50 protein-coding genes (2 of these 50 running past the window's edge) are annotated in these 57,671 nt (G+C 59.1%); 22 read left to right on the top strand and 28 right to left on the bottom strand.

Annotation, left to right across the window (positions count from 1 at the left end):
- Together VO84_RS18370 and VO84_RS18365 are read right to left on the bottom strand one after the other, a co-directional pair.
- Positions 1–131: the start of a DUF2165 family protein gene (locus tag VO84_RS18370; RefSeq protein WP_058189178.1), read on the bottom strand. 358 nt of this gene lie to the left of the window's left edge; only the first 131 of its 489 coding nucleotides appear in the window; it begins with the start codon at positions 129–131; its stop codon lies off the left edge, out of view.
- Positions 132–247: 116 nt separating this feature from the next.
- Positions 248–1,126, bottom strand: a complete 879-nt coding sequence (locus tag VO84_RS18365) for a c-type cytochrome (protein ID WP_157439991.1) — start codon at positions 1,124–1,126, stop codon at positions 248–250.
- A gap of 39 nt (positions 1,127–1,165) precedes the next feature.
- Here VO84_RS18365 and VO84_RS18360 point away from each other — a divergent pair, with 39 nt between their 5' ends.
- The 4 genes from VO84_RS18360 (at position 1,166) to VO84_RS18345 (ending at position 7,385) form a co-directional block, all read left to right on the top strand.
- Positions 1,166–1,639: a RidA family protein gene (locus tag VO84_RS18360; protein ID WP_058189176.1), complete on the top strand. Its 474-nt coding sequence runs from the start codon at positions 1,166–1,168 to the stop codon at positions 1,637–1,639.
- A gap of 18 nt (positions 1,640–1,657) precedes the next feature.
- Positions 1,658–2,605 carry an acetamidase/formamidase family protein gene (locus VO84_RS18355; RefSeq protein ID WP_058189175.1) on the top strand — a complete coding sequence of 316 codons (948 nt, stop codon included), beginning with the start codon at positions 1,658–1,660 and terminating at the stop codon, positions 2,603–2,605.
- An 8-nt stretch (positions 2,606–2,613) separates the two neighbouring features.
- Entirely contained in the window at positions 2,614–3,009 is a 396-nt protein-coding gene (gene hpxZ, locus VO84_RS18350) for an oxalurate catabolism protein HpxZ (protein WP_058189174.1), read from the top strand.
- Between the two features lie 260 nt (positions 3,010–3,269).
- Positions 3,270–7,385, top strand: coding sequence for a carboxypeptidase-like regulatory domain-containing protein (locus VO84_RS18345; RefSeq protein ID WP_231738065.1), 4,116 nt, complete (start codon positions 3,270–3,272; stop codon positions 7,383–7,385).
- 772 nt (positions 7,386–8,157) lie between these two features.
- On the opposite strand, the gene VO84_RS18340 is transcribed toward VO84_RS18345, so the two are convergent.
- From VO84_RS18340 to VO84_RS18310, 7 genes are read right to left on the bottom strand one after another with little or no spacing between them, the layout of a single operon-like run.
- Entirely contained in the window at positions 8,158–8,976 is an 819-nt protein-coding gene (locus tag VO84_RS18340) for a DUF3891 family protein (protein WP_197414101.1), read from the bottom strand.
- 12 nt (positions 8,977–8,988) lie between these two features.
- Positions 8,989–9,780 carry an ABC transporter permease gene (locus VO84_RS18335; protein ID WP_058189171.1) on the bottom strand — a complete coding sequence of 264 codons (792 nt, stop codon included), beginning with the start codon at positions 9,778–9,780 and terminating at the stop codon, positions 8,989–8,991.
- Entirely contained in the window at positions 9,777–10,553 is a 777-nt protein-coding gene (locus VO84_RS18330) for an ABC transporter ATP-binding protein (protein WP_157439990.1), read from the bottom strand. Before VO84_RS18330 ends, VO84_RS18335 begins: the two co-directional genes overlap by 4 nt.
- The gene (locus VO84_RS18325; protein WP_058189170.1) at positions 10,547–12,256 is read right to left on the bottom strand and encodes a CocE/NonD family hydrolase; all 1,710 of its coding nucleotides are present in this window, start codon (positions 12,254–12,256) and stop codon (positions 10,547–10,549) included. Before VO84_RS18325 ends, VO84_RS18330 begins: the two co-directional genes overlap by 7 nt.
- Before the next feature lie 3 nt (positions 12,257–12,259).
- Complete coding sequence (locus tag VO84_RS18320) at positions 12,260–13,054, bottom strand: creatininase family protein (protein ID WP_058189169.1); 795 nt, start codon at positions 13,052–13,054, stop codon at positions 12,260–12,262.
- On the bottom strand, positions 13,051–14,424 hold the full coding sequence (locus tag VO84_RS18315; RefSeq protein WP_058189168.1) for an FAD-binding oxidoreductase: 1,374 nt from the start codon (positions 14,422–14,424) through the stop codon (positions 13,051–13,053). Before VO84_RS18315 ends, VO84_RS18320 begins: the two co-directional genes overlap by 4 nt.
- Positions 14,421–14,966, bottom strand: a complete 546-nt coding sequence (locus VO84_RS18310; protein ID WP_058189167.1) for a nucleoside deaminase — start codon at positions 14,964–14,966, stop codon at positions 14,421–14,423. Before VO84_RS18310 ends, VO84_RS18315 begins: the two co-directional genes overlap by 4 nt.
- A gap of 104 nt (positions 14,967–15,070) precedes the next feature.
- Between VO84_RS18310 and VO84_RS18305 the strand changes: the two genes are divergently transcribed.
- Positions 15,071–16,063, top strand: coding sequence for an ABC transporter substrate-binding protein (locus tag VO84_RS18305; RefSeq protein ID WP_082662143.1), 993 nt, complete (start codon positions 15,071–15,073; stop codon positions 16,061–16,063).
- 1 nt (position 16,064) lies between these two features.
- Here VO84_RS18305 and VO84_RS18300 read toward each other — a convergent pair whose 3' ends face one another.
- Both VO84_RS18300 and VO84_RS18295 read right to left on the bottom strand, forming a co-directional pair.
- Positions 16,065–16,865, bottom strand: coding sequence for an NIPSNAP family protein (locus VO84_RS18300; protein ID WP_058189165.1), 801 nt, complete (start codon positions 16,863–16,865; stop codon positions 16,065–16,067).
- A 2-nt stretch (positions 16,866–16,867) separates the two neighbouring features.
- Complete coding sequence (locus VO84_RS18295) at positions 16,868–17,320, bottom strand: nucleoside deaminase (RefSeq protein ID WP_058189164.1); 453 nt, start codon at positions 17,318–17,320, stop codon at positions 16,868–16,870.
- A gap of 610 nt (positions 17,321–17,930) precedes the next feature.
- Between VO84_RS18295 and VO84_RS18290 the strand changes: the two genes are divergently transcribed.
- The 6 genes from VO84_RS18290 to VO84_RS18265 all read left to right on the top strand — a co-directional run bounded on the left by VO84_RS18290 (position 17,931) and on the right by VO84_RS18265 (position 25,220).
- Positions 17,931–18,371, top strand: a complete 441-nt coding sequence (locus VO84_RS18290) for a MerR family transcriptional regulator (RefSeq protein WP_058189163.1) — start codon at positions 17,931–17,933, stop codon at positions 18,369–18,371.
- 218 nt (positions 18,372–18,589) lie between these two features.
- Positions 18,590–19,579: an aldo/keto reductase gene (locus VO84_RS18285; protein ID WP_058189388.1), complete on the top strand. Its 990-nt coding sequence runs from the start codon at positions 18,590–18,592 to the stop codon at positions 19,577–19,579.
- Between the two features lie 242 nt (positions 19,580–19,821).
- A complete protein-coding gene (locus VO84_RS18280; protein ID WP_408033316.1) occupies positions 19,822–20,529 on the top strand; it encodes a (2Fe-2S)-binding protein in 708 nt (235 codons plus the stop codon).
- Positions 20,530–20,644: 115 nt separating this feature from the next.
- Entirely contained in the window at positions 20,645–21,640 is a 996-nt protein-coding gene (locus VO84_RS18275) for an FAD binding domain-containing protein (RefSeq protein WP_058189162.1), read from the top strand.
- A 127-nt stretch (positions 21,641–21,767) separates the two neighbouring features.
- Positions 21,768–24,020 (top strand): xanthine dehydrogenase family protein molybdopterin-binding subunit, encoded by a 2,253-nt coding sequence (locus VO84_RS18270; RefSeq protein ID WP_231738063.1) that lies wholly within the window; start codon positions 21,768–21,770, stop codon positions 24,018–24,020.
- Positions 24,021–24,176: 156 nt separating this feature from the next.
- Positions 24,177–25,220: an XdhC family protein gene (locus tag VO84_RS18265; RefSeq protein WP_058189161.1), complete on the top strand. Its 1,044-nt coding sequence runs from the start codon at positions 24,177–24,179 to the stop codon at positions 25,218–25,220.
- 225 nt (positions 25,221–25,445) lie between these two features.
- Here VO84_RS18265 and VO84_RS18260 read toward each other — a convergent pair whose 3' ends face one another.
- Positions 25,446–26,033 (bottom strand): DJ-1/PfpI family protein, encoded by a 588-nt coding sequence (locus VO84_RS18260; protein WP_058189160.1) that lies wholly within the window; start codon positions 26,031–26,033, stop codon positions 25,446–25,448.
- 344 nt (positions 26,034–26,377) lie between these two features.
- Between VO84_RS18260 and VO84_RS18255 the strand changes: the two genes are divergently transcribed.
- The 7 genes from VO84_RS18255 to glmM all read left to right on the top strand — a co-directional run bounded on the left by VO84_RS18255 (position 26,378) and on the right by glmM (position 34,048).
- A complete protein-coding gene (locus VO84_RS18255; RefSeq protein WP_058189159.1) occupies positions 26,378–27,082 on the top strand; it encodes a uracil-DNA glycosylase in 705 nt (234 codons plus the stop codon).
- Positions 27,083–27,293: 211 nt separating this feature from the next.
- Positions 27,294–28,004, top strand: a complete 711-nt coding sequence (locus VO84_RS18250; protein WP_058189158.1) for a tropomyosin — start codon at positions 27,294–27,296, stop codon at positions 28,002–28,004.
- Between the two features lie 12 nt (positions 28,005–28,016).
- A complete protein-coding gene (locus VO84_RS18245) occupies positions 28,017–30,488 on the top strand; it encodes a PAS domain S-box protein (RefSeq protein ID WP_058189157.1) in 2,472 nt (823 codons plus the stop codon).
- A gap of 4 nt (positions 30,489–30,492) precedes the next feature.
- Positions 30,493–30,870 (top strand): response regulator, encoded by a 378-nt coding sequence (locus VO84_RS18240; RefSeq protein WP_058189156.1) that lies wholly within the window; start codon positions 30,493–30,495, stop codon positions 30,868–30,870.
- 37 nt (positions 30,871–30,907) lie between these two features.
- Positions 30,908–31,246, top strand: a complete 339-nt coding sequence (locus VO84_RS18235) for an Hpt domain-containing protein (RefSeq protein ID WP_082662142.1) — start codon at positions 30,908–30,910, stop codon at positions 31,244–31,246.
- Positions 31,247–31,274: 28 nt separating this feature from the next.
- On the top strand, positions 31,275–32,690 hold the full coding sequence (gene xseA / locus VO84_RS18230; protein ID WP_082662141.1) for an exodeoxyribonuclease VII large subunit: 1,416 nt from the start codon (positions 31,275–31,277) through the stop codon (positions 32,688–32,690).
- Positions 32,687–34,048, top strand: a complete 1,362-nt coding sequence (gene glmM / locus VO84_RS18225; protein WP_058189154.1) for a phosphoglucosamine mutase — start codon at positions 32,687–32,689, stop codon at positions 34,046–34,048. Before xseA ends, glmM begins: the two co-directional genes overlap by 4 nt.
- A gap of 56 nt (positions 34,049–34,104) precedes the next feature.
- Here the strand turns inward: glmM and VO84_RS18220 are convergent, their stop codons facing one another.
- The 7 genes from VO84_RS18220 to VO84_RS18190 all read right to left on the bottom strand — a co-directional run bounded on the left by VO84_RS18220 (position 34,105) and on the right by VO84_RS18190 (position 43,513).
- On the bottom strand, positions 34,105–34,992 hold the full coding sequence (locus VO84_RS18220; RefSeq protein WP_058189153.1) for an aldo/keto reductase: 888 nt from the start codon (positions 34,990–34,992) through the stop codon (positions 34,105–34,107).
- A 118-nt stretch (positions 34,993–35,110) separates the two neighbouring features.
- Complete coding sequence (polA, locus tag VO84_RS18215; protein ID WP_269431431.1) at positions 35,111–37,828, bottom strand: DNA polymerase I; 2,718 nt, start codon at positions 37,826–37,828, stop codon at positions 35,111–35,113.
- Positions 37,829–37,854: 26 nt separating this feature from the next.
- Positions 37,855–38,931 (bottom strand): tRNA preQ1(34) S-adenosylmethionine ribosyltransferase-isomerase QueA, encoded by a 1,077-nt coding sequence (queA, locus tag VO84_RS18210; protein WP_058189152.1) that lies wholly within the window; start codon positions 38,929–38,931, stop codon positions 37,855–37,857.
- 55 nt (positions 38,932–38,986) lie between these two features.
- Positions 38,987–39,676, bottom strand: a complete 690-nt coding sequence (locus VO84_RS18205; protein WP_058189151.1) for a lysophospholipid acyltransferase family protein — start codon at positions 39,674–39,676, stop codon at positions 38,987–38,989.
- 123 nt (positions 39,677–39,799) lie between these two features.
- Positions 39,800–41,047, bottom strand: coding sequence for an ABC transporter permease (locus VO84_RS18200; RefSeq protein WP_058189150.1), 1,248 nt, complete (start codon positions 41,045–41,047; stop codon positions 39,800–39,802).
- Complete coding sequence (locus VO84_RS18195) at positions 41,040–41,942, bottom strand: ABC transporter ATP-binding protein (RefSeq protein WP_058189149.1); 903 nt, start codon at positions 41,940–41,942, stop codon at positions 41,040–41,042. The genes VO84_RS18200 and VO84_RS18195 overlap by 8 nt, the downstream gene beginning before the upstream one ends.
- 212 nt (positions 41,943–42,154) lie before the next feature.
- Positions 42,155–43,513 (bottom strand): Gfo/Idh/MocA family protein, encoded by a 1,359-nt coding sequence (locus VO84_RS18190; RefSeq protein ID WP_058189148.1) that lies wholly within the window; start codon positions 43,511–43,513, stop codon positions 42,155–42,157.
- Positions 43,514–43,614: 101 nt separating this feature from the next.
- Between VO84_RS18190 and recG the strand changes: the two genes are divergently transcribed.
- Positions 43,615–45,912 carry an ATP-dependent DNA helicase RecG gene (gene recG, locus VO84_RS18185; protein ID WP_269431430.1) on the top strand — a complete coding sequence of 766 codons (2,298 nt, stop codon included), beginning with the start codon at positions 43,615–43,617 and terminating at the stop codon, positions 45,910–45,912.
- An 8-nt stretch (positions 45,913–45,920) separates the two neighbouring features.
- Here recG and VO84_RS18180 read toward each other — a convergent pair whose 3' ends face one another.
- The gene (locus VO84_RS18180; protein WP_058189147.1) at positions 45,921–46,373 is read right to left on the bottom strand and encodes a hypothetical protein; all 453 of its coding nucleotides are present in this window, start codon (positions 46,371–46,373) and stop codon (positions 45,921–45,923) included.
- Positions 46,374–46,569: 196 nt separating this feature from the next.
- Here VO84_RS18180 and acpS point away from each other — a divergent pair, with 196 nt between their 5' ends.
- The 3 genes from acpS (at position 46,570) to VO84_RS18165 (ending at position 48,851) form a co-directional block, all read left to right on the top strand.
- Positions 46,570–46,953 (top strand): holo-ACP synthase, encoded by a 384-nt coding sequence (gene acpS, locus VO84_RS18175; RefSeq protein WP_058189146.1) that lies wholly within the window; start codon positions 46,570–46,572, stop codon positions 46,951–46,953.
- Positions 46,954–47,028: 75 nt separating this feature from the next.
- Entirely contained in the window at positions 47,029–48,105 is a 1,077-nt protein-coding gene (locus tag VO84_RS18170; protein WP_231738061.1) for an MlaD family protein, read from the top strand.
- 116 nt (positions 48,106–48,221) lie between these two features.
- A complete protein-coding gene (locus VO84_RS18165; RefSeq protein ID WP_058189381.1) occupies positions 48,222–48,851 on the top strand; it encodes a cytochrome P460 family protein in 630 nt (209 codons plus the stop codon).
- Between the two features lie 5 nt (positions 48,852–48,856).
- On the opposite strand, the gene VO84_RS18160 is transcribed toward VO84_RS18165, so the two are convergent.
- The 8 genes from VO84_RS18160 to VO84_RS18125 form a co-directional block, all read right to left on the bottom strand.
- Positions 48,857–49,762, bottom strand: coding sequence for a hypothetical protein (locus VO84_RS18160; protein WP_058189145.1), 906 nt, complete (start codon positions 49,760–49,762; stop codon positions 48,857–48,859).
- A gap of 1 nt (position 49,763) precedes the next feature.
- Entirely contained in the window at positions 49,764–52,280 is a 2,517-nt protein-coding gene (gene leuS / locus VO84_RS18155; RefSeq protein ID WP_058189144.1) for a leucine--tRNA ligase, read from the bottom strand.
- 178 nt (positions 52,281–52,458) lie between these two features.
- Positions 52,459–53,079, bottom strand: a complete 621-nt coding sequence (locus VO84_RS18150) for a hypothetical protein (RefSeq protein WP_157439988.1) — start codon at positions 53,077–53,079, stop codon at positions 52,459–52,461.
- A gap of 26 nt (positions 53,080–53,105) precedes the next feature.
- Positions 53,106–53,666, bottom strand: coding sequence for a DinB family protein (locus tag VO84_RS18145; protein ID WP_058189142.1), 561 nt, complete (start codon positions 53,664–53,666; stop codon positions 53,106–53,108).
- 61 nt (positions 53,667–53,727) lie between these two features.
- Positions 53,728–54,036, bottom strand: coding sequence for a HigA family addiction module antitoxin (locus VO84_RS18140; protein WP_058189141.1), 309 nt, complete (start codon positions 54,034–54,036; stop codon positions 53,728–53,730).
- 9 nt (positions 54,037–54,045) lie between these two features.
- On the bottom strand, positions 54,046–54,342 hold the full coding sequence (locus VO84_RS18135; protein WP_058189140.1) for a type II toxin-antitoxin system RelE/ParE family toxin: 297 nt from the start codon (positions 54,340–54,342) through the stop codon (positions 54,046–54,048).
- 55 nt (positions 54,343–54,397) lie between these two features.
- Complete coding sequence (locus VO84_RS18130) at positions 54,398–55,252, bottom strand: deoxyribonuclease IV (protein WP_058189139.1); 855 nt, start codon at positions 55,250–55,252, stop codon at positions 54,398–54,400.
- A 46-nt stretch (positions 55,253–55,298) separates the two neighbouring features.
- Positions 55,299–57,671: the 3' portion of a bifunctional YncE family protein/alkaline phosphatase family protein gene (locus VO84_RS18125; protein ID WP_058189138.1), read on the bottom strand. 540 nt of this gene lie beyond the right edge of the window; 2,373 of the gene's 2,913 nt are visible here — the last part of the coding sequence; its start codon lies off the right edge, out of view — the gene reads right to left on this strand; it ends in the stop codon at positions 55,299–55,301.

Here is a 57,671-nt window from a genome sequence, read left to right as displayed (position 1 = left end):
GTGTCCATCGCCAACACATGGTGCACAAACTGGTAGTTCGAATCGAAATCGGTGAGATTGTTAAACACCACCAGCGTATAAAACAGCGCGATACCGCACAGCAGCAGCAGCTTCGCAATACGAGTCATCATCAATCGATATTCCTCTCATGTGCGCAGGTAGGCCGGGGATTTATCCCCGGCAATCAAACCCACAAAAAACCTTTGGGCCTTTAGGCCCTGAGGGATGCTCTTTCGACAATCGAGTACTAATGCTTCTCCGATGCAAACGTACGAAAGTATGCCACAAGCGCATCCAGCGTAGCTCTGTCATAGTTGGGCGCAGCTGGCATACGCGCTCCGGGCACCACCTTCTCAGGATCGTGAATGACCCTGCGAAAGCGCTCCGGATCTTTTACCGCATCCTCGCCAAGCTGCGGCCACGCTCTCTTGCCCATCGTGCCGCCTTCAGCGCCGGAGTTATGACACCGGAAGCAATCCTCACGCGCAATCCTGTACCCGTCCATCACCTGATGGTTCTCGCGCCACGCTGCGCCTGGCAGAATCGACGCATAGATATGCGCCCCATTACGAAACTCCAGCCGCGTCACGCCGTAGGGAACCTGTTCCTCATCATCATGCGCCAGCACCTTGTATCTCGGCTTGAATGCCGGATTCGCAATCGTATATGGCACCAGCGCATCGCCGTTCGGAGCCTTCGGCCAACTATCGCGCAGCTTCCCATTCACGCGTAGCACAAGCAATGGATCGTGAGCCGCAAGATACTCAGGCGAGTAATCGCTCCGGTAGCTGTCGTAACAAATCGCCACAATCATGTCTGCGTGCTCGCCCAGCAGCTTCGCCAGGTCAGACAGCGTAACTCCGCCGATCTCCGCAGTCGTATGAAAATTGTCGTCGGTAACTTGGAACGTCTTCTGCGGCAGCTTCAGCAGTTCGTCGTAGCGCAAATAGCGCGTCGCTCCCTTCGGAACTCCCGCAAGTTCGCCACCGATCTCAAGGTCACCTGGCGAAGAGCGTTCCGAGTGAAGCTCAATAGGGGAAGGTACTGATGGTATCGCTGCTGCCATGAAGAGCGCCGGCAGCAGTGCCAGAAACAAGCGCATGGCCCATCGTACTCTGAGCGGCATGAAAATTTCAAAAGGAGTCGTGCTATCGTCGAAGACACCATGGCAGCCACATCGCACGCAGAAGAAAAGTTGAACGAATTAAATCTCGCCCTTCCAGCACCGCCAGCGCCCGGCGGCAACTACGTCTCCTTCAAGCGCGTCGGTCCCATCGCCTACCTCTCCGGCGTCATCTCCACCGGCCCTGAAGGCGCCATCACCGGCCAGGCCGGCACCGATCGCAGCATTGAAGATGGCTACGCCGCCGCCCGCGCCTGTGCTCTCACACAACTCGCCGTCCTCAAGCGTGAACTCGGCACCCTCGACGCCATCGCCGAAATTCTCTCCGTCAACGGCTACGTCAACGCCGCATCCGGCTTCCCCGATTCCCCCGCTATCATCAACGGCGCATCCGATCTCTTCATCGCTCTCTTCGGCGAATCCGGCCGCCACGTCCGCGCCGCTGTCGGCGTCAGCGCTCTCCCGCGCCACGCTCTCGTCGAACTGCAAATGACCGTCCGCATCCAGGAAAAATAATCAGGACGAATAGCCGCCATGCCTCAACACACTCTCATCGCTCAACCAACACACTCCATCTGGGACAACTCCCTCCCTCCGCGCCTTCGCATCACCTCCGGCGATGAAGTCTCCATCCAATGCGTCGACGCCAGCGGCTCGCAAGTCCATCCCGGCATGACCGTCGAGCAATATCTCTCCATCGACCGCACGCGCATCCACGCCCTCACCGGCCCCATCTGGATCGAAGACGCCGCACCCGGCGACGTCCTCCAAGTCGACATCCTCTCCACGCAGCATCATGGCTGGGGCTGGTCCAGCATCGTTGAAGGCCTCGGCTTCCTCAAAGACCGCTTCCGCACTCCATATCTCTTCCACTGGCAGCTCGACGCCGACCACACCACCTCGCTCTTCCCCGCCACCATCCCGCTCCGCCCCTTCCTCGGAGTCATGGGCGTAGCCCGCACCGATACCGGCAGCTTCCGCACGCGTCCACCCGGCCCCTTCGGTGGCAATCTCGACGTCCGCGAGCTCTCCGCCGGCGCCACGCTTTATCTACCCGTCTTCGTTCCCGGCGCGCTCTTCAGCTGCGGCGACGGCCACGCCGCACAAGGCGACGGCGAAGTCTGCATCAACGGCATCGAGTGCCCGCTCGACGTCAACCTCCGCTTCCGCCTCCACAAGAATCAGCCGCTCTCATCCCCCATCGTCGAAGCCGCGCCCGACACCACCCCCGCCTCACCCTCCGGCGAATGGCTCATCGTCGAAACCAGCTCCAGCCTCGAAGACGCCGCCCGCGCCGCCGCCTCCCGCATGATCGATCTATTAGTCTCCCGTTGGAGCCTGGATCCCATCCACGCCTACATCCTCTGCTCCGTCGCCATGAAGCTCCGTCTTTCGCAAGTCGTCAACGAACCCATCCACACCGTCAGCGCTTCCATCTCCAAACACATCCTCCCCGACCGCCAACTCTTCCCCACCACATAATCAAAAACATGACCATCAACGACCCCGCAATCAACAATCCGGAAGTCATCGCCGAGCTGGAAACCCTCTACCCCCAATACGAGCGCGCCCTAGTCACCAATGACGTAGAAACCCTCATCGCCCTCTTCTGGCACTCGCCCCAAGTCTCCCGCTTCGGCGTAACAGAAAACCTCCACGGCATCGCCGAAATCGAATCCTTCCGCAAATCCCGTCCCGCCACCAACCTCGCCCGCACCATCACGCGCCAGGACATCGTCTCCTTCGGCCGCGACTTCGCCAGCATTACCCTCGAGTTCGAGCGCACCACCCCAAACGGCCCCATCCGCGGCCGCCAATCCCAAACCTGGGTCCGCTTTCCGGAAGGCTGGCGCATCGTCGCCGCCCACGTTTCCTTATTGCCATAAAGAACCGCGTAAGGAATCCATGTAGAACCACGCCGCGACTCATTTCAAGGTGAATTTCTCATTGAAATTTCCGCCTTTGCCGGTATCCTGTCTACATACCCGTGGTCAAGCCGATCGAGACAAAACACAAGCGATTCAATCGCGGCAGTTCGGCTTTTCTCCAACATTCTTGAGCAACTCAACAACTTAGGAACCACGATCCCTCACAGTTCCGGTGCATGCGCCAGGGCTTGAGGCAATTTCTCTTCCGAGGCCGTCACTTGAGATATTCCATCCGCTCTGTTGCTTCCCTGCTTCCCAGGCTGCTTGTACTCATCGTAGCCATCGCGTTGTCCACCACGCTCACTCTCGCGCAGCAGACGCTCGGCGGCATCACCGGATCGGTATCGGACGCCTCGGGCGGTGTCATTCCTAACGCCACCGTCACCGTCGTCAGCGAGCAGACCTCCCTCACGCGCACGGTCAAGACAAACGCTGAAGGCGAGTACAACTTCGTCAACCTCCCCATCGGCACATACACGCTCACCTTCACCGCAGACGGCTTTGACATTCAGAAATCCGCCCACATCAATGTCCAGGCGGACCGCACCATCTCGCTCAATGCTCAGCTCAAAGTCGCAGCAGCCAAAGGCGAAACCATCGAGGTCGATGCCACTCCGCTCATGAACGCCGTCGATACAACCGTCGGCTACGTCCTCGATAACACGCAGCTCAACGCCATCCCGCTGCCCACCGGCAGCTTCACCGGCGCAGCCATTCTCACGCCCGGCGTAAATGCCGAGCTCTCCGGTGGAACCGGCGCAAACAGCGGCCTCGGCAACCAGCCCATCTGGGCCAACGGTCAGCGCGACAGCTCCAACAGCTTCTCGCTCAACGGCGTTGACTCCACCAACCTCTTCAACGGCAAGAGCACCAGCCAGGTTGGCTCCGCCCGCGTCATTAACAGCACCGGCTCCTCGGGCGGCGGCGGCGGCGGCGTCATCCAGTCTGTCGCCTCGGTCTATCTCTCCATCGGCAACGCCATCCCCACGCCCGCCCCTGAGTCCCTGCAGGAAGTCAAAGTCAACGCCTCCATGTATGACGCCACGCAGGGCTCAACTTCCGGCGCGCACATCGATCTCAACACCGCCTCAGGCACCAACAAGTATCACGGCGGCGTCTACTATACCCGCGGCACGAACTGGATCAACGCCGCGCCCTTCTTCTTCAAGCAGGATGCCGACGTTCCCGCCGCCTATAAGAATCCCGACCTGCACCGCAATCTCATCGGCGGCACCTTCGGCGGACCCATCATCAAAGACAAGCTCTTCGGCTTCCTCTCCTATCAGCACCTGTCTGTAGCGGACCAGGAGATCGGCGATGGCTTCCTCGACGTCCCCGTCGGCCTCAGTCAATGCACCACGCGTGACGCCTCCTGCCTCACAGGCATCCTCAACAATCAGTACTCCGGCGAAAATTGGGTGGGCTCTCCCTACGACGGCACGGCGCCTTTCACCACACCGCAGATCAATCCCATGGCCTTGCAGCTCTTCAATCTGCCCTCCGTTCCCGGGGAGCCCGGCAAGTACCTCATCCCCGACGACCAGTCGTCCTCCACCCTCGGCCCCAACCAGCAATACAACTCCTTCCTGCCCGGCACCGGCCGCTTCAAGGCGGATCTCGCCGTGGCCGGCGTAGACTGGAATGCCAGCTCCAAGGACACTCTCGCGCTCAAGTACTTCTATCAGCACGATCCCACGCTCGCTCCCTACTCTTATTCCAGCGTCCCCGGCTTCACTGAGCATCTCGACTCCGGCGCGCAGGTCTTCTCCATCATCAACAGCTACATCATCAAGTCCAACCTCTCCACCACCCAGACCCTGGGTTTCATTCGCGAGAAGATCTACGCCACCAATGAGCAGCCCTGGGGCCCGAACAACATGCCCTCCACGCCCTTCGGTACGCCCAACATCAATATGTTCGGCTCCACTTACTTCCCCGGCGTCTCCATCGTGAACGTGCTCGGCGCCACCGGTTACGCTCAGGGAACGCCCAGCACCGGCATCCTCAACATCGGCCCCAATGCGGAAGGCCAGGCGCCCAACACCGGCATGTTCCAAAACCGCATTGCCCCCTCCGGCAATGCCATCTGGATGCTCGGCAAGCACACCTTGAGCTTCGGTGCCGGCTACACCTACACACAGCTCAACACCATCGACAAGCGCACCAACGCCGGCACCATCGCATCGGACGACTTCAGCGCATTCGCGCAGGGCTTCGTCTCCCCAGGCAGCGGCGCCACCGGCTTTTACGTCACCTCCTTCCTCCAGGGCAACGCCAACCGTTACTACCGCGCCAACCAGCTCGGCATGTACGTGCAGGACAAGTATCAGATCACGCCCACGCTCTCCCTTACCGCGGGCCTGCGTTATGACTGGGACGGTGGATTCACTGAGAAATATGGCCGTATCTTCAACTTCGACCCTGGGACAAGTCCCGATAACTGCACGCAGAGCACCAGCGATCCTAACGCCTACTCTTACTGCACCTCTTCGGACACCATTCTCAACCCCGGCCTCATCATCGCCGGCAATAATGCCAACGGCACGCACGGAATCAGCAACACCACCCTCACCGGACGCCAGTGGGGCATGGCGCCTCGCGTCGGTGCGGCCTGGCAGCCAGGCCTCTTCCACAACAAGCTTGTCGTTCGCGCCGGCGGCGGCTTCTACTATGACCGCGGTGAGCTCTTCAGCTACTTTTCGCCCGGTTACGCCCTCGGCACTGTCACAGGCGGTCCCTTCGGCGTAAACCAGCAGCTTCCCTTCGTCAACGTCTCCCAGTGCCCCGCCGGAACCCAGTCGCTCTACAACTACTACATTCCCACCTGCGGCGGAGAAAACACCTTCGGCCCGCCCCTCGCTGCGCCCACAGATGAAACCGGCGACCTCGCCAATCCTTACGGCACCTCAAAACAGTTCGCTGCGCCCAATAATCCCAAGGCAACCGATCTCTCCGCTCACCTTCCCAATGCCTGCTCGATTGCCAACACCGGTCTCTCCGGCATTCCCGGCATTTGCCCCAACACTCCTAACCAGGGCGAGATCGTCAACAACGGCGTGCCCATCTCCCTCGGCGTCTACGACCGCGCCAACAAGCTGCCGTACACCGTCAACTACACCCTCGATCTGCAATGGCAGCCGCGAAACGACCTCGCCATTGAGCTCGGTTACATCGGCAACCTCAGCCGCCACCAGGTCATTCCGGTGCCCATGAACCAGGCCAACATCGCCTCGCCCACAAGCCCCTTCCTCGGCGGCGGCACGTGGCAGCAGAACTATAGCTATGGCTATACCGTCGGCTCGCCCGCCACGCTTCCGGACGGCACCGGCTACATGGCGAACGCTGAAGGTGGAAACGTCGACCTGCGCGTTCCCTACATCGGTTATGCCGCTGAATCCATCAAGTACGTCGCCGCCGGCATCGGCGCTTACAACGCCCTCCAGGCCCATATTGAAAAGCGCATGAGCAAGAGCTTTCAGATCGGCGCATCCTACACTTACTCGCACGCAACCGATGAACAGAGCGGCCTCGGCCTCTTCTACAACGGCAACAACGCCCTTGATCTCCGCTCCGGATACGGCCTTGCCGACTTCGACCGCACCCATGTCCTCAACTTCAACTACATCTTCCAGGTTCCCAACATGGCCCCGAAGAACTCGCTCCTCGGTAAGTTCGTTGACGACTGGTCCCTGACCGGAATCACCGTTCTTCAGAGCGGCCAGCCCTACAGCATCATCGACTTCTCAGGCGCAATCGGCAGCATCTATTACTCCACCTTCGACGGCATCACCAACCCCATCGTGCCACTTGCTAAGGGATGTTCCGCCAAGTCCGCAAAAACCGGCCACTCCGGCGCCTTCTATCCCATCAATGGCTACACAGCCCTCAATCCCTCCTGCTTCACGCTTCCGCTGCTCGCTCCCGGATCCCTGGGCAGCGCAATTCCCACTTCTGACCCCTACGAAACAGGCTTCACCTCTGGCCAGCGCAATATCTTCCGCCAGTCCTTCCAGAAACGCGCGGACGCCTCGCTCGGTAAGTCCGTTAACTTCAAGGACAAGGTCGACCTCAAGTTCACTCTTGACGTCTTCAACCTCTCCAACACGCCGAGCTTCGACATCCCCGGCAATGAGGTCGCGCAGAACCTTAACTACAACAACTTCCCGAGCTACCTTCCGCCGGGACAAAGCCCACTGCCCACTGGCTGCAGTACCTCGACCCCAGCCTCTCCTGGCCCTGGTGGTCTCTACTACTGCCCTCAGGGCCTCGGAATCGTCCAGCACACCATCGGCAGTGGACGCCAGGTTCAGATGTCCCTCAACCTGAAGTTTTAAAATCAATCTCCCTCCCCACACAAAAAGGGCGGCTCCCACTGGAGCCGCCCTTTCATTTCCCCAAAGCCCATTCCCTACCCAAACCGAGTATCATCCTGGCCGCAGCGTCCCGCCTGCCAACACCGTGTCATCCTGAGCGAACGCCCAAAGTTATGTCATCCTGAGCGAAGTTTGGCGCATACGCGCCAAACGAGTCGAAGGACCTGCGGTTACTTTTGTTCTTGCTTTTCGTTCCTTCAGCCACAATGATGGGTGCCCCAGGTCTCGATTTTGAGACCTGGGATAGCACTCCCTTCAACCCACCACCAAATGCCGTCATCCTGACCTTAGCGGACCAGGTTCCCTACAAATAAGTCTTCGTTCGTGGGGTTAGAGAGGGAAGGCCCCGCTTTGCTTTTCCTCTGTTCCTGGTCCCTTTTTCGCCGTCTTCCCCATTACCAAAGTCCACTGTCCTTTCGTAACGTCTCACCTCTTCAGATAGTTTGCGTAGAATTAGCCTCGTTTGTGCTTTACTCATAATCAGCAGAGAAAGTGACGGCCCGAATCCACATGGATTCGGGCCGTCGTCATTCAGGGAAGAAGGCCCCCCTCCCCCTGGTTTTTGAAGAGCGGGTAACCACTTCCGTTAGTAATTGGTAAACAGTAGCGCGAGGCCTGAGGAAGCTGCACAGTCTTAGAATGAAGATCGCATAAAGATTTCAATAAGGAGTGTAAAATCTCCTCCAAATCTAGCAAAATAAATAGCTTACAAATCAGCCTTGCACAGGATAACTCACGCCATCGTCCGCAAACGAACACTCATTTCTTCCACCGGAGCAGTCCGAAACGCCGCAGTCAGCTCCTCGGAAGACGAGAACAATTTCCCTTCAACCCGCCGCGCCGGAAACTGAAACACCAACTCCGCTTCAGCAAACGGCCACGGCGTCAACCGAAACTCCCGCACCCCCAACGCCTCAACCCGAACCTCCGCCGTCCCGCCATCACTCAGAGGCAACGGATGCAAGAGATGCGCTGGCCTGTCATACGCCACGCAAGCCAACAACGAAAGATTGTCACAAGCCTGCAGCAGCCGGAAATGCTCCACAATCCTCTGCTCTGATTTCTCTTCAGTACTCAACCCCGCATCCGCCGCAATCGCCTCGCATAGCACACCTTGGTACACCCTCTGCGCAGCGAGAAACTTATCCAGCAGCACCAGCCCCTCAGGAGCAATCGTCGAGCGGTCCGCATGTTCCGTCAACAGATTGTAAGTATGCATCGCCACTAGCAACCCCGCATAAGGATCACGCTCCGCAATGATCCTCACAGCTCTATCGCGCACAGCAAGGTAGTCCGCAATGTCGATCTCTTCAAACGCCGAGTACTTTCCAACAAGCTCCGTCGAAAACGCCGATGGTCTTCCCAGCCGCGTAATCGAAGGCGCCGCATCCCTCGCCGCCCAGCCGTCATCATGCGAAGCAATCCCATGCAACACACGCTCCCGCGGCTCCGGCCTGCGAAAGCGTTCATTGCCCCAAGCTGCGGCAAACGCACCCGCCAGCCGCGCATGGTTAGGATGCGTAATCAGTTGCCAGCCTGTCTCTGTTTCCATCCGCAGCATCGTCTATTCCCCTGCCGCTTCGCGCGTGGATTCATGCCAGTGATGCAGCGCCAGCCACTCGAAGAACATCACCAGAAAGAAAAAACCAAACCCCAGCAGTGTCGCCGCCGCCACCAATGCAAACATGTAGCCTGTTTCCATCTGATTATTCGCATAAATAATGGAATAACCTAGCCCGCCCTCACCCACGCGAGTGGATCCGGCAAAGAGCTCTCCGGTAATGCCACCAATCACCGCAATGCCTGCCGAAATCCGGATTCCGGTAAACAGAGTCGGCAGCGCATGAGGCAGCTTCAGCTTCAGCAGTATCTGCGCCGGTGTCGCCTTATGCATCAGGAAAAGATCGACCAGGTTACGATCCACACTGACAAGCCCCTGCGTCGTATTCGCAATAATCGGCGCAAGACAAATGATGAAAGTCACTAGCATCACCGCCTGGATTCCTGGCCCAACCCAGTTAATAATCAGCGGCGCAATCGCAACAATCGGCACCGTCTGCAACAGAATCGTGTACGGATACACAAGCTGCCGCATCCAGCGCCATTGGGCGAAAAGTAACGCAGCGGCAACTCCAACAACGATGCTGGCAGCAAGTCCGCCCACTGCCTCCATTGTCGTAATCCAGAGCGAGTTGATCAGCGAAGGATAGCGCTCCCACGCAGCAGCGAGAACTGCACCCGGACTTGGCAACATGTAGACAGGAATGTGCGCCACCGCCACCGCGCCTGCCCACAGCCCGATCAGGCACGCAAGAACGATAGCGCTGTTTGTGACAAGCCACGCCCGCTTCTTCATGCGTTGAGCGCTCCTCTCAGCAGGCGCGATACACGCGTAACTTCTGCCTCAAACGCATCCGATTCGCGCGTCTCCGCAGTGCGCGGCCACGGCAGGTCTACTGCAACATCATGCGCCACTCGCCCCGGATGCGGCGCGAGAACAATGATTCGGGAAGAAAGAAAAACCGCCTCTGCCACCGAATGCGTCACAAACAGAACAGTCCATTTTTGTTCGCTATAGAGTCGAAGAAGCTCCTCATTCATACGATCACGCGTCATCTCGTCCAACGCCGCAAAAGGTTCGTCCATCAGCAGAATGCGCGGCCGGCTGACAAGCGCGCGCGCAATCGAGACACGCATCTTCATCCCGCCCGAAAGCTGTCGCGGATAGCTTTGCGCAACATTGTCCAGCCTCACAAGCTCCAGCATCTGCTCCACACGTTCTTCGCGAAGAGTACGTGCAGCGCGTTCCAGTTCCAGGCCAAGGCCTACATTCTGCTCGACCGTACGCCAGGGAAGCAGCGTCGCATCTTGAAAGATAAAGCTCATCATCTGACGCGCATTTTCCGTAGTCATGCCATTCACACTGATTGACCCTGCGGTCAAAGGACTCAGGCCAGAAACAATCCGCAGGAGCGTCGATTTGCCACAACCGGACGGTCCAAGAATGCTTACAAACTCGCCTCGCTCAATATTGAGCGAGATGTCCTGCAGCACAGGCTTACCACCGCGAAATCGCTTCTCCACTCCGTGGAGCACAATCTCCGGAATCGTACCTATCTCGGTCACCATCCCGGTTCTCCCCTCATTGGAAGATAGAGGGCCGAAGGATATGCGACAGCATGGAGGACCTGCTGTGTGGACCGCACCCAGTTCCAGTTATCAGCCAGTTGCGGCGGAATGTCGTTGGAAGAATTGCGATCATAAAGCGGAAATGCCGAACTGGCGATCTCGAGCCGAAGCCGCTCGCCTGGCGCGAGCACAAAAGCGATTGGTTCCAGAGTGAACTCCCACAGCTGGATCGTGTCCGCTGCATAAGCGACATCCCTGAAGAGCCAGGAACTCCTGGCAACGCCGATGCACAAAAACTCTGCTCGTCCACTCGAAATCACGCGCACCAGCTTGGCAGTAAAATCTGCATTCGGCGCGGATGTTTCGGCATAGAGCTTGATGCGCGGCCGACCAAAGATCTCCGTCGTCTGTGCTACCGGATCTGAAGTATAGACGAGCAGATTATTGCCCATTTCAAGAACGGACTGATCGAATGGACCGCTCATCGCTTGCGGTCCGCCGGGAGCTATAACGGGAACCTCCGGATCGTAGACAAAAACATCGCGAGACTCATCACCGTCAGGTGCGTGAGCTGTCAAGATTCCATCGCCTTTGCGGGAGTTGGCGTTACCACTGCTATGCAGATAGAGTGGATAGTCTGCTTCCGCGGGCCACTCCTCCGCCGTGCACCAATCATTCGATCCGAGAGAAAAATAGCGGATGCGTGGCTCTTCATTCCATGTCTCAGCGTCCTTGAGCCAATGATCAAACCATCGCAGAAGAATTTCGTCCGTATTGAGATTGGCAGCGTCGCCCAGATTCGCTTCGCCTGCGCGGTCGCCCCAGGGAATATGAATCCACGGACCGGCAAGCAGGTATTGGTTCTTCCTGGCGAACTCTGTGCCTGAATGATCGCGCAATGCAACGTAGCCGGCTATGGAGCCTTCAAGATATGTGTCGAACCAACCAGAGATATGCAACGCCGGTACGCAAACTCGATTAAGCCTCGCGCTGATGTCCTGTTCCGTCCAGTAATTCCCCGGCTCGCGGTGCGTCATCCAATCCCGGAGATAGCTCGGAAGCGCTGGATCTGTAAGTGCCGGATGTGAAACATAGGGTGCAAAAGCAGACTGAGAGCGAATGCTGGCCCACGCGGCTTCGAGTTTGTTACTTGCCTCGCGCAGACCCTTGAGGCGGGCGTCCTCACGCAGCATCTGGATGCCCCAGCCAAGTGTGGAAGACAAGCGCAATGCACCGTGATGATAAAACCAGCCATGATAGAGATCGACGGCAGCCATGTGTGGCGCTATGCAGAGAAGTCCCTCAGGCTGCTCCGCAGCAGCAAGCAGTTGCGTGGCTCCCTGATAGGAGAATCCATACATCCCGATGCGGCCATTGCAGGCTGAATGCGTCCGTAGCCATGCAATGGATTCTGCACCATCGCGACCTTCGTTGCGGAACGGATAAAATTCGCCGCTTGAGCCGCCTCTGCCCCGCACATCCTGAATTGCAACGTGATAACCATGGCGAGCAAACCAGACTGGGTGCGCGTAGACAACTGTCGAAGCAATGTCGCGCCCGTATGGCTGGCGCATGAAGAGCGTAGGCCACGGGCCTTGACCTTCTGGATAGTAATGATCGGAAACGAGAATCGCGCTATCGCTTAGACGACATTCGGCTCCTCGTTCCAGCCGCACTCCATTGCCGCAATCTACAAGCGCCATGGGTCAGGCTCCATGCTTAGGAACGAAGTTGTACATGGCGACAAGAATTTCAGCAAGTCGCGCTGCGGCCTCGGTTGCCCAGCGGGCGCCATTCTCCGCAGTAGCTGCTGTTGGATCACCAAGGACACCGCTCGGCGCTATATCCCGGGTGAGCCACGCAAAGTTGGCGGCAGAGCCTTCAGGCTTGAGCAGCTCGGGCTGATCGATTCTGGCAATGTAATTCGAAGTGTACTCAGAAGTGTGAACCAACTCGGGCGTTGCATGTAGAAGATAGGCGGTTTCGATTTCGCCTGCATGGAAGCCGTATGTGCGCTCCTGTGGACTGACACCTTCGAATGTCACGCCGGGCGAGCCGAAGAGCGAAAAGGTTCGCAAGCCGAACTCCGCACGAAGATCACGCGCCAGCACATCCACGAGCGAGGCGTTGCCACCGTGCGTGTTGTAGAGGACCAGTTTCTTGAAGCCGCCGCCGGCTATGCTCGCGCCGAGATCGCGCACGATAGAGAGAAATGTCGAGGCAGAGACCGACAGCGTGCCCGGAAAGCCCAGATGCTCATTGCTCTTGCCATAGCAAATGGGCGGCAAAGCATAGATGGGCAGATCGGCAGGAACGAGCTCAAGCGCGTTGCCGAGAAGCAGATTATTGATCAGCGTGTCCGTCGCAAGCGGGAGATGGTGGCCGTGCTGCTCAATTGCAGCGGTGGGCAAAACCAGCAACGTGGTTTCACGCGGAAGAGCATCCACCTGCTTCCATGTGAGATATGCGAAGTTGCGCGCATCTGGGATCCAGGTCTTCATTTCGCAGTTTCCACTTCCAAGCTCTCTTTGTGAAAGCTGATCATTTTGCCGGGATTAAGCAGGCCGCGTGGATCATATTTCTGCTTGGCTCGTAGTTGTATGTTATCGGGACGAAAACGACCGCCATCTTCCAGATAGTTTACGTGCGGATTAGCTACAAACACTCCTATTGCGCGGCAATAGTCAATCATTTCCTGCAAGCGCTCGGGTGTGGTGAAGCGAACGACGGGAATTGCGCCGGGAATGACAACTCCTTCGCCATTCTTCATGAACTCGATGTGGAAGAGAAACTCTTCGCCGAAGCGCTCGCGAAGCTTGTGGAACTGCTCGCGGCAGCCCGTCGGCGAAAAGCCGCATTGGAGATAGGTCCACGCAGGATCAGCCTTCATTGCCCAGAGCGTAGTGTGGTTCCATGTGTAATCGCTCAGCAGCGGCTGTGTGCGCGGGCCATCATACGGCCCGGTAAATGTCACCTCGCCTCCTGCGGATTGAGCAGCGCCGTGTAGCAGGGTGAGCTGGTCCGTGGCAATCATCAGCAGAACGAGAGCCTTCCCCTGGCGGACAACCTGCTTGACCGGCGTAAAGAAGGATGGAATGGGCCACTCAAAGACAGTCACGAGGCGTTTGGTCCATTCGGCACCGCCAGCGATGGACTCCGCAAAGTCGAAGGCCCTGTCATAGTCATCGAATGCAATCGTAACCTGTGTCCACGCGACGGCTGGCGTAAGGGCGAACCAGATGCGGGTGAGGATACCGTTGGTTCCCCAGGCATGGAGAATCTCGTGCACGGTTGCGCCTTCATGCAGGACAACGCGCGGTTCGTCTTCCATCGTGACGACTTCGAAGGCGCGCACCGTATCGAAATCGCGTAGACCGCCGTGTGCCACCGAACCGATGCCTCCGGAGCCGCCGCCGAGGAAGCCGCCTATAGAGGCTTTCACGAGCGTTGAAGGATACATCCGCAGCTCCCAGCCGCGTGCGCGTGCCTCAGTTTCCAACGCGCCGAGACGCAGGCCGGGCTGGCAGACGGCAACACCATCCTCCGTGATGGATTCAAGCTTGTCCATCAGAGAGAGATCGAGAATGATTCCGCCGTGGAGTGGGACGCACTGGCCATAGTTGCCGGTGCCTGCGCCGCGCGTGGTGACGGAAATCTCATGCTGGCCGGCGAAACGGAGAATTGCGAGAACCTCTTCTACGCTGACTGGTTGGACTGCAATATCGCCCTGCTTGTCTGCGAGCTGCGGACGCAGGATGGGTGAGTACCAGTAAAAATCGTGCGAGAGGCGGTCAAGGACCGCCGGCGCAGTAATCACGCGCGCAGGATCGGCAACAAGTTGACGGAGATCTGAGGCGAGCTGTTCGCTCATGAGGGCCTCTTCTTGCGGGACCGCCTGAATTTGCCCCATTCCCGGAAGGCGCGGAGCATGTTGGGGTGCGTGAAGAGAGCGTAACACTCGTCGCGCAAGACAGGGCCGTCGACAACGCAGTTCATGTCGCTGCGCTTGGCGACTTCCGTGGCCGGTATGTGAATCTGCAGAACGTGGCGTTTGGCGTCCTCGATGGTGGCACCGTAGACGACCCTATCCAGCTCCGACCAGAGGGCGCAGCTCATGCACATGGGGCATGGCTCGCAGGTGGTGTACAGCGTATAACCGGCGAGCGAAAGCGTCTTGAGACGGCGCGTGGCCAAGCGAATGGCGCGGACCTCTGCGTGAAGAGAGGGATCTAACTGGCGGTGTGCGTCGTTCAATGCGCGGAGAAGTAACTTGCCGGTGCGGGTGTGAACGATGGCTGCGCCAAAGGGACGTGGTGTGGGCGTTTCCAGTGACCGGGCCGTGAAGGCAACCAGCGAGGCCATGCGCTCATTGTCGAGCGCGAGTTGCTGGCTGCTGCCGGAAGTGAATGCCATATAAGAACTTTGCACTGTTGGTGCATGAGAAAGCAATGAAGAAGCATTGGACGAACGCATGATAGCTTTCAATCACGGAGTAGCTCTCTTTTAAGGACCGGGTGATGCGATCAGGAATGCGTGTGCGTGTGTGGACGACTCTTTGTGCGGTTCTGCTGACCGCTGGTGTCGTTGTTCCGGGTTCGGGCTGCCGCGGCGGTGCGACTACTACAGCGAATGGGCTGACGCCGGTTCGGTTGCAACTGGATTGGTATCCCCAGCCGGAGCATGGCGGATTTTTTGAAGCGCAACTGAACGGCTATTACAAGGCCGAGGGCCTGGAAGTGACGCTTGTGCCGCTGCCGCAGTACGGCAGCAGTGGACAACTGGTAATGAATGGCAAGGCGGAGTTCGGGCTGGGAACGAGCGATCAGGTTCTGGAGTGGAACTCGAACGGTCTGCCACTCCGGGCCGTGGCGGCGACGATGCAACATGATGCACAGGCGATCATGGTCCATAAGGATTCGCCGATTCATGATTTCAAAGATCTCGAAGGTCATACCATTGCGGCACAGACCGGTGCGACTTGGCTCAAGTATGTAACGGCACGGTATGGCCTCAAGAATGTGAAGCAGATTTCCTCAACGCGTTCGGTGGCGAACTTTCTGGCCGATCCGAATTACGTGCAGCAGATATTTATTACGAGCGAGCCGTTTTTCGTGAAGCAGGCTGGGGCTGAGGCGCGAACGATTCTCATCAGCAGTTCGGGGTATGATCCCTACCGCGTGCAGTTCACGACGCGGGAGTATGCGGAGCAGCATGCTGACGTGGTGCAGAAGTTTGTGAGGGCCACGATTCGCGGCTGGCAGGATTACCTCAAAGATCCCAGTCAGGTGAACAAGTACCTGCTGACACTGAATCCGGCATTGAACCCGGCGCAGGAGGCTTATACGGCGCAGGCGCTTCGCGACGGCGGATTTATTGGCGATGATGCGCAGGTTGGCCAGATGACAGCGGCGCGCTGGCAGGCCAGTTACGACCAGCTAAAGGCGCTGGGGATTCTGCGGAATGCCTTCGATCCGGCGCAGGCTTACTCGCTGAAGTTTGCCGGGCAATGATTCAGATTTGTGACGCTGACAACGGACTGAGGTAGAGATTGGTGATGTTGCTGACGATGGCCTCGTAGGCGAAGCGCGGGTCGGCGGAAAGTTTCTTCCAGTTGGGGTCGTTGCGAAAGGTGTTCCACTGAGCGTCGAGTTGGGCTATGTCGTCGAAGGCCAGCATGTAGGTAAGGCTGGGCATGCGCGGACCGATGAGCGTATCGCCGAAGAAGACAGGGCGGAAGCCGGCGGCTTTGAAGATGTCGAATTCGCCGGAATGGAACATGCGGACCTTGACTTCATGGGCGTGGAAGCTGGGGCTCTCGTAGGTGCGGAGCTGGAAGATGCGCTTTGCGCCTTTGACGGATGGGGTGAGGCGCGGCCAGCCTTCGAAGGAGACGAGGAGAGTGGATTCGGCGCGGAGGAAAGCGGGAGCCGTGGCGGGAGCGGACCAGAATGGCTCGGCGGCTTTGACGAATTCCGGGTCGGTGATGAGTTCCTGGTCGAGCATGGCGGGGAACCCGGGAGTGTGGGCCAGAGTCAGCACATAGAACGCAGGCGTTTCGGGGCCAACGTCCAGGCGGAAGGCTCCGACGGGTCCGCTGTTGCGGCGCGAGAACGCGGGGATCAGCGCTTCCGAAATGAATTTCTCAGTCAGGGCGGTTTGGGGGCCGGATTGAAGTGTGTAACGGCGGAGCAGGTAGAACTCACGCGGGCGGATGATGTGCTGCTGGGCATCCTGGGCCTGAGTCGATTGCATGGGGGCAATTGTAGCGGCGGAGGCGGCTAGTGAGGCTGAGAGAAATTTGCGGCGGTCCATGGTTAATCCTCTCCGATGTCTTCGTTCCAGATTTCGGGTTTGGCGGCGATGAAGCGGTGCATTAGGTTGTAGCACTCGGCGTTGTCGAGGTCGATGACATGGACGCCGTTCTCGCGGAGCCAGTCGAGGCCGCCGGAGAAGGTGCGGCTTTCGCCGACGATCAGGGTGCCGATGCGGAACTGGCGGATGAGGCCGGAGCAGTACCAGCACGGTGCGAGCGTGGTGACCATGATCTTGTCGCGGTACCCGCGCTGGCGGCCAGCGGCGCGGAAGGCGTCGGTTTCGCCGTGGATGCTGGGGTCGTTTTGCTGGACGCGGCGGTTGCGGCCGCGGCCGAGGAGTTCTCCTTGAGCAGTGAAGAGAGCCGCGCCGACAGGGACGCCGCCTTCGGAAAAGCCTAGCCGGGCTTCTTCAAGCGCCACTTGAAGCATGGTGTTGTAATCTGCTTGATTCATTTGAGCTTTCGATCCGTGTGGATGATGATACTGCTTCCGATTGAGGACTGTTCGATTGCGGACAACTACGTGAGTTATCCTGTGCAACCCTCCGTCCGAAGCAGTTTGTATTTATGAGGTTACGGAGAGTTCCACACTTCCTACTAGAATCTTTATGCGATCTTCATTCTAAGACTGTGCAGTTTCCCAGGCCTCGCGCTACTGTTTACCAATTATTAACGGAAGTGGTTACCCGCTCTTCAAAAACCAGGGGGAGGGGGGCCTTCTTCCCTGAAAAATGACGGCCCGAATCCGTGTGGATTCGGGCCGTCATTTTTCTCTGCTGATTATGAGTAAAGCACAAATGGGGTTAATTGCATGCAAACTTTCTGGAGCGAGAATACGGTACGAAAGAGCATTGGACTTTAGTAATGTGCCGGTAAGAGCGTGAGGCTTTGCTGGGGATGGCGGCCTGGACGGGAACCTTAAGAAATGTAAAGCGAATGAAGCATAACTTGCGATTTATGCCACTAAGCAATTGATAATAATGATTTTTGATTACGGCGAAGCCTGTTTCCGCGAGGCGTTGAAGAATTGACTTTGAGCGCGCTTCAAGGAGTACGTTGATGGTATGCGGAACGCTGGATATACCATTCGCACGATGGCGGAGCGCTGCGGTATGACGACGCACACTCTACGTTACTACGAACGAGTTGGACTGATTCAGCCCGTGGGGCGGGCTCGGAACGGGCACCGGCGCTACTCGGAGACCGATGCGGTGTGGCTGAATTTTCTGCACTGTATGCGGGATACGAATATCCCTATCCGAGAGCTGCAGCGGTACGCGGCGCTGCGGGAGCAGGGCGAGGTGACTTCGCTGGAACGGCGGAAGATCCTGGAGGACCACCAGTCGGTGGTTGCGACGCAGATTGAGGCGCTTGAAAAAGCGCATGCAATTCTGACACACAAGATTGAGAACTACAGGAAGATTGAAGAGAAGCTAGGGCTGCGCGGCTCTTCAGAAGCGGTAGAGACTGAGCGGGAAGAGCAGCCCGTAATGGTGATGGCGTAGAGAGGCTTTTAGCTTCTAGCTTGGCGGTGGGATAGCTGGCGGAAGTGCTGTCCCAGGTCTGAAAATCCAGACCTGGGGCACCCGGCGTCATGGGTAGAATCCGCATCCTAAAAGCAGGTCCTTCCCTCCGCCTGAAAAACGGCTACGGTCAGGATGACGGCCCTTTAGGAGAGCGCACCACTACGTTCGCGCTGACATGCTTTTGCGAGGATTATGCAATGAAGAGACGGCGGTTGGGGTTGAATGGGCCTGAGGTTTCAGCTATTGGGCTGGGCTGCATGGGCATGAGCGAGTTCTACGGGGCTGGCGATGAGCAGGAGTCGGTTGCCACGATTCATCGGGCGCTGGAGCTGGGCATCGATTTTCTGGACACCTCCGATGTGTATGGGCCGTACACCAACGAGGAGTTGGTGGGGCGAGCGATCAAGGACAGGCGCGAGAAGGTCTTTCTGGCGACGAAGTTCGGGATTGTGCGCGATCCGGCGGACCCTAAGAAGCGGGGCGTGGATGGAAGCCCGGCGTATGTGCGGAAGAGTGCCGAGGCGAGCCTGAAGCGGTTGCAGGTGGAGACGATTGATCTCTACTACCAGCACAGGGTTGACCCGAAGACTCCGATTGAGGAGACGGTGGGTGAGATGGCGCGGCTGGTGGAAGAGGGCAAGGTGCGGTACCTGGGCCTGAGTGAAGCTGGGCCAGCGACGTTGGAGCGGGCCTGCAAAGTTCACCAGATTACGGCGCTGCAGACGGAGTATTCGCTGTGGTCGAGGGAGCCGGAAGATGGTTTGCTGGCGCTCTGCGAAAAGCTGGGCACGGGGTTTGTGGCATATAGCCCGCTGGGACGGGGATTTTTGACGGGCGCGTTCAAGAGCCCGGATGATTTTGAGCCGGATGACTTCCGACGGAATTCGCCGCGATTCCAGGGCGAGAATTTCCAGAAGAATTTGGCGCTGGTGGAGAAGGTGAAGGAGTATGCCGCTGGGGTGGGGCTGACTTCAAGCCAGTTGGCGCTGGCATGGGTTCTGGCCGAAAGCGAGAACATTGTGCCTATTCCGGGGACGAAGCGCAGGAAGTACCTGGAGGAGAATGCGGCGGCTGTGGATGCTGTTGTTCCTGCAGAGCTGGTGGAGAAGCTGAGTGCGGAGTTTCCGCTGAACTCCGTGGCAGGCGAACGGTATGCGCCGACGATGATGGGGTTGTTGAACAGATAGAGATCAGAGATCAGTTCTCCCACCCTAGCCGCAAAATCAACACCGCGGCGAGGGTGGGGCACCCAGTCGCGTTGTTGGCGCGATTTAAGCAATAGACAGAGCAGAAAACTGTATAGCAAATAAATTAGGATGATGGGCACGGCGGCGTAGACGCCAGTATTGGAAGCTATTTCTGGATGTTGTTCGCGGGTTCCCTTCCGATGGGAGCCTTTTCGTATTTCTCTCTATCAAGGAGGCCCACTGTGGCCGATTTTCCTGGGACTCGTTTCAAGCATCTGGGGCCGCGTAATGTTCCTGCTCCGCCAACGACGGATGCGGAGCGGCAAAGCATTGATCTGGAACCGTTGACTTCGGAACCCGGTAACGGAGGGTTCTCGCGGCGGTTGTTTCTCTCCGGGCTGGGTGCGGCGGGTGTGCTGAGTGCGGCTCCGCTGGCGAAGGCTGTGCCGGTGACGGAGCCTGAGGCGGCGGCTCCGGCTGAAGCCGAACATGTGGCCGATGTGACGCTGCGGGTGAATGGCAAGGAGTACCGCTTGCAGGGATTGGACACGCGGGCGACGCTGCTGGATACCCTGCGAGAGCGGATTCACTTGACGGGGACGAAGAAGGGTTGCGATCACGGACAATGCGGCGCGTGCACGGTGCATGTGAATGGGCGGCGGGTGAATAGCTGCCTCTCATTTGCGGTGATGCATGAGGGCGACGAGGTTACGACGATTGAGGGGCTGGGATCGCCGGAGAATCTTCATGCGATGCAGGCGGCATTTGTGGAGCATGACGGATACCAGTGCGGGTACTGCACGAGCGGGCAGATTATGAGTGCTGTGGCGTTGCTGAAGGAGCCGATTGGGCCATTAGACGAAGACATTCGACATGCGATGGCGGGGAATATCTGCCGGTGCGGGGCTTACGGGAATATTGTTGCGGCGGTGAGGCAGGTTCGCACCTGACGGCGCGAACCGAGAGATCAGGGGTCAGAGATCAGAGATCAGTTATCCCAGGTCTCAAAATCGAGACCTGGGGCACCCGGCTCAGGATGGCACGGTTTTTTGCTGGAGGACGGAGATGCAGAGTTTTGGGTATGTGAAGGCGACGGGGACGGATAAGGCGCTGGCTGGCTTTGCGGTGAATGCAAGGTTTATTGCCGGTGGGACTACGCTGGTGGACCTGATGAAACTGGGGGTTGAGAAGCCTTCCGGTCTTGTGGATATCAACCTGTTGCCGCTGGACAAGATTGAACCGACTGCCAGCGGTGGGTTGATGATTGGCGCGCTGGTGAGAAACAGCGACCTGGCGTGGAATTCGACGGTGAAGGAGCGCTATGCGGTGCTGAGCCAGGCGCTTTTGTCGGGGGCTTCACCGCAGTTGCGGAATATGGCTACGACTGGTGGGAATTTGTTGCAGCGGGTGCGGTGTGCGTATTTTCGCGAGCCGAGTGCGGGCCAGCCGGGAGGATATGGATGCAACAAGCGCGTGCCGGGGACGGGATGCGCGGCGATGGATGGGTTCCATCGGGTACATGCGGTGCTGGGAACGAGCGAGCACTGCATTGCGACGCACCCGAGCGATATGTGCGTGGCGATGGCGGCTCTGGAGGCGGTGGTGCATGTGGAGGGGCCGAACGGCAAGCGGACGATTGCGTTTGCGGATTTCCATAAACTGCCTGCGGATACACCGCAGATTGAGAATGCGCTTGCAGCCGGTGAGTTGGTGACGTATGTGGAGCTGCCGAAGCCGGTGGAGGGTGCGAAGAGCGCATACCTGAAGCTGCGGGATCGCGCGAGCTATGAGTTTGCGCTGGCGAGTGCGGCTGTGGTGGCTCGCGTAGAGGGTGGACGCGTGAGGTATGTGCGCGTGGCGTTGGGTGGAGTGGGGACTAAGCCCTGGCGTTCGCATGAAGCTGAGGCGGCGCTGATGGGGAAGGAAGCTACTGAGGCGAATTTTCGGGCGGCGGCTGAGGCTGCGCTGAGGCATGCGAAGGTGCGGCGGGATAATGCGTTCAAGGTGGAGTTGGCGAAGAGATGCGTGGTTAGGACGCTGAAGCTTGCAACTACTGCGTAGCAGTTGCAAGCCCAGGGACAAAGGACAAGAACCGATTCACGCGAGTTTGCCTCGTGGTATCCCAGATCTCAAAATCGAAACCTGGGGCACCCAGCGCAGTGCGAGAACGAAGGTAAGGACGGACAGCATGGATATGACAGTGGCACCGGATTTGGGGATTGGGAGTTCGATTGTTGGGAAGGCTACGTCGCGGATTGATGGGCCGATGAAGACTACGGGCGCGGCGGAGTATGCGGCGGATTTTCATTTTCCGGGGATGGTTCATGCAGTTCCGGTGACGGCGACGATTGCGAGTGGGCGAATCGTGAAGCTGGATTCGTCTGTTGCTGAAAAGATGCCGGGGGTGTTGCTGGTGCTGGATCACGGGAACGTGGGGAAGCTGTATAGGACGGTTCCCGGCGACCAGAATGCGACGAACAGCGAGGTGAGGGCGCCGCTGGAGGACGAGATTGTTCGGCACTGGGGCCAGTATGTGGCAGTGGTGGTGGCGAATACGTTGGAGCAGGCTACGGAGGCGGCTGCAGCGGTGAAGGTGGAGTATGAGGCGCTACCGGCGAATGTAAAGGCTAGCCTGGCGGATTATGACGGGAAGCGAAAGTCGGTATCGAAGCGCGGAGATCCGGATAAGGCGTTTGAGGCGGCTCCGGTGAAGGTGGACCAGACTTACATTACGCCGGTGGAAACTCATAGTCCGATTGAGTTGCATGCGAGCGTGGTGGTGTGGGATGGGGACCGCGTGACGATGTTTGAGACTTCGCAGGGCGTGGTGAATCATCGCGTGGTGATGGCCCAGGTGCTGGGTTTGCCTGTCGAGAATGTGCGCGTGGTGACGCGGTTTCTGGGGTCGGGATTTGGCGGGAAGCTGTTTCCGTGGCCTCATGCGGCGCTGGCGGCTGTAGCGGCGAAGAAGCTGGACAAGCCGGTGAAACTTAGCGTGGACCGGCGGATGATGTTTGCGAGCGTGGGATACAGGCCGCGAACGGAGCAGCGCGTGAAGCTGGGTGCTACGAAGGATGGGAAGCTGCTGGCGGTGCGGCATGACTACCTGAACAATACTTCGATTCTGGATGATTATGACGAAGGGTGTGGAGAGGCGACGCCGTATCTCTACAGCGTGGCTAACCTGGAAGTGACGAGCGGGCTGGTGAAACGCAATATGGGCGCGCCGATGTATATGCGCGGGCCGGGCGCGGTTCCGGGGCTGTATGCGACGGAAGCGGCGATGAATGAGCTTGCCGGTGAGCTGGGGATGGATCCGGTGAAGCTGCGGTTTCTGAACGATACGGACAAGGATGAGAGTGCGGGTGGGATTCCGTTTTCTTCACGGCATTATCGCGAGTGCCTGGAGACGGGCGCGCAGAAGTTTGGATGGGAGAGGCGGACGCCGGGGATTGGGTCGATGAGGCGGGATGGAAAGATTCTGGGCTGGGGGATGGCGGGCGCGAGCTGGGTGGCGCTGCGGCTGCCTTGCACGGCGGCGGTGGAGTTTTGCGATACGGGGCGCGTGTGCGTGCGGTGCGCTACGCAGGATATTGGGACGGGGACGTATACGGTGTTTGCGCAGGTGGCGCATGAGAAGACGGGCGTGCCGCTGGATCGGATCGACGTATTTCTGGGGGATAGTTCCCTGCCGGATGGGCCGACTTCGGGTGGATCGATGGTGACGGGCTCTGTGCTGAATGCGATTGCGCGGGGTGCGGAGAATGCCATTAAGAAGCTGCAGGAGCTGGCGGCGGAGACGGAGGGAACTCCGCTGAATGGCGCGAAGGTGGAGACGATTGCGTTTACGAATGGGCGGCTGCATGCGAAGGATGGGGCGGCGGGGAGCGGGACTTCGTTTTCTGATTTGTTGAAGGCGGCGAAGCTGGCGCGGATCAGCGCGGAGGGTAAGACGCTGGCGACCTGGGAGGATCCGAAGTCGAAGGGATTCTCGCTGCACTCGTATGGCGCGCAGTTTGTGGAGGTGGAGTGGGAGCCGGAGATTGCGCGGCTGCGGGTGAGCCGTGTGGTGAGCGTGATTGACGGCGGGAGGATTATCAACCCTAAGGCCGCGACGAACCAGATTGCCGGCGCGGTGGTGATGGGCGTGGGCATGGGGTTGATGGAAGAGACGATTTACGACGAGCGGACGGGGCAGCCGATTAACGGCAGCATGGCGGATTACCTGATGGCGACGTGCGCGGATGCGCCGGAGATCGATGTGACGTTTTTGAATTATCCGGACCCGGTGATGGGTGAGTACGGGGCGCGCGGGGTGGGTGAGATTGGGCTGGCGGGGATTGCGTCAGCGATTACTGCGGCGGTGCATCATGCGACGGGGGTAAGGGTGAGAGAGTTGCCGGTGAGGATTGAGGATTTGCTGGAATCGAAGGTGGTTTGAATTTAGGGACGAAAGAACAAAAGCAGGTCCTTCGACTCACCACCCCCGAGCTGAAAAACGCTCGGGGCCCCTTTCGCTCAGGATGACACCTCGTTGTCTTTCCACTATTGAAATGTTCTTTCCGACTTGAAATGTTCTTTGCATAGTTGAGATGAGATGACGGATTTGGAACAGATATTGCCACTGTGGAGGGAGCTGGAGGCTTCCGGGGCGGAGTATGTGCTGGCGACTGTGGTGAAAGTAGAAGGGTCGAGCTACAGGAAGCCGGGGGCGCGGATGCTGCTGGCTGCTGATGGGCGGCGTGCGGGGACTGTCAGCGGCGGCTGCCTTGAGGCTGCGGTGGCGAAGAAGGCCTGGTGGCTGACGGAGAGCGGGCCGGTGGTGAAGGATTATTCGACGCTGGAGGATGATGGCGAGTTTCCGTATGGTTCGGGCTGCGGCGGGGTGGTTTGGATTTTGCTGGAGCGACGCGGGAGTGCGGATGAGGTACTAAAGGCTCTGGAGCAGGCGTGGAATGCACGCGTGCCGTTGGCGATTGCTACGGTGCTAGAGGGCGAACGGATTGGGCAGCGGGCGTTTGCTAGGGCTGCCGGAGATTTGGAGCTGACGACGCTGGAGAAGTTTCATGCCGATCTGCCGGTGTGGATCGAGGAACATGCGGCACGGCTTGGGTTGTGGGTCTTTGGTGCGGGAGATGATGCAAAGCCGCTGGTGAAGATGGCGCGGATGTTGGGGTGGTATGTGGCCATTGCGGATGGAAGGTCGCATCTGGCGACTGCCGGGCGGTTTGTTGAGGCGGATGCGGTGAGTGTGCTGACTGCGGATGAGCTTCCCCCATTCGATGTGCGGACGGGCGATGCGGCGGTGGTGATGACGCATAGTTTCGAGCAGGATGTGCTGATATTGGCCGGGCTAATGAGCCGTGCAGCGTGGCCTGCGTATATTGGCGTGCTGGGACCGCAGCGACGGACGCAAGAACTGCTGGGGAATGTGGCGCGGAAGCTGGATTTGGCGCCGAGTGAGAAGTTGTTTAGAGGCTGGCTAGCCGATCTTCATGCGCCGACAGGATTGGATCTGGGCGCGGAAACGCCTGCTGCGATTGCGCTGTCGATTATGGCGGAGATTCAGAAGACGCTGATGGGTGGGACTGCGCTGCCTTTGAGGCAGGTGCGTGGGATGAGGGCCGCGGTGAGAGGGTGATTCTTGCTTTCCCACCCGTGGCGCGATAAAACTGCACCACGAATGGGGCACCCGTTGTGGTTGGTGTGTCCGCAAATGCAAAAAACAAAAGCAGGTCCTTCGACTCACCACCCCCAGACTGAAGAAAAGGTCTGGGGCCCCGTTCGCTCAGGATGACACCGCGTCGTTGAGTAAAGCAGCGAGCGGCTTCGCGAAGGATGACATCACTTTGGGGTGCCGTTCAGGCTACTTAGTATCGGCCAAGTGTGCTTCGAGGACTCCAAGGAATTTTGCGAGCCATGCGGGGTGCGCGGTCCAAGCGGGGCCTGTGACGAGGTTGCCGTCGACAACGGCATCGGAGAAATCTAACTTGACGAAGGTTCCTCCGGCTAGCTCGACCTCGGGTGCGCAGGCTGGGTAGGCGTTGAGCTTGCGGCCTTTCAGGATGCCAGCGGCGGCGAGAAGCTGCGGGCCATGGCAGAGAGCGGCGATGGGCTTTCCGGCTCGGTCGAAGTGGCGGACGATGTCGAGAACTTTCTCATTGAGGCGGAGGTATTCGGGAGCGCGGCCGCCGGGAACGATGAGGCCGAGGTAGGCGGCGGGGTCGATCTCGTCGAATGTGGCGTTGAGGGTGAAGTTGTGGCCGCGTTTTTCGGAATAGGTCTGGTCGCCTTCGAAGTCGTGGATGGCGGTGCGGACCTGGTCGCCGGCCTTTTTGCCGGGGCAGACGGCGTGGACGGTGTGGCCTACCATTTGCAACGCCTGGAAGGGCACCATGATTTCGTAGTCTTCAACGAAGTCGCCGGCGAGGAGGAGGAGTTTTGCAAATTTCATGGAGTGTTTCTCCGTGGATGAAGGGACGAAGACATTTTCTCGCGGTGGGTGAAGACGCACAAGAGTACGTCACTCTGTGTTTGAGTTGTTGGTCATATGAATGGATTGCGGAGGCTTTTGTGGTATCCCAGGTCTCAAAATGCTGGACCTGGGCATCCAATTTCCTTGCTGAACGAGCGAAAAACAAAAACAAAAGCAACCGCAGGTCCTTCGACTCGTTTGGCGCGCATGCGCCAAACTTCGCTCAGGATGACACGCACTGGTGGGTGAACGAAAGGCGACGCTATGGATGACAGTCGATCGTGAAAGTACGAAGGATGCTTACGCCAGCCTAGAATTGAGGTATGGGTTCGATTACTTCCCTGCCTTCGCTTGCGGTGCTGAATGAACAGATTGTTGCTTGCAATCGTTGCGTGCGGCTGCGGGAGTATTGCCTGGATGTGGCGGCGACGAAGCGTCGGGCGTATATGGACTGGGAGTATTGGGGTAAGCCGGTGCCGGGGTTTGGCGATGCGCGGGCGCGGGTGCTGGCGCTGGGGCTTGCGCCGGGAGCGCATGGGTCCAATCGCACGGGAAGGCCGTTCACGGGAGACGGGTCAGGGAATTTTCTTTATCCGGTGCTGTATGAGGCGGGGTTTGCTTCGCAGCCGGAGGCGGTGAGCCGCGAGGATGGAATGAAGCTGACGGATCTGTGGATCAGTTCAGTGGGGCGGTGCGCGCCGCCGGGCAACAAGCCGACTCCGGAGGAGCTGAGGAACTGCCAGCCGTGGCTGGATGAGGAGATGCGGCTGCTGAAGCGGCTACGGGTGGTGGTTTGCCTGGGCAAGATTGCCTTTGACGGGCTGCTGGGCTGGGCGCATCGGACGGGCATTGTGGGCTCGCGTAGTGGATATGTTTTTGGGCATGGAGCGGAGATGACGCTGCCGAATGGGCTGCATGTGCTTGCGAGCTACCATCCTTCGCTGCAGAATACGAATACGGGAAAGCTGACACGGGTGATGTTTCTGAAGGTCTTTGAGCGGGCAAAGGAGTTTGCTGAGCGCGCCTGAATTGCCCCGGAGCAGCGTCCTGCTGATGAAAGCATTCCTTCAAGGGCTATAGTCCACCGTTTTTCCGCCATTTTCGGCACGACTAAAATCGTGTCCTGTTACTAGGCAATTCCAGTTGAGGCACTACCGAATCCGCCGGGAGGATGCGTCGCATGTCGTATGCCGGTATAGTGGATGGAAACGGACGCATTGCACGCGAAGAGGCCAGCGTATGAGCAGGAGCCGCACCGGACATTTCATCAAAACGAACACGACTCTGAACGGAGACCCGATGCGCGAGATGGGCGGGGAGCTGAGCAGCGTGGATGCGATGGGGCAGGAGCTTGACGGGCGTGAGCAGGCTACCAGAGACGTGGCTGGAGCGCCGGTGGGCCGAAGCCTGAGTGGGGCTCCGCTGCCGGGCGCGACGGGCGGCAAGGGCAACGGTCTGGGCCGCGCGGTAGGGCTGGGACGGCCTCTAGGAGCCGCGGATGAGACGGAGCAGGCAGATCATCCGTCGGGCGGGCATAAGGCGCTGTCTTTGCTGAGACAGGCGCTGCCGGTGGTGAAGAATCTGCTGCCGTTGCTCGAAGGAAATCTGCTGGCGGCAGTGAGCAACCTGCTGACGACGCGTCCGCAGGGCCCGGCGAAGGTGGACCTGACGCCGATTGAAAACCAGCTGACGGAGATGCAGCTGCTGCAACACGACGTGCGCAGCAAGGTGGCGGAACACCACATGACGCTGAAGCGTGTGGAAGATCAGCTGGAGATGGTGAAAGAAGCGACGGACCGCAACACGATGGAGCAGCAGGAGCTGATGGAAGACCTTCGTGCGATGGGCAGCAAGGTGAACCTGTTTGCAGCGATGCTGATTGGGCTGCTGGTTCTTTCCGTGCTTCTGAATTTCCTCTTATTCATGCACATCAAGCAAGTACTTCCTTAGGCTCGGGCGGCAATGGCGTTCTGGAAAAAAGAGGAAAGAACGTCTCGCAAGAGCGTGGAGCCTGAGTTCCGCGAGATTGTCGATTCTGCCGGATCTATGATACTTGTGATCGGCACGGATGGAACGGTTCTGCACGTGAATCCTGCGGCAGAGCGGCTGCTGGGCTATTACGCATCCGAGCTGGTGGGACAACAAACAGTCGAGATACTTGCGCCCGGAGAAGGACGACGCGTTGCGGCAGAGTTGCTGCGACTGCGCGGCAGCTCGATTGACCCGAATGCCGGACCCCGAGAACGGCGGACGGCGGTGGTGGGTACGATCGGCGAGGTTGCGCCCAGCCTGGTTCCAACGATTGAGACCCGCTGCCGGCGCAAAGATGGCTCGACATTTCCGGTGATGGTACAGGTTTCAGCACTGCGTGACGCGGAGGGGACGATGCGTGGCCTGGTGATGGTGGGACTCGACCAATCGGCAACTCTGGAGCAGCAGCAGGCGACGCGGGAGTCGCAGGAACGCTATCGCGACCTGTTTGAAAACTCAAGCGAGATGATTGCTACGCTGAGCCCTGGAGGGCAGTTTCTGTATGCGAATCCGGCGTGGAAGCGGAGCTTTGGCAGGGATGCGGAGGAGCTGATGGCGGACAGCTTCTTTGCGGATGTCTTCCATGAGGAATGCAGAGCGTATGTGAAGGAGCTGTTTCGCGAAGCGCTTGACGGACATGCGTCGGACCGGATGCTGGTGCGGAATCCGACCAAGGATGGGCGGATGCTGGAGCTGGAGCTGAGCCTGAGCCGGCGACAGAAGGCGGGAAATCCGCTGGCGGTGCGCTGCCTGTTGCGCGATGTGACCCAGCAGAAAAACCGCGAGCACCGGCTGGCGCTGCAGCTGGCCGTGAGCCAGATCATGGCGGAGAATGCTGGACTGGCTACCGCGGCGGAGCGCGTGCTGGAGGTGCTGTGCGTAACGCAGGAGTGGGATCTAGGCGTGCTGTGGGAGGTCGATGCGGCATGGGACCGGCTGGTGTTCTCGACAGCATGGGGAGCGCCGGAGTTAGCTGCGGAGAGCATGATTCGACAGAGCGTGGGCCTGCAGACGGTGGCGACCAGCGAGCTTGCCGGTAAGGCGCTGGCCAAGGGCCGCACGGTGTGGATTCGCGACCTGACGGAAGCAGCGGCAGATCCTCGTGTTGCTGCTGCGATTCGGCATGGAATGGCGTCGGGATGGGCGATTCCGGTGCGCGTGGGCAACAGCGTGCTGGCTGTTCTGGAGTTTTATTGCCGGCGGCAGCTGCGTGAGGATGAAGAGGCTCTGGCTTCAGCGGAGGCCGTGGCGGCGTCGCTGGGCCAGATGCTGGCGCGCAAGCGCGAACAGGGGCGCGCGGACGACCTGACGCAGCAGCAGGAGGTACTGCTGAATGCGGTGGCGGACGGAATCTGCGGGCTGGACCGAGGCGGGCGCGTGACCTTTGCGAATCCTGCCGCGGCTCGGCTTCTGGGCGCGTCTGCGAGCAGCATTACGGGGAAAGCGATTCATGAGCTGCTGCACCCGGCGGGACGATGCGGGGCGGAGTGCCCGCTGCGCGAAATTACGGCGGGAACGGCGCCGCATGCGGGCGAAACGACGATGGCGCGTTCAGACGGCAAGGAGTTTCCGGGCGAGTACGGCTTTACGCCGATCTTTGAACGTGGGCAGTTTTCGGGATCGGTGCTGAGCTTTCGCGACATCAGCCAGCGGTATGCGCTGGATCGCATGAAGGACGAGTTTCTGGCCACGGCGGGACATGAGCTGAGGACGCCGCTGACTTCGATTCGCGGAGCGCTGGGCCTGCTTTCCTCGGGCATGCTGGGCGAGATCAATGAAAAGGGAAACAACCTGCTGCGCATTGCGCTGAACAACTCTGAACGAGTGATACGGCTGATTAACGACATGCTGGACCTGGAGAAGATTCAGCACAGCAGCGATGCGATAGAACACATGCCTGTGCAACTGGCGGATGTGGTGCAGGTGGCGATTGAGGGAGTGCAGCCGGTTGCGGACGCCGCGGGAATACAGCTGATTCACGACATGGTGCAGGCAGAGATTTTCGGCGATGCGGACCGGCTGACGCAGGTGCTGACGAACCTGCTTGCAAACGCGATCAAGTTTTCACCGGAGAAGTCGTCGGTTTCCGTGATGATGCGGGTGGAAAACGCGGGGGTAACGATCTCCGTGATTGATGAGGGACGGGGAGTTCCACAGGCGATGCTGGAGACGATCTTTGATCGCTTCCGTCAGGTGGATGCATCGGATTCGCGGCAGAAGGGCGGCACGGGACTGGGACTGGCGATTTGCCGGACGATTGTGGCGCAGCATGGCGGACGCATCTGGGCGGAACGCAACCCAATGCGGGGCACGACGTTTCGGTTTTTTCTGCCGTGGCGGCGCGTTGAAAGAAAAATGGAACCGGAAGCTGTTGCCGCAATCGAAAAGATAGAAGAGAATTAAGCAGATGCCCCACAACATACTGATCATCGACGACGAGGACGATATCCGCGCCGTAGCGGCGCTGAGCCTCGAGACAGTTGCGGGCTGGGAAGTGGCGACAGCCAACTCAGGAGCGCAAGGCGTGGAGCGGGCGGAAAGCCTGCAGCCAGAGGCGATTCTGCTGGATGTGATGATGCCGGGGATGGATGGGCGCGCGACTTTTGCTGCACTGCAGCAGAATCCGCGAACGGCTGCGATTCCCGTGGTGTTGCTGACGGCAAAGTCGCAGAGCAGCGAACGCGAGCAGCTGGCGGCACTGGGAGTGGCGGGTGTGCTGACGAAACCGTTTGATCCGCTTACGCTGCCGGGGGCGATTGCGGCGGTGCTGGGTTGGGATACTTAAGCTCAAGGGCTTATTCTCGGGCTGGAGTTGAGTACCGATGAGTTCAGGAAGAGTGGAACAGCCCGGAATGACCGAAGCGCTGGACCGGCTGTGGAAGCAGTATCTGCCCACGATGGAAGAACGCGTGGCGATTCTGCAGAAGGCGGCGCGGAGCCTGGCTGTGCGGGAGCTTTCTGACAATGAGCGAGCAGAGGCGAATAGCGCCGCGCATAAACTGGCCGGCGTGCTGGGAACATTCGGGCTAACCAAAGGCACTGTGCTGGCGCGCGAGGCGGAGATTCTCTACTCCGGCGATAACGGCACAGATCCTGAGAACGCGGAACAGCTTGTGAAGATTGCGGAACAACTGCGGGCGATGATCACGGGACGAAAATAAAGACGCGCCAACAATTACACTCGAAAACATGACGCTGCGCGAGCCAGAGGCCGGACAGCTTGCCCTGATCTTTGAAGATGCGGGAGCGGGGCGGCGTATCTGGCCGGTGCGCGAGCTGGTGGGACGGGCGCGCGAGCTGGTAGAGCGCGAGTTTGCCGATGTGTGGGTGGAGGGCGAGATTTCAAACCTTCGGCCCGCGGCTTCAGGACATCTTTACTTCACGCTGAAGGATGCGGAGGCGCAGCTGCCGGTGGTGATGTTCCGGCGGCAGGCGACGTTGATGCGCTTTCGCGCTGAGGATGGACTACACGTGCTGGCGCGGGGACGCGTGAGCATCTACGACCAGCGCGGGCAGATGCAGCTTGTGGCGGAGATGATGGAGCCGGTTGGCGCGGGCTCGCTGCAGGTGGCATTTGAGCAGCTGAAGGAAAAGCTGAAAAAAGAGGGGCTGTTTGACGTGGGGCGTAAGCGGCCTCTGCCGGCCTTTCCGCGCGCGGCGGGGATTGTGACTTCGCCGACGGGTGCGGTGATCCGCGACATTCTCAATATTGTGGGGCGGCGGCATAGCGGGCTGAATATTCTGCTATATCCGGTGACGGTGCAGGGCGAGAGTGCGCCGGAAGAGATTGAAGCTGCGATCGCGTATCTGAATGATTCCAGCTTGGTGGATGTGATTGTGATGGCGCGCGGCGGAGGGTCGCTGGAGGACATGGCGGCTTTTAACAGCGAACGCGTTGCGCGGGCGATTGCCGGCTCGCGCGTGCCTGTGGTTTCCGCAGTGGGGCATGAGACGGATTTTACGATTGCGGATTTTGTGGCAGACCTGCGCGCGCCTACGCCTTCTGCGGCGGCAGAGCTGATTACAGAAGCGCAGCACAAAGTGGGCGAGCATGTAGAGCGACTGGAGAGGCGGCTCGAACGCGGCGTGCAGTTTCAACTCATGCAGGCACGGCAGCGCATGGCGTATGTGAGCGTAAGCGGAACTGAGACTCGCATGGCGATGCTGCTGCACAGGCTGGAGCAGCGGTTGGATGATGCGACAGAGCGCATGGACGAAACTGTGAATGCGCAGATGCGTGAGCGGGCGCAGCTTGTGGTTGCGTTGAGAGCTGCAGTTTTGAGGCATGACCCGCGGCAGAAGATCGCGCTGGCGCGGCATAACTTTGCCGTGGGGCAGGCCAGGCTCGAACGAATGCTGGAGCGAACAATTGATGCGAGACGAGGGCGGCTGGATGGATTGGCCGCACGCCTGCGATCGCTTTCTCCTCTGGCTGTGCTGGAACGCGGCTACGCGCTGGTAACGGATGCTGAGGGCAAGCTGATTCGATCCGCAGTGCAGGTGAAGACGGGCGAGATGATGAAGACGCGGCTGGGCGATGGACAGTTTACGAGTCGCGTAGAAGACGTAACGCAAGCACCACAGAAATCGAGACGGAGAAGATGAGCACAAGCGGACGGAAGTTATTTGGGACAGATGGGATTCGCGCAGTGGCGGGCGAGACACCGCTGGATCCGGGAACGATTTATGCAACGGGGCTTGCGCTGGGACACTCGATGAGTGCGAAGAAGGATCGGCCACGGGTAATCCTTGGGCGCGATACGCGCGAATCTGGCCCGTGGATTGCGGCAACGATTGCAGCGGGGCTGAGCGAGGCAGGCGCGGAGGTGGAAAGCGCAGGAACTGTGCCTACGCCTGCGGTGGCGTTTCTTACGCGCAAGCATGGATTCGATGCGGGCGTGGTAATTTCCGCTTCGCACAATCCATGGCGCGATAACGGCATCAAGCTTTTTGGCAGCGATGGATTCAAGCTGCCGGATGCTGTGGAGCTGCAGATTGAAAAGGAGATTTTTGAGCGTGTAGGCACCGTGGCTGTGCCGGATCACGCTACGCTGCAGCCGGTGAAAGGCAACTCCGCATACAAGCTGGACTACATTGACTTTCTTCTGAAGGCAGTGCTGTACCTGAAGCTGGACGGGATGAAGATTGTGGCGGATTGCGCGAATGGAGCTGCGGCCGCGATTGCGCCGAGTCTGTTTCGTCCGCTGGGCGGCGAGGTGACGCTTCTGAACATTTCGCCGGATGGGCGGAACATCAACGATGGCTGCGGCGCGATGCATCCTGAGTGGGTGGCGAAGCAGGTGAAGGAGCGCGGCGCAGATTTAGGCCTGACCTTTGATGGCGATGCGGACCGCTGCATGCTTGCGGATTCGCAGGGCAAAGTGATCAATGGCGATGCGATTCTGCTGATTGCCGCCCGCGATATGAAGGAGCGCGGGCTGCTTACGGATGACGTGGTGGTGGCGACGACGATGTCGAACATGGGGCTGGAGGCGGCGCTGAAGCGGTCAGGGATCACGATGCTGCGCGCGCCGGTGGGCGACCGCTATGTGCTAGAGATGATGCAGAAGGAAAACGCTGCGCTGGGCGGCGAGCAATCGGGGCATGTACTGTTTCCGCACCTTGCAACGACAGGTGATGGGCTGCTGACGGCGCTGGTGGCACTGGACTTGATTGTGCGTAGCGGCAAGAACATTGATGAGCTGACTGCAGACCTGAAGGTGTATCCGCAGGTGATTGTGAATGTAAGGGTGCGTGAGAAGAAACCGCTGGAATCTATTCCTTCTATTGCAGAGAAGATTCGTGCGGCAGAAGAAGAGCTGCGCGATACGGGGCGCGTGGTGATTCGTTACTCCGGCACGGAACCACTGGCGCGTGTGATGATCGAGGCCGAGAGTGAAGAGGCGATGCGGCGCAATGCGGATGCGATTGCGGATGCGATACGGGCGGAGCTGGGAGCATAGCTGCTCCCATCCTTGCGACGGAAACAAGTCGCAAGGATGGGACACGATGAAGGGATTTATCCGCGCAGGCTGACGGGCGTATGGCTTACTGCGGAGAGTTCGTCGTAAGAGTTCTGCGGTAGCTCTAGCGCGGCTGCGGCGATGTTTTGCTCAACGTGCGAGACAGAGGACGTGCCTGGAATGGGCAGGATCACTTTGGATCTCTTGAGCAACCATGCCAGCGCAACCTGAAGCGGCGTGGCATTCAGCTCCTTCGCGACTTTCTCGATGGCTTCGTGGGCCTTTTTCGCCTGGCCCAGCGGAGCCCATGGCAGGAACGCGATGTTGTGCTGCTCACAGTAGTCCACGATGAAGTCGGATTCGCGATCGGCAAAACTATAGCGATTTTGCACGGAGACAATGGGAACGATCTTCTGTGCGCGTTCGATGTGTTCGCGAGTGACATTCGACAAGCCGATGTGACGGATCTTGCCCTGCTCGCGCAGTTTGGCGAGGGCTTCGACGGAGGCTTCAAACGCGACGGCGTTGTCTGGAGCGTGAAGCTGATGAAGATCGATGCGATCGAGACGAAGGCGCTTGAGACTGCCTTCAAGAGCATCCGTCAGATGCTTCGGGCTGGCATTGTGCGTCCACTGACCGGGGCCGGGGCGCTCCCAACCACCCTTGGTGGCAATGACGAGATTTTCGGGATATGGATGTAGCGCTTCGGCGATCAGCTCTTCTGACGTTCCGGGGCCATACGAGTCGGCAGTATCGATGAGGTTCACGCCGAGTTCGACGGCGCGGCGCAGTGTGGCCAGGGCGGCAGCTTTATCTTCCGGTGGACCCCATACGCCTTTGCCGGTAATGCGCATGGCGCCGAAGCCGATGCGATTGACGGTGAGGTCTGCGCCAATTACGAACGTGCCGGCAGCGGATGCAGGAGTGGATTGTATTGAGCTCATGAGGTTGCTCCATTCACGAAGATTGTCGCGGCGGATTGTCCGCGCATGTTTGACATTTGCTTGGATGGCAACGTCGGCGCATGGGATTCATCGCGTGAATCCATGAGTTGAATCGCGGTTAAAGATCGCGCCAGTTGGGGCCGAAGCCGAGATCGGCGACGATGGGAACGCTGAGCTGGACAACGCCTTCCATCTCCGCGCGGACGAGTGCGGCGATTTCTTCGCGTTCGTCGGCGGGAACCTCAAAGATAAGCTCGTCGTGAACTTGCAGGACCATGCGGGTTTTGAGCTTGCGGTCGGTGAGCTTGCGGTCGAGTGAGATCATGGCGAGCTTGATGAGATCAGCGGCTGTGCCCTGGAGCGGCGTGTTGATGGCTGTGCGCTCGGCGAAGCCACGCTGGTTGGGATTGCGGCTTTCGATATCGGGGATGGGGCGCATGCGGCCAAACATGGTGCGAACGCTACCTGTGCGGCGCGTTTCGGCGAGCGTCTTGTCGATGAATTCCCGCACACCTTGATAGCGGGCGAAGTAGCGATCGATGTATGCCCTGGCTTCAGCCTGCGGGATGCCGAGCTGCGTGGCAAGACCGAAGGGTGAGATGCCGTAGACGATGCCGAAGTTGACGGCCTTGGCGCGATTGCGCGTTATCTTGTCCATCTGGTCAGCGGGTACGCCGAAGACTTCGCTGGCAGTGAGGGTATGAATATCTTCGTCGTTCTGATAGGCGCGTGTGAGGAGCGGGTCGCCGCTGAAATGTGCGAGGAGGCGGAGTTCGATCTGCGAGTAATCGGCGGAGAGCAGTTCTGTGCCAGGCGCGGAGATGAAGGCGGCGCGAATTTCGCGACCGAGCTCAGTTTTGATGGGAATGTTTTGAAGATTTGGATTGATGGATGAGAGGCGGCCGGTGGCGACGGCTGCGGACTGGAACGTTGTGTGCACGCGTGAGTCGGCATCTGCTAGTAGTGGCAGCGCATCGACGTAGACGGACTTCAACTTCGAGAGATGACGAAATTCGAGGACAAGGCGCGGAAGTTCGTGCTCTTCTGCAAGCTGCTCAAGCACGTTTTGCGCGGTGGAGATGGATTTGCCTTTGCCGCGTGCTGCGGGTGCGGGCAGAGCGAGATCGGTGAAGAGCACTACGCCGAGCTGCTTAGGCGAGTTAATGTTGAAGGTTTTGCCGGCGAGCTCGAAGATGCGTGAGCTGACGCGCTGCATTTCAGATGCGAAGCGTGTGGACAGCCCATTGAGAGCGGCTTTGTCGATGCGAATTCCTGCCTGCTCTACGCGATAGAGGACGGGTGCTAGAGGAAGGTCGATTTCGGTGTAGACGCGGGCGAGTTCAAGCTCGTCGACGTAGGCGCGGAGTGCGGGGACGAGGGCGTTGATGGCGGCGGCGGCGGCTGGTAGGGAGTTTGGCGCGGGCTGGTTGCTGCGCGCGGCAACGTCGGCCAGAGTTTGCGTGGCGTGCGTCGGGTTGAGCGCGTAAGAGAGCAGCATGGTGTCTTCCGCGGGGCCACGAAGCGTGACACCGAGGCCATGCAAAACGTGAAGAGCTAGCTTGAGGTCGTGGGTACGCTTGGGAACGGCGGGGTCCTCAAGCAGCGCATGCAGCTCAGGCGTGAGCGGAAGACAGAGAGCAATTCCCTGCTCCGATTCCGAATTTGCGCAGACGCCGATGCTGAAGCGAGTCTTCTCCTCAGCCTCTTCCACGATATCGAGCAACGAAGGCGCGGGCGGAATGGAAGTATCATCGTCGGATTCCACGGAGGTGGGTTCGGCGGCATCAAGCGCGAGGGCAAAGCCGTGCTGGCGCGCTGCGGCGTAGAAGGCCGCCGCCTGTTCGTCTGTGGGTGAATCGAGCAGCTCGGTCTGAGTCTGCTGTGGCGCGGGAGCTAGTTCGCGAAGCATGGAGGTGAATTCCAGCTCGGTGAAAAGCTCACGGCAGGCTTCGAGGTCAAGGTCCTGCGTTTCCATGGCGAGCAGGTCGAGTGGAAGCGGCACATTGCAGTGGATGGTGACGAGTTCTTTTGAGAGCAGGACGGCTTCGCGGTTCTGCTCGAGCGATTCGCGGTAGCTCTTGCGCTTTACTTCAGAGGCGCGATCGAGGACGGCTTCGACTGTGCCGAATTCCTTGATGAGATCGACGCTGCCTTTGTCGCCGATGCCGGGCGCGCCGGGGATATTGTCAATGGCGTCGCCGCGCAGGGCCATCACGTCGATGACTTTGTCGGGAGGTACGCCGAGGACTTCGGTGACTTTTTCCGCATCGAGGATGAGATTGTCTTTCTGCGGGTTGAGGATCTTTACTCGCTCATTGACGAGCTGCATCATGTCCTTGTCGCCGGAGACGATGAAGACGTCGTGGCCCTGTTCGGAGGCGCGGCAGGAGAGTGTGCCGATGACGTCGTCAGCTTCGAAACCTTCGGCTTCAAGGATGGGAATGCGGAAGGCTTCGAGAGAACGGCGGATGTAAGGGATCTGGCGGCGGAGGTCTTCCGGCATGGCTTCGCGCTTGGCCTTATAGCCGTCGTAGCTGACTTCTTCAAAGCTCTGCGATTTGGCGCTCCACTTGCGCAGGGTACCGATGGCGAGGGCGCGCTCATCGCGGAAGACTTTGCCGCTGACATCGAAGACTGCTGCGAAGTAATGCGGCGAGAAGTCCTGGCGCAGCTTCTTGATCATGTTGACGAAGACGAACGTGGCCGCTGTGGGCAGGCCGGAACGCGTGGACATGGGGCGCGAGCGCTGCATGGCATGGTAGGCGCGGAAGATGAACGCCATGGTATCGAGGAGGAATACGGGTTCTTTTACCTGGTCTGGCACGCTGTTTGGCACGCTACCGAGTTTATCAGCGGGGAGTGTCAGTGCAGGAACATGCAGTCGCCGTAGCTGAAGAAGCGGTATTGGGATGCGACGGCGTGATTGTAGGCGGCAAGGACGTGTTCCCTGCCTGCAAAGGCGCTGACGAGCATGAGTAGGCTTGATTGTGGGAGGTGGAAGTTGGTGAGAAGCGCGCCTACGAGGCGGAATTCGAAGCCGGGCGAGATGAAGATTTCTGTGCTGCCGGAATGAGATTGGAGTGGGGCTCCGTTGGCGGTGAGGGCGCAGTGCTCCAGCGTGCGGACGGTGGTGGTGCCGACGGCTACGATGCGGCGAGACTCAGTGTGGGCCTTATTGATGGCTGAGGCTGTTTCTGCGCTGAGGGTGTATCGCTCGCGGTGGAGATGGACTTCGTCGACGCGCTCGACGCGCAGCGGGGCGAAGGTGCCTAGGCCTACGTGGAGGGTGATGCGGGCGATTTCGACGCCGCGGGATTGGATGGCTTCAAGGATCTGCGGGGTGAAGTGCAGGCCTGCGGTGGGAGCGGCTACGGAGCCGCGTTCGTGCGAGAAGACAGTCTGATAGCGCTCGCGATCGGTGTCGGCGTCGTCACGGTGAATGTAGGGCGGCAGGGGCATGTGGCCTATGCGGTCTAGTGCGGCGAAGAAGTCGGTGGTTGGTGCGAACTGCAGAAGGCGATCGCCGAATTCGCCGCGTTCTAGGACTTCGGCTTCCAGGGCGACGCTGCCGTCGGAGGCGGGAAAGGCGAGGATTTCGCCGACGGCTACTTTGCGGCCGGGCTTTACGAGTGCGCGCCAGCGGTTTTCGCCTTGCGGCTCGGTGAGCATGACTTCGATGCGGCCTGTGGGCGCTTCGCGATCACGGATCGTTGTGCGACGGGCGTAGAGACGCGCGGGGATGACGCGGCTGTCGTTGAGGATGAGCAGGTCGCCGGGCTGTAAAAGTGAGGGGGAATTTGCGAAAAGCTGGTCAGAGAGTGTGCCGGTTTGGCGATCCATGACTAACATGCGGCTGGCGCCGCGCGTCTCTGGCGGCTGCTGCGCGATAAGCTCCGTCGGCAGATGAAAGTCGAAGTCGGAGATGCGGAGGCTGCTCATTTTTGTCTGTCAATTTAACAGGTTAGCCGCGCTGCGCGCGGTGGCAAGTTAGCGGTTACGTCTTTCCGAGATGCCTTAGTGCGTTGAGGCGGGCGGTTTCGATGGCTGTGTTGAGCTCTTCGCGCTTTGGCTCGAATTGGTCGGGGGCCAGATCGGCGGGGACGTGCGTCCATGGACCCCAACTTACGACGATGCGTGTGAAGGGCATGGGGATGAGGAAGTGGTCCCATGAGTTCAATTTCCAGGCGCGCTGCGGCTCAAGATGAAAGGCTCCGATGGGTGCGCCGCTCATTTGTGCGAGCTTGATGGGGCCCATTTTGGTTTGATAGATGGGGCCGCGGGGACCGTCCGCGGTGAAGATGGCGGGCTTGTCGTTTTCTAAAACTTGATTGAGGCCGAGAAGGCTTTCGCCGCCGCCGCGGGAGCTGGAGCCGCGCACGGCATCGAAGCCGAAGAGGCGAAGGATGCGAGTGATGAGTTCTCCATCGAAGCTGCGGCTGATGAGAATGACGGCGCCGGTGCGGCGGAAGTAGTGCGCGCAGGGCAGAACACACTGGTGCCAGAAGCAGAAGATCTGGGAGCTTGCGCCGCGGCCTTTGATGAGTGGTGTGACGCCGGAAGGTGCTATGACTTCATAACGCCAGGTGAGTCCTGCGAGCCAGAGCAGCGCTTGGACGATGCGCGGCACGATGGCTAGAAGGATGCGCTGGGTGAAGGTGAATGATTTTTCCGCGCCTTGGCTCACCTGGTTGATTGTAATTGGCTGGAAAAATGGCCTAGGGGTTAAAGGCCCGTTTACGGGAGTGCTATCCCAGGTCCCAACTTCAGGGACCTGGGGCACCCATCATTTGTGCGAGAACTGAAACTACTAGCTGTAGCGGAGCCAGCGGAGCAGTTCGGGGAGTGTGGCGCGTTTGCCGTACATGAGGATGCCGACGCGGTAGAGGCGCGCGGAGACCCACAGGACGGCCCAGACGCTGACAACCATGATGGCAAGAGAAGCTGCGAACTGCCACGCGGGCGGAGTTTGTGCGCCCATGCGGAGCATCATGACGATGGGCGCAGTGGCTGGGAACAACGACGCGGCGATGGACCAGAAGGAGCTGGGATTGTTGATGATGAGCCAGATAAGCGAGAAGCTGAGCCAGATGGGCACGGCAGCGAGCGGCGTGTACATCTGCAGCTCCTGCTCGGTTTCACAGCTTGCGGCGAGGCCCGCAAAAAGCGAGGCATAGAGCAGGTAGCCGAGGATGAAATATGCGCCGAAGAGAAGGCCTTCCGTGATGGACAAATGAATGGAAAGCTGGCCATTGAGTACGGGAGCGGCGAAGGCAGAGCCTGCGAGAAGGGCTGCGGCGACACCCCAGATAGCGAGCTGCGTGAGGCCGACGGCACCGATGCCAAGGAGTTTTCCGGCGAGCAGGTCGCCGGCTTTGACAGAGGCGAGCATGACCTCAAAGATGCGTGAGGTTTTCTCCTGAATGATGGAGCGGGCGACGTTCATGCCGTAGATCATGGTAGTCATTGCAAGCATGATGCCCATGATGTAGCCCTTGAGATACGCGCCGATGCCGCTGCTCTTGACTTCCTTTCCGCCCTTGTCCACCTGCATGGTGTCTACGGAGACGGTCTTCATGACGAGTTCGACTTCTGCCTTGCTCATGCCGCGGGCGCTGAGGCGCTCGGCTGCGAGAGCGTGGTTGAGCGCAGATTCGAGGCGACTGCCGATGACGATGTCACCGGAGGATGTGGAGATGTAGGTGGCGGTGATTTTGCTAGGTACGGCGGTGTCGATCCAGAGAAGGCCATCTATTTCTTTTTCACGCACCTTGCTGACAAGGCTGTCGCGCTCTGATGGCGAAGAGGGTACGATCACATCGACGGTGGTCTTGGAATCTTTGTCGTCTGTCAGTTGTGACTGGATGTCGGCGGCAAGATTGCTGTCTGTTGTGGCGATCAACACATGCTTGCCAACGCCGGAGTTCTTGCCGGCAAAGACGGCAACAGCAATGATGACGGCGAAGACGACGGGGACGAGGATGGTGGACATGCGAAAGGCGCGTCCGCGGACTCCCTCAAGATATTCGCGCTTTGCGACGAGCAGAATATTACGCATCGGCTTTGCCTCCCACGGTCTGGATGAAGATCTCTTCTAGCGATGGCTCGACCAGCTCAAAGCGATATATGGTGGCTTTGGCAGCGGCTTCATGCAGGAGCTTTTGCGCGTCTCCGCTGGGCTTGAGCTGGATCTCGGCGTGGCCGGAGAAGTTGTTGGCCTCGGCGATTTCTGGGCTCTGCAGGAAAGAGGCATCGCCTTCAAACTCCATGATGACGCGGTCGCGCGAGTAACGGGATTTGATCTCGCGGACGCGTCCGGCGAGCACGGCCTGACCCTTATTGATAAGGCAGATGGAGTCACAGAGCTTCTCCACCTGATCCATGCGGTGCGTGGAGAAGATAATGGCTTTGCCCTGATCCTTCAGTTCGAGGAGCGTGCGTTCGAGCAGGGTGGCGTTGACCGGATCGAGGCCGGAGAATGGCTCGTCCATGACGATGAGGCCGGGATCGTGGAGCAGCGCGGAGATGAACTGAATCTTCTGCTGCATGCCCTTGGAGAGCTCTTCGGTCTTCTTGGTCAATGAGTCGGCAATTTCAAGGCGTTTGGCCCAGGAGACAGCGCGTGTCTGCGCGTCGGCGGCGCTGACACCGTGGAGTTCGCCGAAGAAGATGAGTTGATCTATCACCTTCATCTTTTTGTAAAGGCCGCGCTCTTCCGGCAGGTAGCCGACGCGCTCAAGGCTTTTGCGCTCGAAGGGCTTGCCGAAGAGATTCACCTGGCCGGAATCCGGCATGGTGATGCCCATCATCATGCGGATGGAGCTGGTTTTTCCTGCGCCGTTGGGTCCGAGCAGGCCGAACATCTGGCCGGCTTCAATGGAGAGGCTCAAGTTATTGACGGCGACCTTGCTCTCATAGGCTTTGGTCACGCTTGCGAGTTCGACAACTGGCATGCATTCTCCCGAAGGGTGTCTTCGCGTATCTTCGCGCGATCTTTGCGCGATCCATGGGGGCGAACAAACTGCCAGCAGTGTAGCAAAGGCTCCCGCAGGCGCAGAGTTCCCCCTTTGTGTGATACGCACAGGGCAATGGGGGAAGTTCCCTCCCACCCTAGGCGCAAAAACAAGAGCGCGCCGAGGGCGGGGCACCCGGTTGATTGCGAGATTTACGAGAGTAGCTTCATGGCGTCAGGGTCCCAGTGGACGATCTGGCCGCGATCGATGCTGAGGTTGGAAAGCAAGGCCGCGCCCGCTGCGCGGTAGCCGAATGTGGCATCTTCCACCACGGGCTGGCGTGAGCGGACGGAAGCGAAGAAGTTTTTGAAGTGGTCGTAGCTATCGCTATAGCCTTTGGGCGGGGTGTACTTCTCTGCTGCCGCGAGAGATTGCTTAGCCACGCCGGGAGGATATTTTTCGTCATACGCGGCGATGATCTCCTTCTGCATGGCTTCAGGGAAGGTTCCGACCATGTAACCGGGCGCGGTTTGGCGCGGCACGTGGTTGATTGTGAGACCGTCCGAACCGATGGTCATGGTGCCTTCCGAACCGGCAAAGGTGAAGCCTTCACCTTCTTCGCCGCCATCGACAAAATTGACATGGAGGCTGACGTTGAAGCCTTCGCGGTAGTCGAAGAGACCGAGCACCACATCGTTGGCGTCACGACCATCTTTCCAGTAACGAATGGCGCCGGTTGCCATGGCACGGGTGGGGCCGTTGGAGCCGGTGATGAAGTGGATGCCGCTGAAGAGATGCACGAAGAGATCGCCGGCGACGCCGGAGCCGTATGCCTTCCATTTGCGCCACTGGAAGAAGTGTTCGGAGTTGAAGGGGATTTTAGGCGCGGTACCCAGCCAGCGCGGCCAGTCGCAGGTTGTCGTGCTGGCGTCGGGCGGAACGGTGTAGTTCCATGCGCCGAGGGAAGAATTGCGATCCCAGTAAGCGGTGACCATGTTGAGCTTACCGATGGCACCGGAAGCGAGGATCTCTTTTGCCTTGGCGTAAACGATGTTGCTGACGCGCTGGCTGCCTACCTGCAGAATTCGGTTGGTTTGGCGTGAGGCTTCAATCATTGCCGGGCCGTCATCGTAGAGATGGATCATGGGCTTTTCGCAATAGACGTCTTTGCCGGCCTTCATGGCGTCTATGGAGGCTTGCTTGTGCCAGTGGTCAGGCGTGCCTATGATCACGGCGTCGATGTCTTTGCGGGCAAGGATTTCGTTGTAGTCGCGCGTGGTGAAGATGTCGCTGCCCCAGACTTCCTTGGCGTGTGCGAGGCGGCCGTCGTAGCAGTCGGCGGCGGCGACGAGTTTAACGCCGGGAACGCGGATGGCCACGCTTGTGTCGCCGGAGCCCTGCCAGCCTGCGCCGATAAGCGCGATCTGGACGTGGTCGTTGGCGGCGATGTTTTTCGCTTCGGGCTCTTCGGCGGAGAGCAAGGGTATTCCGGGCAATGCGGAGGCGGCGGATACGGAGCCAGCGACGGCGCCGGCGGCGCGGAGAAAGTTACGGCGGTTCCAGATGACCATCAAGGGTGCTCCGGGGATGATTTTCTTGCCGTAGACAACGATAAAGCATGGGGGCTGCAGATGGCCGCGGGCGTGCGGCTCAATGTTTTAGCATCCTGTTTGTGAACAAACTTGAAGACAAGGTGATGTATGCGCGCGGCGTGGGGCCGAAGCTGGCAGAAGTGATTGCCGCCAAGGGCATTGTCACCATGGAAGACCTGCTCTACCACCTTCCCTTTCGATATGAGGACCGGCAGAATCCGCGCAGCCTGGATGAGCTGAAGCCGGGTGAGATGGCGAGTGTAATTGCGGAGGTGCGCGGGTCGGCGCTGCTAAGGACGAAGCGCGCGCCGATCTTTGAGATCACCATTGGCCAGGGACAGCTGGCGATGAAGTGTATGTGGTTCAACGGAACCTATTTGCAGGGCAAGTTTCAGGCTGGGCAGACGGTGGCGGTGTTTGGCAAAGTGGAGCCTTCACGATCCACGTCGAATATGAAGATGATTAATCCGCAGTGGGAGCTGCTGCCGGATGCGAGCGACGATGCCGAGACGCGCCTGCTGGAGGTGGGCCGCATTACGCCAGTGTATGAGTCGCTGGGATCGCGGCTGGCTTCGCGGTGGCAACGGAAGGTTATCTTTCATCTGCTGGAGTCGATGCACGGAGCGATGCCGGAGTGTTTGCCTGCGGCGATGATTGAGCGGATGGGGCTGCCGGATCGCGAGATGGCGCTGCGAGAGGTACATTTTCCGCCGGAAGGCACAGCGATGATGGAGCTGCAGGCTGCGGTTACGCCGGCGTATCGGCGGCTCATCTTTGAAGAGCTGTTTTTTCTAGAGCTGGGGCTGGAGCTGAAGCGGCGGAGAATGCGCGAGCGCGCCGGTGTTGCGTTTAAGACCAACGACAAGGTGCGCGAGGCGATTCGCGAGGTGCTGCCGTTTCATCCTACGGCGGCGCAGAAAAAAGCCCTGGGCGAGATTGTGAGCGATATGAAGCAGCCGAGCCCAATGCGCAGGCTGCTGCAGGGGGACGTGGGGTCGGGCAAGACGATTGTGGCACTGCAGGCGATGCTGGTGGCGATGGAAAACGGCTATCAGGCTGCGCTCATGGCTCCGACGGAGATTCTGGCGACGCAGCATTATCTGGCGGCGAGGAAGCTGCTGGAGCGGTCGTCGCGCAAATACCGGATTGTGCTGCTGACAGGGTCGCTCGATGAGGATCGCAAGCGCTATAACCGAGGGCTGATTCATCGCGGTGAGGCCCACCTGGTGATTGGGACGCATGCACTGATCGAAGAAAAGGTGGAATTCGACCGGCTGGGATTGATTGTGGTGGATGAGCAGCATCGGTTTGGCGTGATGCAGCGGTTCAAGCTGATGAAGAAGCCAAGGCCAGATGGGACAGAATGGGCGGAACCGGATGTGCTGGTGATGACGGCTACGCCGATTCCGCGGACGCTGGCGCTCTCGCTTTATGGGGACCTGGATTTGAGCGTGCTGGATGAGCTGCCGCCGGGGCGAACGCCGATTGTTACGCGGCGCGTGGCGGATGAGCGCGCGGATGAGGTGTGGGAGTTTGTTCGGAAGCAGGTGAAGCTGGGCAGGCAGGCGTACATCGTCTATCCGGTGATTGAGGGGGCCAAGGACGACCAGCCGGAGTTGGATTTCAGTGCGGATGCTGATGTGAAAGAGGCTACGGAGAAGGCGGCTCAGCCTGTGGCGCGGAAAACGACTCGGAAAGGTAAGACGGCGGAGTTGTTTCCCAAAGCTGCGAAGGAGGCGAATCCGAATGCGAAGCTGGGGCTGAAATCGGCCGTTGAGATGTATGAGAAGCTTCGAACCGGGCCGCTGAATGGACTGCGGCTGGGTTTGCTGCATGGGCGACTGGATGCTGATGAAAAGGAAATTATCATGCGGCGATTTCAGCGCGGCGACATTGACGTGCTGGTTTCGACGACGGTGATTGAAGTGGGTGTGGATGTGCCGAATGCGAGCGTGATGGTGATTGAACACGCGGAGCGCTTTGGGCTGGCGCAGATGCACCAGCTGCGCGGGCGCGTGGGGCGCGGCGCGGCGAAGAGTTACTGCATTCTGATGACGGGTGCACGTGTGAGCGAGCAGGCAGAAGAGCGGCTGAATGCGATGGTGAGCACGCAGGATGGTTTTGAGCTGGCGGAGCTGGACCTGGCTATGCGCGGACCCGGCGAGGTTTTTGGCACGCGGCAGGCAGGGCTGCCGGATTTTCGCGTGGCGAACCTGGTGCGCGACCGCAAGCTGCTGGAGCTGGCCAAGATGGAGGCGGCGCGGTTTGTCAACGGCAAGCCGGATGAGGCCGAAGGCACCGAGGCTGAGCGGGCGCGGGTATGGGTACGGCTCAAGGAAGCGTGGCAGCGCAAGTATGGGCTGGTGGAGGCGGGTTAAGAGCTTACCTAGCGGGCTTGTTCCGGCACGTTACCGCCGGGCGCGGAGCTGCCGGCGATCTTGAGCGGACTGGTCTGGATTTCTAACTCAATGCTGGCAATCTGCGCACCACACTCGCTGAGGTGATTGCGCGTGCAGTGGCAGAACTCGGTCATGCGGATGTGACCGTTGCGGCTGAGCTCGATTCCACATGCGATGACAGCGGTGTAAATCTCCACGCAGGCGGCGCGCTCGAATTCAAAGAGAATAGTGACGCGCCCGCTGTCAGTGGTGGATCGTGTGAGCACCCAACCGCCGCAGCCGAGGATGGCTCCAGTGAGCGTGCGCACCAGATTCGACGGCTCCCCTGAGGAGACAGCCTGAATCTCCAACGCCCAGGGCATGAGCGCGGGCTGTGCGTGAGCGCGTTTTGGGGTACCAAATTGCACAATGGGGTTATCGGGACTCTGCACGGGCATCATGATGCGTGTGCGGGAGTTGCACGATGCTTGACCTGCTTTGAAACAAGCGCAGCGAAAAGGTGCGCGCCGGCCCGCATAAGCCCGGAGTTAGAGTCCATAAACCCGGGGCTGGAGGTCATTGGAAACCTTTTATCTATTTGACCGGCGGTTCGACTACGCCTTGGCCGGGGTACGGGGATCGTGTAGTTTCATATCCATGATCCTCGGCTCGGGAATTGACCTGGTGGAGATCGACCGAATCCAGAACTCGCTTGATAAGTTTGGCGAGCGGTTTCTCGATCGCGTGTATACCAAGGCGGAGCAGGCATATTGCCTTCGCAAACATAATGCGGCGGAGAGCCTGGCGGCGCGGTTTGCGGCAAAGGAAGCTGCGGCCAAAGCACTTGGCACGGGCATTAACCACGGGATCACCTGGCGGGAGATTGAGGTGCAGCGTGCGCCGGGCGGACGGCCTTCACTGCAGTTTTATGGGCGGGCGGCGGAGTACGCAAAACGAATCGGCGTGCAGAATGCGGCGCTTTCACTGACGCACTCACGGAGCACGGCCATGGCATCAGTGGTACTGGAGGATGGGCGCTGAACGGACGGGAATCCGACGGCGGTCTGCTATGCTCAATGAAATACGGTCCGGACAGTATCCCCTCAGAGGAGAATCGTGCCAAGCCGCAAAGAAGTCCAGTGGTCCCAACTGAAAGTAGGCGCGCTGGTTCTTGCAGGCGCCGTTATCCTCATCTTCCTGATTTTCCTTATGTCAGGATCGACGGGGGGGCTGTTTGCCAAGAAGCTCACTCTGCGGGTTTATTTTGAAAACGCCTCAGGATTGAAGCAGGGTGCGCCGGTCACGCTCGAAGGCGTCACGATTGGAAATGTGACGAAGATTCGCGTGGTGCCGGAACGCAATCCCACGCCAGTGGAAGTCACCATGAAGGTGCCGGGCAAGCTGTCTACATTTCTGCATACGGACTCGGCGGCCACGATTGCCTCGGCCGGCGTTCTGGGCGACAGCTACATCGACATCACTTCAACCAATGCAACAGGTCCTCCACCGGCAAACAATGCAGAGCTGGTGTCGCATAACGTCTCGGGGCTTCAGCAGGTGATGAACACCAGCCAGGATGCACTGCAGCAAGTCTCCAAGGTGTTGAAGAAAACAAGCCTCCTGATGGATTCGCTGAATTCCGAGCAGGGCTCGGCGGGAAGACTTCTTCACAACCCGGAGCTGTACAACCACCTGAACCAGGTGAGCGCGAATCTGGAAGGCGTGACGAAGAGCATCAACCAGGGCAATGGAACGCTGGGTAAGCTGACGAAGGACACAGAGCTTTACGACAAGCTCAATTCAACTGTGGACCAGTTGCATCAGATCGTTGCCAACCTGAATGGGGGCAAGGGCTCGGCGGGCAAGCTGCTCACAGACGAGACGCTCTACAACAATCTGAATTCCGCTGTGGCCAACGCCAACACGCTTCTTGAAGGCATTAACAAGGGCCAGGGCGCGATTGGCAAGCTGGCGAAGGACCCGGAGTTTGCCAAGAAGCTGGATTCGACGGTGACAAGCCTGAACGGCATTCTCAGCGGCATCAACGACGGCAAGGGAACGCTTGGTCAGCTGGCGCAGAACCGCGCCGTGTATGACAGCCTGAATGCCACGCTGGACGAGTCACACAAGCTGGTGAAGGCGATCCGCGAGAATCCGAAGCAGTACCTGGTGATTCATCTGAAGGTGTTTTAGGGCGCCCGGATAGATTTTGACTTACTTTGCCGGGTTGCGGCTCATAACTTAAAGAATTATCGGCAGTGCGGGAACTTTCTGCCTTGCGGGTGCGTTTCCTGCTGCAGGAGTTCACCGTGCATCGTTCCCTTGTTTTTGCAGGAGTGGTTTGTCTTGTGGCCGTAAGCGCCGCCATATTGCTACGCCCAGCCAAGATTGCGCGGGCTGCTTCAGCGAATGCTCCCATTTATCTGGCGAATGGCGAGATGGTAAATCCGACCAATTATCGCGAGTGGATCTATTTGAGCTCGGGCGTGGATATGAGCTACTCAGAGAAACCCGCGAACATGACGATGTTCGACAATGTGTTTGTGAATCCAGAGGCTTATCGAAGCTTTCAGGCAACGGGCACGTGGCCGGATAAGACGATGATGGTGCTTGAGGTGCGCGAGGCGCGCGACAAGGGCTCAATTAATCAGCATGGGCACTTCCAAGGCCTGGATGTGATGGGGCTTGAGGTGCATGTGAAGGACGAAAAGCGGTTCCCCGGCAAGTGGGCATTTTTTGATTTCGATAAACCCACGAGCAACGGCACGCTCATTCCTTCCGGCGCGTCCTGCTACACGTGCCATGCCGCGCATGGGGCTGTGGATACTACGTTTGCGCAGTTTTACCCTACGCTGCTGCGGGTGGCGAAAGATAAAGGCACATTGAGCGCAGAATTTTTGAAGGATGAAGCGGCTCATGCTGCACCTGCGACGAAGTAGCTGTGCTAGCCCGGCAGTTCTCCGCGATAGACGCGCCAGAATTCGATGAAGCCTTTCAGGCGAACCACCTGGAAATAATCGCTGGCGATGAAGTAGAAGATTGTAACGACGGTCCACTCGAGATGCAGCGCGCTTGCGCCGACTTCTTCGCTGAATGGAATCAGTACGGCGGAAAAGACCATTGCGACGACTAGCAGCGCAAGCTTGACGATGCCCATGACGAGATTGATCTCGACGAGCTTGCCGGTGAAGGGCTTTCCAAGCCTTAAGCTTTGGATGAGTGCCGTGGCTGGGGAAGAATCTTCCAAAAGCATCAGCATGGGCGCAATCGTTACAACCCAGCTGATGAAGGCCCACAGCGTGAAGAAGCCGAGCGTGAGAAAAACGGCCCAGATGGTGTAGCCAATGAGGTCCGGTTCGCCTATGGCGTTGATGTGCGTTTGCCCGGCCCAGCTTAACCCGGCCCACCATGCCCAGCCTGTGAGCGCGAGCACGGCCAGCCATGCAGCCTGCAGAAGGATCATGGAGAAAGGGCGCAAGGGTAGAGACGGCTCCATGCGCTTGAGAACGAGGCTGCGGCCGATGCCAGAGACTACGATCCATGCAAGCGCGGCGACGGGTGCAAGCCGGCTCAGTACTGCGGCGATGTGGGGTTGGTACGTGACCCAGGCTTCGGCTATTTTGAGCGAAGCAGTCCAGGGGTTCTGCCAGTTGATTGCGGTGAGGCCTGCGCTCTCTGGCGGAACGATGGCGAAGATTTTTTGGGCTTCGATCCAGCAGATGACTAGCAGCGGCGCGCCGATGAGCCAGCGCCATGCAACTTCCAATGCGGTGAGTGAGGGCCGCGCAAGGACCCAGCCCATGTGACCGACCATGGACTGGGTTCCGCGCAGTTGCTGTTGCGGTTCCATGCTACTTGACGACAAGATTCACCGTCTTGCCGGGGACAACGATGACCTTGACCACGGTTTTGCCGGCGATGCGCGCCTTGACCTTTTCTTCGGCGAGCGCGGCGACTTCGATGGCTTTGGCATCAGCGTCTGCAGGCACGCGGATGACGGTGATCAATTTGCCATTGGACTGCACGGAGACTTCGATCTCGTCTTCTTTGGCGAGAGCTGGATTGCTGATAGGCCAGGAGGCGCGCAGGACCGCGCCCTCGCCGCCTAACTCCTCCCACAACTCCGCAGAGAGGTATGGAGCAAAGGGTGCGAGCAGCAGCACAAGGTTGGTGAGCAGCTCGCGGATGACCGGAGCGGGGACTTCTCCGGATGTAAGCTGTGCATCGGCGGCCTGGACCTCATTGACCAGCTCCATAATGGCGGCTACGCAGGTGTTGAAGTGCCAGCGGCCTGCGAAGTCGTGCGTGATCTTGGCGATGGTCTGATGCAGCTTGCGCAGCAGCTTGAGCGAAGTTCCGCTGGTCTCTGCGAGAGGCTGGCCTTTGGCAGAACGCGCTGCTTCCGCGTGCCTGGTGGTGAGACGCCAGACACGGCCCAGGAAGCGGCTGACGCCTGCGACGCCATCCTCCTGCCAGTCGAGGTCGCGGTCGGGCGGCGCGGCGAAGAGCGCGTACATGCGGGTGGAGTCTGCGCCGTAGCGGGCCACCATGTCATCGGGCGAGACAACGTTGCCCTTGGACTTCGACATCTTTGCGCCGTCTTTGATGACCATGCCCTGGGTAAAGAGGCGCTGCGCGGGCTCATCATTGAGAATCATGCCGAGGTCGCGCATGACCTTGGTCCAGAAGCGCGAGTAGATGAGGTGCAGGATGGCATGCTCTACGCCGCCGATGTACTGGTCGATGGGGAACCAGTGCTGCGCCTTTGCGGGAGCATAGGGCTCCACATCATTCTTTGCGTCTACGTAGCGATAGAAGTACCAGCTGGAGTCGACGAAGGTATCCATGGTGTCGGTTTCGCGCCGCGCTGGGCCGCCGCATTTGGGGCAGGTAACGTTGACGAACTCCGGCACGCGCGAGAGCGGCGAGCCGCCGGTCTGCGTGATTTCGATATTCGCGGGCAAAATGACTGGCAACTGATCGTCCGGCAGCGGAACGATACCGTCACGCTCGCAATGAATCATGGGGATGGGCGTGCCCCAGTAACGCTGACGGCTGACGCCCCAATCCTTGAGGCGGAAGGTGATAGTCGCCTCGCCGAATGCCTGCTCTTTTGCGATGTGCTGGAGGCGCTGCTGCGCTTCATCGCAGGTGAGGCCGTTGTATTCGCCGGAGTTGATGAGGATGCCGTCTTCTGAGAGATAGGGCAATGCTGGTTCTTCTGCTTGAGGATCTGCTGGAGCGATGACGCGACGCACGGGGATGCCGTACTTCGATGCGAACTCGAAATCGCGGGCGTCATGGCCGGGAACGCTCATGATGGCGCCGGTGCCGTAGTCGGCCAGGATGTAATTGGCGACCCAGATGGGCACGCGTTTGCCGTTGTAGGGGTTGATGGCGAAGCGGCCTGTCGGGGCGCCGTGCTTTTCAATCGCGCCGATGTCGCCGGTCTCGCGAGCTTTCTTCTGTTCGTCGAGTAGCTCCGCTACCTTTTCTTTTAGGACGGAATCCGTGGAAGAAAACTGTGCGGTGATCGCATGTTCCGGCGCGAGTTGCACACTGGTTGCGCCGAAGATGGTGTCGACGCGGGTGGTGAAGACACGGATCTTTGCCGGACTGCTTTCTTCGGGACCGCCTTCAACGGTAAAGTCGACTTCCGTGCCTTCGCTGCGGCCGATCCAGTTGCGCTGCATGGTGCGTACTTTTTCAGGCCAGCCGTCGAGTTTGTCCAGGCCATCCAGCAATTCCTGCGCATAAGCGGTGATGCGGAAGAACCATTGCTCCAGGTCGCGCAGTTCGACGATGGTGTCTTCATGCCGCCAGCAGCGGCCATCGATGACCTGCTCGTTGGCGAGCACGGTGGCGCACTCCGGGCACCAGTTCACCTTGCTCTTTTTGCGATAGACGAGGCCGCGCTCATACATGCGCAGAAAGAACCACTGGTTCCAGCGGTAGTAATCGGGCAGGCAGGTGGTGATTTCCGTGGCCCAGTCGTAGCCGAGGCCGAGGCGCTGCATCTGCCGCTTCATGGCGGCGATGTTTGAGAGCGTCCACTCGCGCGGAGGTGTGTTGTTCTTGAGTGCCGCGTTTTCGGCGGGCAAGCCGAAGGCGTCCCAGCCCATGGGGTGCAGCACGTTGTAGCCGCGCATCCACATATGGCGCGCAAGGGCGTCGCCGATGGAGTAGTTGCGCACGTGTCCCATGTGGAGCTGGCCGCTGGGATAGGGCAGCATCTCCAGCACGTAATATTTGGGCTTGCCGCTGTCATGCGGGTCAGCCGCATAGAGAGTGGGATCAGCTGCCCAGCGCTCTTGCCATTTTGGTTCGATTGTTGCCGGGTCGTATCGCAGTTCTTTCTCGTCCGCCATAAGTATCTAGTGTAAATGGCGGCGAGTTACTGGAACATTCTCATGGATTTGGGTTGCAGGTTAGGGCCGCACACGTAGGCGTTGGTCTCACTTCTGGCAATCTCGCGGTTGGCCGGAATTTCAAAAAGCTGCGGGTCAGGCTCCGCCTGGGTGAATTCGGTTAGCTCCCGCGTCGTTGTTATGCCTGAGAGGTGGTAGAGGTCTGGTAGACGACCAGTCCACCGAGCCTGGGATCAGTTGCCGTCCAGACCTCGTTGGTGCGCGTTAGAGGCGCCGTGGTATCCGACGCTGCCTGGCTGGATTTGACTTGAGCCACTGGCGTAAACGTTATCCTGCCTCCCTTGGCTTCTAAGCCAAGAAAGGGTTTTATCCCCAGGTCCTCAATTGGCGGCTGGGCTCCGAAGGGATGAAGCGGACCAATGGCCTTCATTACTTTCGCACAGTCGGTTTCCGGTTCGCCGATATCCGGCATGTGAACCACCTGTGCAGTCGTTCCGGGCTCGGTCCAGTAGCTTACGGTCAAATGAACTAAATCGCGAACTTGATAGCCGGTGCGTGGATCATTATCGCTGCTATCTGAGGATGGTAGAAACGAAGCGTAAAAGCGGCCATGTGAGTCAGCCGCCCTTATGGACTCGTGCTCTGAGGTGGATGTTGATCCATCCGCGAGCGTTTTCACCGTGGTGTTCTTGAAATGCGCGGTATAGGGCAGCTGTGCCGCATGAGGAGACGACTGGCCGCGGACTACAATGCAGGCAAGTAACAAACCGAGTTGAAATGCGCAAAAACTTCTCCACATGAATCGCCGCCTTTGCGGTTCGGCTGCTACTTCTTCGGCCGTGACTCAGGCGGAACGAGTCCCAGAACGCGGTAATAGACCACAAGCTGGCCGTAATGCTCGCCTGAGTGTACAACCCATCCCCAGGCGTTATCTCCGAAGTGGACCGGAGAACCCGATTCTCCGTCCGGGAAGACATCGTTCAGGCCTTTCTCGCCCTTGGCCTGGATGAGCGCAGCTCCGTCGGCAAAAGATTTGCGAACGTAGGCGACAATTTCAGCTTTCGATTTGAAATCAGAGCGCTTTGGATCTCCGGTCGGAGGTCTCTTTCCCTTGGCGGGATTGATGAGAAAGTAGTTTCCGCCAGCGGCGTGCAGGAGCTGCTCGGCGAAGGATCGCTGGGCGGGATTGGGCTTGTAGTCGTACTTGTCCTCCGGAAAGTCTTCCGCCATTGCGATAAGTTTGTTGCCTTCATAGTTCCACACTCCGAGGAGTGCCTCTGAGTGAGTGTGCGGCTGCGCGGATTGGGCCGGCATTTGCGGGCGTGCGGCTGCGGTGCACAAGATAACTGCGAATGCGAATGAAGAAGCGCTGCGAAGAGCGTTCATGATGGATGTCCTTTCTTCCCGGAAGATTGTTTGCAATGAGCCTGGAGCGGGCTACACTGCTTTATGCAACCTGTTTCAGAGTTTTTGCTCGGTCAATGCGGCGGCGACGGGCTGGCGTATGCAGAGCCTCCCACAGATCGATCCTGCGCTGGAGATTGAGCCAGAAATCGGCGGAGTTACCAAAGACGCGCGCGAGCATCAGCGCGGTATCTGCAGTTACTGTGCGACGATCGTTGCAGAGTTCGTTGACGAGTTTGCGTTGCACGCCCATTGCTGCGGCTAATGCTCCCTGCGTAAGACCGAGCGGCCCAAGAAACTCCTCTGCGAGCATTTCGCCCACGGTCACCGGTTTGCGCGCTGTATTTAACATCTGTACACCTCACCGATAGCTGTGATTATCGAGATAAACCCGGAATGCTTCGCCACGACCGGCATCCCACTGGAAAATGAGCCTCCACTGCTCATTGACTCGGATCGAATGCCAGCCCTCAAGGTTTCCGCGAAGTTTTTCAAAGTGGTTGCTGGGTGGAACTCGTAAATCCGCATCCGTTGTGGCATCGTCCAGCAATTGCAGTTTCCGAAACAGCCGATCCTCCAGATTGGCCGGAATCTTTCGGCTTGCCAGGTCTTGAACGAAGAAATCTTCTAGCCACCGATCACGAAATCCGGTAATCATTCAGGTTTCCCTGTTGATAATTGTACCGTTGGGCGGTACAGGAGGCAAGAACAAATCAAACCATCAGACTTTTCAGCGCCTCTACATTGCGCAGCTCGTCGCCTGGCTCGTCTACCGGGGTCTCGGCGATGAAGGCGGCGTGGGCGAAGCGCTTGTCGTTGAGCAGGCGGCGGAAGGGCTCGATGCCGATGGTTCCCTTCCCGATGTGCTCGTGGCGGTCGAGTTTCGATCCGCGGGCGGCCTTGGCGTCATTACAGTGCCATACCTTGACCGAGTCAAATCCGAAGGTTCCTGCGGCTTGCTTCATGGTCTCTTCATAGCCCTCGGGCGTGACGATGTCGTAGCCCGAGACGTGAGTATGGCAAGTATCGAGGCAGACGCCGACGGGGGCGTGGTTGCGCAGGCGTGTGACCAGTTCCGACACCTGCTCAAAGTTTGCGCCGAGCGAGTAGTCCGCGCCAGCTGTGTTCTCAATGAGGATGGAAAACGGCGTTCCCTGCCACGGGAGGCCGTCGATGGCTTTTTCGATGGAGTCTGCAGCCAGCTTGAGGCCTTCGTCGCGGGTGAGTCCCTTCCATGAGCCGGGATGGAGGACAAGATACTCCGCGCCGAGGTCCAGGGCGCGCTCAATCTCTCCGCGAAATCCGACGATGCTCTTCTGCCGCACTTCGTCGTTCTGGCTACAGACGTTGACCAGGTAGCTGGTGTGGATGACGAGCGGACTGACATTATGCTTGGCGCGCAGCTCCTTCATGCGGGCGGCTTCTTCTGGTTTAACCTTGGGCGCGCGCCACATGCGAGGGCTGGAGGAAAAGATCTGGAATGTGTTTGCGCCCACCTCTTCCGCGCGCAGAACTGCGTTTGATGCGCCGCCGGAGGTGCCGACATGAATGCCGATCCGTTTTGTCATGGCGTAAGTCTACTCTGCGGGGTACGCGTGAATGCAAGCTGGATTCTTAATCATCGTCGTCATCCTTCGTGGTCCGCTTGACGCGCACCTTAAGCATTGCAGGAACGGGCTTGTCGCCCATGGTGTCTTTCCACAGAATCACGTTGAGCTTCTGCGTGTCAGCGTGATCGGCATGGCGAAAGTCCATCTTCATGCTTTCCTGCGCGCCGGGAGCGGTCTTCTTGTTCGCTGTATAGATGAGATTGTTGTCGCGGTTGGAGTAGTCGGCGTCGAATGCCGGCTGATCCCCCGCGCCCGTGAAGAGCGGCGAAATGACCGAAGCAAACGCATCGTTATTGTTCATGGGCGGCAGGCCGAGCAGCAGTTCCATGGTGCGAATCAGGCTGACCGTGGTGTAGAAGCGGCTATCCACAACCGGCATGCCGCTGCCTGATTCGCTTGTGGGGCCGTGCGGCGCGTACCTGCTGATGACCAGCGCGGTGGAGCGATGCGCATCCACGTGATCCGCGCCAGCCTGCGCGTCGTCCTCGACGATGAAGAACGCCGTATCGGCCCAGAAGGCTGAATGCGAGATGGCTTCGACGGCGCGACCTACGGCAAGATCGTTGTCTGCCACGGAGGATTTCGGTGTGGGGCCGCCGGGACGCGTGCCCGCAGTGTGGTCGTTGCCCAGACGCAGCATCACAAACTCAGGCATGGTGTCCTTGCCCTGCTCCTTGTCGGCTATCCAGCCCTTGAGATGACGAGTGAAAATATCCACGCGAATCTGGTCCGGCACCATGAGGTCAAAGTCCGGAGCCTCCGGCGCATAGTGGCCGACCAGCTCCGGCTTTGTGGCCGTGTTGGTGGCGATGAGTGGAATGGCCCAGGGCCACTTGTTGGTGCCGCCGCCCCACTCCTCCGGCATTGCTTCGCCTGGCGCGATGGATTTCTTTGAGCAGTCGCTGCCGCGTAGCATGGGCCCTTCCTGGGGGTTCGCGGGAAGCTGCTCCGACTTTGGGTCCGTACAGAAGATTGTGGAGATGTACTCGCCGAAGTGATAGTAAGTTCTGTGATGCGCGGCCAGGTTGGTCCACAGGTAGCCGCTGGCCGGCTCATTCACGTCGGGAATCTTCTGCAGGAGGGGGTAGTTGTACGCCACAACGCCCTCAAAGTCGTAAGTGCGCTGCGCGTTGCGATAGCTTTGCTGCCATGTCTTTTCGAGATAGTCGCTGCCGATAGCTGCATTCGACCAGACGTGGCCATCACCGGAGACTTCGCCTGAATCGTAGAAGTTGTCGAGCACGCCGAACCGCAGCGCGAGCTTGTGCAGGTTCGGCGTGACATCTGCGCCGAACATGGTGAGGCTCGCATCGCCGTTGCCCACGGGCTTGCCGTTGAATTTGAGATCGCCATAGATCTGATCGTAGGTGCGGTTTTCCTTGATGATGTAGATGACGTGCTTGATACGATTTTGATCGCTCGCGAAGGCGATCTTCCCTTCGGCAGTCTTCATACGGTTGGATTCAATGACCTGCGCAGTCCACTGTTGGAGACCGGCTGCAATCTCCGTTTCATCCACTACTGCAAGCGAGCCATAGAGTAATGCGGCAATATAGGTCTGATGCTCGATATGCGGCGGCTGGCGGTCTTTCATGTCATCCGGCACGCGCTGCAGCATGTTGTTCGGTCCGGTACCGCGGCCTTTGCCGGTTGCGATGTAGAGCTTGCCGCCGGTCTGGACAAGCGAGAATGGCAGCCACTCCGTGGGAATGAATCCTTCCGGTGCAATGGCCGGTGCAGGGAGTTTGGAATTCAGCTTGGAGTTCTGCCTAATCTTTGTTGTATCGAGAACAGCGACCGCATCCGCAGCCATGTTTGCTACATAGAGGCGCGTTCCGGCAGCATTCAACGCCAACGCCACGGGCTCCGCGCCAAAGTAAGTCTGATGCGGCAGCCGCGTGTCGAAGGTTCCTCTTACAATGAGCGTGCTTACATCCACGGCGGCTACGCTGTCGTGGTTCTCAAGCACAACGTACAGAGTGCGCTCGTCCGGAGAAAACTCCAACGCGCATGGATGCGAGCCTGGCGCGATTGGGTTTTCAGGCTTGTTTAGCGCCAGCTTGCGCTCTACGGTTTGCTTCGTCAGGTCCAGCTCGACGATTTCCGACGCATTCCACAGCGCCACAAAGGCGCGCTTGCCATCGCGCGTCGCTGCGAGCGCAATTGGATAGACGCCGGGAACGGCATCACTCTCCGCGAGATCGAAGCGATGTTCGATTTTCCCGCTGGTGGCATCGACCAGCAGCACATCGTCGGAAAGATTGCCCGCCACGAGAAGCTTCTCTGAACTCGCATTGGGTCCGGAGCCGCCAATTACTTCAATCGCCGCCGGAAACGGAATTCCCTTGTCGCCTTCCTGCTCGCCAACGACGCGCGT

This window comes from Occallatibacter gabretensis, assembly GCF_001449115.1.
In the GTDB taxonomy this organism is placed as follows: domain Bacteria; phylum Acidobacteriota; class Terriglobia; order Terriglobales; family Acidobacteriaceae; genus Telmatobacter; species Telmatobacter gabretensis.
The sequence above is the reverse complement of the archived record's forward strand: the minus strand, read 5'-3'. Positions and strand labels throughout refer to the sequence as shown.

Coding starts and splice junctions, on each gene's coding strand:
- VO84_RS18365 (WP_157439991.1), bottom strand. CDS start 1,126: ATGCCGCTCAGAGTACGATGGGCCATGCGCTTGTTTCTGGCACTGCTG.
- VO84_RS18360 (WP_058189176.1), top strand. CDS start 1,166: ATGGCAGCCACATCGCACGCAGAAGAAAAGTTGAACGAATTAAATCTC.
- VO84_RS18355 (WP_058189175.1), top strand. CDS start 1,658: ATGCCTCAACACACTCTCATCGCTCAACCAACACACTCCATCTGGGAC.
- hpxZ (WP_058189174.1), top strand. CDS start 2,614: ATGACCATCAACGACCCCGCAATCAACAATCCGGAAGTCATCGCCGAG.
- VO84_RS18340 (WP_197414101.1), bottom strand. CDS start 8,976: ATGGAAACAGAGACAGGCTGGCAACTGATTACGCATCCTAACCATGCG.
- VO84_RS18335 (WP_058189171.1), bottom strand. CDS start 9,780: ATGAAGAAGCGGGCGTGGCTTGTCACAAACAGCGCTATCGTTCTTGCG.
- VO84_RS18330 (WP_157439990.1), bottom strand. CDS start 10,553: ATGGTGACCGAGATAGGTACGATTCCGGAGATTGTGCTCCACGGAGTG.
- VO84_RS18325 (WP_058189170.1), bottom strand. CDS start 12,256: ATGGCGCTTGTAGATTGCGGCAATGGAGTGCGGCTGGAACGAGGAGCC.
- VO84_RS18320 (WP_058189169.1), bottom strand. CDS start 13,054: ATGAAGACCTGGATCCCAGATGCGCGCAACTTCGCATATCTCACATGG.
- VO84_RS18315 (WP_058189168.1), bottom strand. CDS start 14,424: ATGAGCGAACAGCTCGCCTCAGATCTCCGTCAACTTGTTGCCGATCCT.
- VO84_RS18310 (WP_058189167.1), bottom strand. CDS start 14,966: ATGGCATTCACTTCCGGCAGCAGCCAGCAACTCGCGCTCGACAATGAG.
- VO84_RS18305 (WP_082662143.1), top strand. CDS start 15,071: ATGCGATCAGGAATGCGTGTGCGTGTGTGGACGACTCTTTGTGCGGTT.
- VO84_RS18300 (WP_058189165.1), bottom strand. CDS start 16,865: ATGGACCGCCGCAAATTTCTCTCAGCCTCACTAGCCGCCTCCGCCGCT.
- VO84_RS18295 (WP_058189164.1), bottom strand. CDS start 17,320: ATGAATCAAGCAGATTACAACACCATGCTTCAAGTGGCGCTTGAAGAA.
- VO84_RS18290 (WP_058189163.1), top strand. CDS start 17,931: ATGCGGAACGCTGGATATACCATTCGCACGATGGCGGAGCGCTGCGGT.
- VO84_RS18285 (WP_058189388.1), top strand. CDS start 18,590: ATGAAGAGACGGCGGTTGGGGTTGAATGGGCCTGAGGTTTCAGCTATT.
- VO84_RS18275 (WP_058189162.1), top strand. CDS start 20,645: ATGCAGAGTTTTGGGTATGTGAAGGCGACGGGGACGGATAAGGCGCTG.
- VO84_RS18270 (WP_231738063.1), top strand. CDS start 21,768: ATGGATATGACAGTGGCACCGGATTTGGGGATTGGGAGTTCGATTGTT.
- VO84_RS18265 (WP_058189161.1), top strand. CDS start 24,177: ATGACGGATTTGGAACAGATATTGCCACTGTGGAGGGAGCTGGAGGCT.
- VO84_RS18260 (WP_058189160.1), bottom strand. CDS start 26,033: ATGAAATTTGCAAAACTCCTCCTCCTCGCCGGCGACTTCGTTGAAGAC.
- VO84_RS18255 (WP_058189159.1), top strand. CDS start 26,378: ATGGGTTCGATTACTTCCCTGCCTTCGCTTGCGGTGCTGAATGAACAG.
- VO84_RS18250 (WP_058189158.1), top strand. CDS start 27,294: ATGAGCAGGAGCCGCACCGGACATTTCATCAAAACGAACACGACTCTG.
- VO84_RS18245 (WP_058189157.1), top strand. CDS start 28,017: ATGGCGTTCTGGAAAAAAGAGGAAAGAACGTCTCGCAAGAGCGTGGAG.
- VO84_RS18240 (WP_058189156.1), top strand. CDS start 30,493: ATGCCCCACAACATACTGATCATCGACGACGAGGACGATATCCGCGCC.
- VO84_RS18235 (WP_082662142.1), top strand. CDS start 30,908: ATGAGTTCAGGAAGAGTGGAACAGCCCGGAATGACCGAAGCGCTGGAC.
- xseA (WP_082662141.1), top strand. CDS start 31,275: ATGACGCTGCGCGAGCCAGAGGCCGGACAGCTTGCCCTGATCTTTGAA.
- glmM (WP_058189154.1), top strand. CDS start 32,687: ATGAGCACAAGCGGACGGAAGTTATTTGGGACAGATGGGATTCGCGCA.
- VO84_RS18220 (WP_058189153.1), bottom strand. CDS start 34,992: ATGAGCTCAATACAATCCACTCCTGCATCCGCTGCCGGCACGTTCGTA.
- queA (WP_058189152.1), bottom strand. CDS start 38,931: ATGAGCAGCCTCCGCATCTCCGACTTCGACTTTCATCTGCCGACGGAG.
- VO84_RS18200 (WP_058189150.1), bottom strand. CDS start 41,047: ATGCGTAATATTCTGCTCGTCGCAAAGCGCGAATATCTTGAGGGAGTC.
- VO84_RS18195 (WP_058189149.1), bottom strand. CDS start 41,942: ATGCCAGTTGTCGAACTCGCAAGCGTGACCAAAGCCTATGAGAGCAAG.
- VO84_RS18190 (WP_058189148.1), bottom strand. CDS start 43,513: ATGGTCATCTGGAACCGCCGTAACTTTCTCCGCGCCGCCGGCGCCGTC.
- VO84_RS18180 (WP_058189147.1), bottom strand. CDS start 46,373: ATGATGCCCGTGCAGAGTCCCGATAACCCCATTGTGCAATTTGGTACC.
- acpS (WP_058189146.1), top strand. CDS start 46,570: ATGATCCTCGGCTCGGGAATTGACCTGGTGGAGATCGACCGAATCCAG.
- VO84_RS18160 (WP_058189145.1), bottom strand. CDS start 49,762: ATGGAACCGCAACAGCAACTGCGCGGAACCCAGTCCATGGTCGGTCAC.
- leuS (WP_058189144.1), bottom strand. CDS start 52,280: ATGGCGGACGAGAAAGAACTGCGATACGACCCGGCAACAATCGAACCA.
- VO84_RS18150 (WP_157439988.1), bottom strand. CDS start 53,079: ATGTGGAGAAGTTTTTGCGCATTTCAACTCGGTTTGTTACTTGCCTGC.
- VO84_RS18145 (WP_058189142.1), bottom strand. CDS start 53,666: ATGAACGCTCTTCGCAGCGCTTCTTCATTCGCATTCGCAGTTATCTTG.
- VO84_RS18140 (WP_058189141.1), bottom strand. CDS start 54,036: ATGTTAAATACAGCGCGCAAACCGGTGACCGTGGGCGAAATGCTCGCA.
- VO84_RS18135 (WP_058189140.1), bottom strand. CDS start 54,342: ATGATTACCGGATTTCGTGATCGGTGGCTAGAAGATTTCTTCGTTCAA.
- VO84_RS18130 (WP_058189139.1), bottom strand. CDS start 55,252: ATGACAAAACGGATCGGCATTCATGTCGGCACCTCCGGCGGCGCATCA.